Raw genomic sequence first — 57115 nt, 5'->3', positions numbered from 1 at the left:
TCCTTAAAGCTTCTTTAACGCGGATCCCGGGCCGTGCAGCCGCCAGCATCGTCGCGCCCACGTCCGCGCGGCCCAGCTACGCCGCAGCGCCGAACCCCTACGACAGGGCGGCGATCTGCACGACCCCTGGGACGGCCTGTTGATCACCACCAAGAACGGCCGGATTGGTAGTTGCCGTGCCAACGCTTCTTCTGCCGGCCCCTCTCAAGAGCCCACCACCAGCGGGGGTGAACCGGGGCCACCGTTCGTGCCATGACGGGTCGTGCAGGTCGGCGGCGTGGACCGGTTGGCGGGTGGTGGTGACGTCATGGCATGGGCCATCGTTCAGTTCTTGCTGCGCGGTTTCGAGGCGGGCGCTGGCCTGGTCGCTGCTGAACCGGATTTGCGCAGCCGTGGTGCCCTGCCGGGCGGGTGGCGGAGGGCCGGCGGACAGGCCGATCCCGGTGATGCCGGGTATCAACGCGGTGCCGGCCCGGCACAATGCGTCCAGGTCGGGGCCGTAGGCCCAAACCAGGTCCCACGATCGGGCGGGGTGTGCGTCATCGTACTCATTGCGGCCCTGCTGGGTCATCGGCTGTGCTCCCTGGACGGCACCACGAGGGTGGTGGACGCGCTACCAGGGGCTGGGGCAGCGGGTGAAGCAGTAATCGTAGGTCCCCCCATTCGAGGGCTGACGTCAGGTTTGCTGCATTCCAGGCCGTTTGCGCGTTCTACCCGGGTAGTGTGATAAGCAATCCGCCGGGAGGCGGAGGATTCCCTGTCTCGGTGGGATGCCGGCGTCTGTGCTGCCGGGTCTGAACTCGTCACGGCGGTGCCGAGGCGGACGCGAGGTCCCCAGCCATGACCGATGAACAACCGGTTGCCCGGACAACGGCGGTAGCCGGCACGGACCATCAGCGCGCTGATATGGATCGGGTGTGGGATCTGGTGCGCGCCTACGGCCCGGACGTCACCGACCTGTGCCGGGCAAGCGCGGCATTGATGTCGGGTGTCGCCGGTATGGGCCTGTCGGCCGGCCCGGCCGGAACGACTCCGGTGATCCGGTTCTTCAGCGACACGGCCAGCTCACAGTTGGAGTCCGCGCAGGAAACGCTGGACGAGGGCCCGTGTCGCGACGCCACCGCCGCCCGTCGTCCGGTTCACGCCGCCAATCTGGCGGCCGGGTCGTGGCGGCAGCGGTGGCCCCGGTTCACCCCGGCCGCGTTGGACGCCGGTGTGCGGGCGGTATTCGCGCTGCCGCTGCACGCCGGCGCGACACGCTACGACGGGGCCGTCGACCTGTACCGCCATACCCCCGGCCCGCTGAACAGCGCCGACCAACTGGCGGCCACGACGTTCACCGCCGCGGCCACGGAACTGCTCACCCTGGAACGCCACGGCCTGAACCTGACCGGCGTCTTCACCCACGGCTGGCGTACCAGCAGCGAGAACACAACCGACGCGGCCCGCCCCACCATGCCGCGGGACCCGGACCGCGTGCTGCTGGCCTGCTGGTTCGGTCCGCAGATGCTAGGCCCCGTCCATGAGCAGATCCGCGCCCTCGCCGGCCATGGGCTGCACCCGAACCACACCCACCGGTTCGTGTTGGCCGTGCACGAAGCCGTAGCCAACGCGGTACGCCACGGCGGCGGCCACGGCCAGCTCCTGCTGTGGCGCCGCGACGGACGCCTGTGGTGCGAGATCAGCGACCACGGCCCCGGCCTTCGCACCCCGGCCCCGCCCGGCGCCCACACCGCCGCCGACGCTGGGCATCCCAGCCGGTCCGGGCTGCAGATCATCCAGCAGGCCTGCACCAGCCTCGACATCACCACCGACTCCACCGGCACCCGTCTGCTCCTGAGCCACCGCCTCGACCTCGGGCGCTGCTGACAACCCGTGAGACACCGCAGAGGGATACCCCGAGGACACCGACCGGAGTAGAACCACGCCGGTGGTCTTCATGTCCGGCTACAGCAACGGGCTTCGAGGCACCGCCTACGCCCTAGACGACGGCATCACCTCGCTCATCATCGCCGCGTTGATCACGGCCTTCCCGTCGTTCGTCGTCCGGCTGCCGCCGATCGCCGGTCTGCTGTTCGCGGTCGCGGGTTGCGTCCTCGCTCAACGCCGTGACCCGGCCGTACCTCTGGTCGCGGTCGGATTGACGTCTCTGCTGCTGGTAGCCGTCCGGGTTATCACCGGCTATCTGCCGCATGTTCTACGACCCATGACCGTCGGCACCATCGCCACGATCAAGCAGCTCGAAGAGCACGACCTGAGCCTGCAGACCATCGCCGCCGCGTTCAACGGCGCCGGCGACACCGACCTGGCAGCCAGCGCCACGGGCGCCCTAGCGGCGCTGGCATCGCACAGGTCTCCGGCAACTTCCGTATCGCGCCAGCGAGGGAAGATACAAGGTGGTGCGGATCGCCCTACCTGCGCACTTCCGAGCCGGCGCACCAGAAGCTCCTCAGCTACCCGGCTGGCGGATTGCGGCGCCCGGATCGGTGCTCTGCTCAAGGGCCGTCCACCACTCCTCCAGCTCATCGACCCGGCTCTGGAGTGCGGCGTTCGCCGCCCGGGCCGTCGCCAGTTCCTCGGTGAGCGCACCGATCGGCCCGGAGGCGGTCAGGGCGTCGAGCCAGCCCGCGACCAGCCGATCCTCAGCGGCGACCCGGCGGAGCGCGGAGGCGACCACCTCGGGTGACAACTCAGCCACGAACTCTCTCGGGAGCGTGAGCAGGCGAGCGACCTCGCCGAGGCTCCGCGCGGCGCTCATCTGGCGCCGAAGGCGCTCGGCGGACGGCACCGCCGGTTCGGCCGGTGTCGCAGCCGCGATCGGCTTGGCGGGAGAAGGAGCGGGCTTCGACACAGGCGCGGGAGTCGGTGCCGGCTCCGGTTCAGGCTCGGCCTCTGACGGGAGTGCGGGAAGGTCGTCCCCCACCCAGGCGTAGGCCAGAGTGTCGCCCTTCTGCCGTCGGACGACATTTGGCCACTTGGGCAGAACCGCCAGCGCCCGGGGTCCGTGCCGGGCCCAGGTCTCGTTCCGGAGACCGAACTCGGCCAGACGCTCCCGGATCTCTCGCACCTTCAGCGGGACCGACGACTCGGCCAACAGGTGGAGAACCACCGCGAGGGGCTCTTGGGCGAAGACGGCGTGGAACAGCCGGGAGTCGGACAGAGCCAGGAAACGCAGCGAACCCCTCGTCGCGACGTGAACGCCGGCTCCCCGTGGGACAAGCTCCTCCTCATCGGTGTCATCCCACTTGACCTGATAGTTTGTCCCGTCATCCGCGAGGATCGATCCGGCTCGGGTGCGGCGTACGCCGAACGAATCGGACACCCGGACAAGACCCTGATCTGCGCTCACGACTGCGACTGTAATGGTTATCGTCGCGGCCGGGGCGCCGGCCGGAGCCAGCCCATCCTGGCCAGGCTCATCGGCCGTGTGCGCCCAGCGCCGGCTTGGCGGAACAACTCTGAGAGGAGATTGGCGCGCTTGCCGGCCGCCCGTACGGACAGATTGGTGAGCTTGTCACTCGGTTCGAGGTCGAGCGTGAACGTGTGCCCGTCCCGGGGCTTCATGGACGCGCTGCTGGCGCGGATGGGCATGGAGACCCGCCAGGCCGCCCCAGCATCGTCGAGAGGCAGTACGAAACGTTCAGCGCTGGCCGCGTAGGCTCAGCCGGCGGCCGGACCCGCTAGACGCGTTCGCCGATGCCGAGGCGCGCGTGGACTTGCTGGGCTCGTTCCGCGGCCGCGCTGGCACCATAACGGCGTGGCATCTCTTCCGAAGCCCACCCCATCAGCAGCACCAAGTCGCCGGTGTCGCCGCCGGCCAGCTTCCATTCATGGGCGAAGCTGTGCCGCCACCGCTGCGCATGGACATGCTCAACCCCAGCCCTGTCCCCCAGCTCCCGCAGCCGAATCTTGATGCCGTTCAGCTTCAACGGCCGGGCACCCTTCGCGGCGATCCACAACTGCTCGATTCCGGTCAAGCACGGGCGTCGGCTGCGGGCACACACATACCGGCGCAGAGCACCCGCAGTCTTGGCCCCGAACCGCACCCGGCGCTGCCACCCTTACCCGTCAGGACGACCGAGTCAGTGTCCAGATCGACGTCAGGCACCAGGAGATCGCCGATCTCAGCCAGACGGCCCTCGGTGTTGTAGAACATCCTGACCAGTGCCTGGTCGCGCAGGTGCACGAAGCCGCGCCCTCCACAGACCTCGAGAATGCGTCGCGTTTCCTCATCGCTGAGGACCTCAACAAGCTTCTGCAACGCTGTCGGCCGGGGCACCTCATCCACCCGCCGAGCGCTCCTCGATCACCGCCGCTTGAAACGCTGTCACCTGCCGGCTGTCCCCCAGGCTCGGATCGCAAGCGCCGCCTACCTCCGGCATCCGCTCGCCCAGATACTCGGCCAGCTGCGAAGCAGCGAGCACATAGTTGTACCGAGTGGTCTCCGGATGATTCCCGGCGCGCAACGACCGGTCCCAGTCTCTCAGCAACACCGCCCAGGCCTGACTCTGAACACCAGCCAGGAGATTATCGATTTTCAATGCCATCTCCCTGGTCAAGGAGTCGCTGCCCGGCACCGCATCCGCCCGAGTCAAGGGGTCGCGCAGCGGCGTGCTCACGTCCCGCAGCCAAAAAATCCGGGCCACGACCACGGCTCACGAGTAAAGGGTGGTGCCGCCGGGTCAACGGCCACAAGGGGCAACACCCGAACGGCCTACACGGCCCGCTGACCTGCAGCGATACACAGCGGAGCCTCGAAGACCCATTCGATCATTCACGGCGAAGGCAGCCAAGTAAAGGAGTCCGCGAAAACGACCTCTCGGCCCATAAGATCGGCCTTGAGCTGCGGAAACAGCTTCCGGAATGCACTTTGATCCACTCGCCCGGATGCCGAGTAAAGGGCTCCACGCACCCTTGGAATCAATCAGCGCAAATAAAAAGAACGCCTCCGCAGGATTCTGACCTGCGAAGACGTTCTAAAAAAGTCGGGCTGACAGGATTTGAACCTGCGACCCCTTGACCCCCAGCTATATAACGATTGTGTTAAGTAACATCAACTTGTGTCATTTCATACGCAGATCCGGACAGAACGACAGCACTATGCCGTCCAATTTCAACCAATCCCGGAGAAGTTGATCAACGCTGCGACCAGGCATGTGACCACGCACAGTCAAGTGCGGTGCCTGCCGTTCGGTCCAAGGAAGAATTCCGGAGAGACGAATCCGGTCGTGCGCGTCTTCTCCCAATTCCGGCACGTGATCGACGCGATCTCGGCAGCGCTCGCCGGTTCACCGCAGATTGTGCTGACCGGCGACGTTCCACCGGCCCGCCGGCACGCGGAGATCGAGCGGTTCACCGCTCATGACGGGCACCACGTGCTGATCGGGCAGATCGAGGCGATCGGCCAGGGCGTCAACATTCAGGCCGCCTCGGTGGTCGTGACCGCCGAGCCACAGCTCAAACCGTCGCCGAGGAGCAGGCGATCCGGCGGGCGTATCGGATGGGGCAGGCGCGGATAGTGCGGGTCCACCGGCTGCTGGCCAAGGACTCGGTCGACGAGCGGCTCGAAGAGCTGCTGCACGACAAACGCAAGCTGTTCCGGGCATACGCGCACGACAGCGACGCTAAACGAGCCTCCGGCGCCGCGACCGACCCGCGGCTGGTCGACTACCAGGTCGGCGCGCTCGACCAGGAACGCATCATCGACGCCGAGACCGACCGTCTGTACCTCTCGTGAACGGCGACTGCCGATCTGCCGATTCGGAGCCTGGCCGCGAGACCGGCAGGCCGGAAATGTGGCACACCGAGCACAGGGAGGAAGCAGAGCGTGGACGCTGATCTTGACCGTGAGCTGGGGCAGCTGTGCGAGCAGGCGACCACGCACGTCTCGCGGTGGTCCATGCGGACGCCGATCACGACGATGCTGTTTCACCTGACCCGGGGCCGTATCGACAAACGACCCCGGCCTCTTCTCCGGGATCTGCCCCGGCTGAACAGCCCGTGGCAGGACACGGACTCAGGCCGGTACTTCGGGTGGCGGTGCCGGCAGGCGAACCTTCGCGGTGACGAGGCGTTCGTCGTGGAGTACATCGTCTGCCCGCACTGCCGGATCGGTTGGGTCGACCGGCCCTACACCGATGAGCGATACCAGCGCCACGGACTTGCTGCCGCCGCATTTCGGGCTCTGCGCTCCGAGCATCCCCAGGTGACGGTGTGGTACGCCGCCAGCAGTCACATGCCGGACTCGAAAGCGTTCTGGACAGCGGTCGGCGACGGTGTTCCCGGCGGCTACAGCTCGCAAGAGCTGTGCGTGCACGTCGCCCACCAGGGCGGCTTGTTGCCGGGATGGCAAATCGAGCGGCGGGGCCGACATGAAGGAGACCCAACGGCGTGAACGTCGATCTTGAACGCGATCTTCGGCTACTGCGCGACCGAGCGGCGACTCATGTCGTTCGCTGGCCGAGCCGTGAACCGATCTGGACGGCGGTGTACAACCTTACTCGCGGGCGTATGGACAGACGGCCCCGATACACCACCGGGCAGCTGCCGACGTTGAACAGCCCATGGCAGGACACTGACTCCGGCCGGTACTTCGGCTGGCGGTGCCGGCGAGCCAACCTCAACGGTGGCCAGGCGTTCGTCGTGGAGTACGTGGTCTGCCCTCACTGCGGGATCGGCTGGGTCGACAAGCCCTACACGGTTGCGCGATATCAGCGAAGCGGACTTGCCGCGGCCGCTCTTCAAGCGCTGCGCGCCGAGCACCCCGCGGTGGTATGGCACACCGGCAGCGGCCACACAGGCGCATCGAAGGTGTTCTGGGCGAGGGTCGGCGCCAACGTGAGCGGTAACTATCTTCCGCGAAAGCTGTGCAGGCACGTCGCCCGGCATGGCGGGCTGCTACCGGATTGGCTGGCCCGGATTGGCTGGCAAATCGCCAGGGTGGTCTCTAGCCGAAACCAGATCGACCCTGCTGAAGAATTCCCCGTAGCGGTAGAGGGACGCGTGTCGCAGCATCGATGCATGCCTCTGGTTGCGCGGGGTTTGGGTGGGCTGGTCGATGCCACATTGCCTGATCTTGGTGTCGGTGCGTCGTGGCAGAGCATCCATCGGGTGCGGCCTCGGGTTCCGTTGGTCTGTGCTGCGTGCGGCGGGTCGATGCACGCGAAGGTGTCGCCGCGGCAGCTGCGGTTCTTCGCACACGATGCGGCTCGGGAGGAGTGTCCGCTCAACGGGGAGACGCCTGATCACCGGTTGTTGAAGTCGGCGATCGCAGCGGCGGTGCGGGCAGCCGGCTGGAACGCGGTGCTGGAGGCCGAAGGCCCGCAGCGGCGCTGGCGGGCCGACGTTCTGGCGACGTCCCCGGACGGCCGTCGGCGGGTGGCGTGGGAGGCGCAGTTGGCGCACCAGCACGACCACGACACCGTGGCGCGTACGACGCGGTACGCCGGCGACGGGGTGGAGGTGGTGTGGGTGTTCGACCGGCCGGTTCCCGGTGGTGTGTCGGCGGTACGGGTGCAGGTCGAGGAGACCAGCATCGTGGTGGCCGAACCGGTGGTGCGGCTGCTCGTGGGACCTTGCGAGTCCGACCGTTGTGTCCGGTACCGCGATCTGCCGGAGCCTCCGCCGTGTCCGGGCCATGGCCGGTGGGAGGCGACCACCCTGCCGCTGGAGTTGTTCGTCGGTCTTGTCTGCCGAGATGAGATCGTCTGGACTGATCTGGCTGCTGCCGACGATACCGACGACGGCAAACCCAAGAAGGCGGGGCCGCACCGCCGCGCGCTGAAGCGGTGGTGGACGAGCCCGGTGTACTTGGGGCGGGCAGCAGAGGTCGAAAGGGCGCAGCTCGACACGGATGCGGAGGTCGCGGGGGTTCGTGCCCGGGTGATGCACGAGCGCGAAGCCAAGGCCCGGCGGCGCCGCGCGCTGGTGGAGCAGCTCGAGCGGGACAAGCAGCGACATGCGGCCCATCGGGCGGCGCTACGGGAACGACAGCAGCGGCTCACGCCAGTGGTGGTGCGGCAGGTAACCGAACAGACCGGGACGCGGGTCTGGCCGTTGGACGGTGATCCGGACTATGCGATGGGCGTCTCCATCCTTGCCGACGGCCACATCGTGGCGGTGATCTGCCCGGTCGCGTCGCGCATTACCGAGGAGACAGCGGAGTGGCTGGGTGACGTCGTGGTTGTTGTGGCGTCTGAGCGTGAGCGGCGCGCTATTGCCAGCCGCTGCCGGGCAGACCAACGGATAGTTGTGGTCGCTGACCCACCACCCTGATCTGTCGAAGGAGCAGGCGCACTGCACCCCGGAAGGGAAACTCGATCCGGTGCCGGTGGTGTCGCCGGTTCGCGGGACGGTGGGCAGAACTCGGGCGCACGGTGGAGGGCGCGAATCGACTCGGCGTCATCGCTGCCGACGCCGGTGCAGTCGTGCGGCATGCGCATCGTGCTCAGACCGTTCCGGGAGACGTAGCTGCGCGAGCTTGACGGTACTGTTCCGGCTCGGTGTGCTGGTCTCGCCACTGCTGGTCGGTGCCGTCGCTGGCGGCACCGGTCTCATCGCCGCCCTCGGCGTCGGCGCCCTGGCCGGCGCGGCCCTCGCCCTCCTCGCCGCCCCTCTCACCCGAGACCACCCATGAGAATCCACTCACTGCAGGCGCTCACCGGCCGGGTCGAGTGGGCGTACCGGACGGCTGGGCCACGCCTTCCACGAGGCACTCGTCGGTCCACTGCGCCGACAGACTCAACGCGGCGAACCGTTCGAGCACGACCTGCTCGTTCAAGACAAGGTCGGACTCTTGGGCGACCGGGTGTCGGATCCCGCTGAAGCACCCCACGTCGAGGTTCGCGGCTCCCACTTGACGGCTCTTCCAGGTGTCGGACGTGCGATCGACAGCGAAACGCAACCGCGGGTCGCCCGGTTCGGATCGACGACACCACCACGTAAGGAGATCGCCGCGCAGCTGATGATCAGCCCGCGGACCGTGGAGGCGCACCTGCGGGGGTCTTCAACAAAGCTGGGCGTGCGCGCACGCCGGGAGCTGCGGCAAGTGCTGCGCCGGCTCGTCTGAGACGCCCGGGTCCCGGTCCGGCCGTCAGCCGGCGCCGGGCAGCACGGTGTGTAGCTGGCTGCGGCTGGTGACCCCCAGTTTGGGAAAGATGTTGTACAGGTGCGTGCCGACCGTCCGCGGCGACAGGAACAGCTGGTCGGCGATGTCCCGGTTTGACAGCCCGGTCGCGGCGAGCTGCGCGATCTGCATCTCCTGCGGAGTCAAGCGCGCGCCGCCGCCGGTCCGGCGCCGGGCTCCCGCCACGCCACGGGCCCGTTCCGCCCAGGCGGTCGCGCCGAGCCGTTCGAAGATCTCCGCGGCCATGCCGGCGTGCTCACGGGCGGCCACCGCGCGGTTGCGGCGGTGCAGCAGCTCGCCGTACAGCAGATGGGTCCTCGCCTGGTCCAGCGGCCACCCGGGCAGCGCTGGGTCGGCCAGCACCCGCTCGAAGGCGTCGACCGCCGCGTCACCGGCGGCGAGCAGCGCCTCGGCCCGGCCGAACACGACCCGTTGGTACGGCGAGTCGGCGACCCGGGTGTCCTCCATCGCGCCGATGATGGCGGCACGCACCCGCGGCAACGCGTCGCAACGCGACGCGGCCTCGGCCAGATCGGCGACACCCGAGCTCCGGGCGGGCGTGTAGTAGTTCTCCGATCCGGGGGTGACCGCTTCCAAAAGGGCGTCGACGGCTTCCCGGGCACGCCCGGCCAGCAGGGCCCCGGTGCCCCGGGCGCGGGGAATCTCCGCCCGCACGAGAGCGGGCGCCCGGTCACCGAGCTCCCGCTGGGCCTCGGCGATCAGGTGCTCGCACCGGTCCGACTCGCCCCACTGGGCGTGGAGCTGCGCCATCACGAGCTTCCCCATCGGAACGTGGAGAGGCTGGCCGACATCCTCGGCGAGACGCAGCGCCTCGCTGGCCGACTGCGCGGCCCGCGGGATCTCACCGGCACGCAGCTCATGGCGCGCCAGCAGGATCAGGCTCTCGGTGAGGTCACTGATCGCGCCCCGCTTGCGGAAGGCCCCGGCCGAACGGACTCGCGCAGCCCGGGCGAGTTCGTACTGCTGCAACGCCTCGGCGGCACTGCCCAGCCCTTTCAGCAGTGGCGGGATCTCCGGGCCGTGCTCGATCAGCGTCCGCACCACCGGAACCAGCTCGGGATGCTCGGCCGGCAGCAGCAGCGCGACGTTCACCACGTTCAACGGGTGGTCGGCGGGAAGGCCGAGCTCGAACAGTGCGGCGTGCACCTGGCGCCTGGCCTCGATCGTGCCGTCGAACAGCCAGATCGACCCGGCTGCGTTCCCGACCAGCCACGACGCGATGTCCGGATGCTCGGCAGCGATACTGCGGCCGAGGGCGGTCAGCTCCGGCAGGTCACCGGGCAGCCGGCCGCTGAGCATCCCCTCCAGCGTCTCGGTGCACAACAGCTGAGCGATCGTCGCCGGCTCCTCGGTCAGCCCCCTGGCCTCGGCGATCAGCCGGGGTAGGACGGTGGCCAGACCAGCCTGGCGGGCCGCCTCCGCGGCGACCGCCAGCCGCCGTGCGCGGACCGCCGGCTCAGGCGTGAGATCGGCCGACCGCTTGTACGTGTCCACCGCAGTGCTCGTGCCGCCCTGCATGACCGCGCGCTGAGCGGCGGCCTCGAGCTCGGCGGCGACGGCCTCGTCCCGCCCGGCCGTGGCGGCGGCCCGGTGTGCGACCGCCCGGTCGAGGTGCCCGACGGTCGCGGCGAGGGCCCGGTGGGCGGCGACCCGCTCGGCGAGCGACGCGCTCTCGTAGACGGCGGCCCGGGCCAGCGGGTGACGGAACTCGATCCGGTCATGTCTGCAGGCGACCACACCGTCACGTTCGGCGGGTGCCAGGTCGGCCACGTCGAGACCGGACCATGTGGCCGCCGCGGCCGTCTCGGTCAGCGAGGTGCTGTCGTTGGCCGCCGCGATCAGCAGCAGCCGGCGGGTGGCCTCGGAGAAGGCGGCCGCTCGGGAGGTGAAGACCTCCTGCAGGCGCCGGGTCACGGGCAGCACCGCGCCGTCGGACGGGTCGCTGTCAGCGGCCGCCTTGGACAGCTCGGCCAGGGCCAGCGGGTTGCCCTCGGCCTGGGCGAGGATCCGTTCGCGCAGGCCCGCGGTGAGGGCGGCCCCAGTCGTGTCGAGGAGTCGCTCGGCCTCGTCACGGTCGAAGGGGGGCAGGGAGATCCGCTCGAATCCGTACGCGGGCAGGGCGCCGGCCGCCGCGGTGCGCATCGCGATCAGCAGGACCACCGGCAGCCCGCCGAGCCGCCGGCCGGCGAACGTCAGGACCTCCACGGTCGAGCGGTCCAGCCAGTGCGCGTCTTCGGCGATCAGCAGCAGCGGCCCGTCCTGGGCCACCTCGTCGAGCAGGCTCAGCGCCGCGATCCGGATGAGGTAGCCGTTCGGTGGCTCGGCCTGCTCGCCTGCACCGAACGCGCCGCGCAGGGCGGCCGCCTGCCCGGCCGGCAATGCGTCCAGCCGGTCGAGGACCGGGTGCAGCAGCTCGTGTAGGCCCGCGAAGGGAAGCTCGGCGTCGCCCGGATCACCGGTGCAGCTCAGAACACGGAAGCCGGCGGCGGTCGCCGCGGCGGTAGCCGCTCGCAACAGGGTGGTCTTGCCGATGCCGGGATCACCGTCGATCACGAAGACCCGGCCGCCCGCCGTCACCCCACCGAGGGCGGTCCGCAGCTTCGTCAATTCCTCGTCCCGGCCGATCACCACGGAATTGTGATCGTGTCCCCAGGACAGGCGCAATATCGCCCCGCCGAGGTGAGAGGCCCGTCATAGGAGCACAACCCTCATGACGCTGTGCGAGTTTCGAATGTGAATGAGCGCGATTTCGCCGGAGTCGATATTCGATTCCGGAATATATTACGCAAATGCGCATCAAAGGCACGAGGTCTTAGGAAAGCAATTCTGCGGCCCAGCCGGTTCGGCGGCTCGGGCAATGAGCGGCCATCCGGTCGAACCGGGGACGGGCGAGGTCGCGGCAGCCGGCCCGACCGCGGCCTCTACGTATCCGGGGGCGGCGAGCAACTAGGCGCCCGGGCCGGTGTACCAGGCGGCGCTGGCGGCCGCGGCCGGCGCCGCCTCGAACCGGCCCTGACCGTTGCTGAGCACCGCGCGGGCGTGGTCGGTGAGGCAGGTCAGCCGACCCTCGTCACGGCTCGTCGCCGCGACCGCGGCGGGGACGCAGCAGCGGAGCGGTGAAGGAATCCATCCCGGCCAGCGTGGTGACGCAACGCCCCGGCTCCGGCGAGATCTCCGCATACAGGGCCACGATCGCCCGGAAGCTCATGCCGGAGGGCGCGAGCACGGCGGCGGCTCGCCCGGCCCAGGCGATCTGCCGGTCGGCGAGCCGCCGCAGCGACCGCAGTCCCACAGGTCGGCCGGGGAGCGGTCGTCGTCCGGCACGGCGCCGGCCCGGGCCCGCTAGGCCACCTCGCGCAGCACCGAATTGGAACCCGACCGCCCGGCCAGGACGGCGGCGCCGAACGCCTCCAGGGGGGCGTCCAGGCGTGCCTGCGCGGGCAGGTCCGGTGCGGCGCTCAGCAGCAACCGGGCGGCCTCGTCGCCCCGGTGGCGGTGCATCGCGATACGCGCGCGGGCCCAGCGGGCTTCCCCCACCAGCCGCGAGTCAGCAGGCGCGGCGTCGACCCAGGCGAGCAGACTGTCGATGCCGGGATGGCCTCCGGCCTGCTGCAGCGTCCGAGCCGCGGCCAGCGCGCGGCCGGCCCGCAGCCGCGGGTCGGGCGTCAGCGCCGCCGCGCGCCACAGGAACGCCCCGGCCGCCCACGGCCCGGCCCGCTCGCCGGCCCGGGGCGCCATAGCGATCAGCGTTCCGGCCACCTCCTCATCGGGACCGCGGACGGCGTGTGCCTGGTGCCAGGCACGGCCCTCCGGGAACTCCGTCACGTCGATTACCTCGGCGAGCACACCGTGCGCCATGGCTTGCTGCGCGTCACACGCCCGCCAGTAGGCCAGACAGCGCAGGAGGGGATGGGCGAACTCCACCCGTACACCGAGACGAAGCAGCCCGCTGTTCTCCAGCGCCGCCGGTACGTCCCGGCTCACCTCCAGCTTCTTCGCCGCCCGCCAGAACAACCGGGAGTCCCCGAGCGGTTCAGCGGCCGCGACGAGCAGCAACAGCCGCTGCTGCGGCGTCAGCGATGCGGTGCCGCGCTCGAACGACTCCACCAGCAGCGGCTCGGCGGGCGGCTCGGGCACGGCGAAGCCCCCGGCGACGAGCGCCGGTGTGCCGTGCCGCCCGGTCTGCACGAGCACGGCCGGATTGCCCCCGGCCTCAGCGAGCACACGATCGGCGACCCGGCTGTCCACCGGCGCGCACTGCGCCGCCGCCTGCAGCGCCCGCGCGGACTCGTAGGGCAGGCCGCCCAGGCCCAGTAGCGGCAGGCCCGCCAGCGAGGCGACTCCCGCCTCGCCGGGCCGTGGGTCGCGCACCAGGAAGAGCAGGAGCAGCGGCACAGCTGTGACCCGTCGGGCCACGAAGGCCAGGATGCCGATGGACTCCCGGTCCAGGCTCTGCACGTCGTCGACGACACACAGCACCGGATCACGGCGTGCCGCCTCGGTGAGCAGCCCCAGCAGGCCGAGCCCGGCGCGGAAGGCTCCGGCCGGGTCCGGCCGGAGCCAGCGGAAGATGTCGTCCAGCGCCACACGCTGTGGCTCAGGCAGGCGGGAGGCCGCCGCGGCCAGCGGCCGGTAGAGGTCGCGGACCGCCGCGAACGGCCGGGCGGGCGACCCGGCGCCGACCCACAGCACCCGCAGCCCGGGGCTCAGGCCGATGACATGGTCTACGAGCGCCGTCTTGCCGATGCCGGCCGCACCGTGCACCACCATCGCGCCACCGCGCCCGGCCGCCAGCACGGACCTCAGTGTCGCGATCTCGGTGTCCCGGCCAGTGAACGGCGGCTGCTCCTGTATACCCACGCTGACCAGCGTAGGAATCAGGCGGCTAGGTAACCTGAGTCGAAATACTGAGATCGGTGAGCCGACGGCGCCCCCGCGCCGAGGTCCAGCAGCGGGCCGACCCCGACAATGCCGAGGGTGTGCCGGACGAAACCGCGCGCGCCGGTGACGACGAGGTGCCCGCCGGCTTCGGACACCATCGCCCGGCACCGTAGCAGCGCCGCCCGATGCTGCGGCCCGCACGGTGCGCCGGTATCGGCAGATCTTGACTAATGCGGGTCGGTGGACGCTCGCGCCGGTGAGGCCGCGTGGGCCGCGACGACGAGGCAGCCGCGCTCGGTGTCCGGCAACCGGTCCAGCACCGCCCGGACCCGGTCGACGTCGGTTCAGCCCCGTGGGCGGATCCACAGCAGCCGGTCAGCTTCCCCGGACTGGCCCGCCGCACGCGGGGACGTGTTGGTGGAGGCCACGTAGACGCCGTCGCGGTAGGGCAGGACGGCGCGGGCGCGCTCGCCGGAGCTGAAGATGGATTCGAGCGTACGGGTGTCGCGGTTCATGGCGTAAAGGGTTTGATCGCCCAGGGCGGTGAGGAGCAGGTCGTCGCCGGCGAAGGCCATGCCCGACGGCGCCCAGGCGTTGCCCCCGGAGTGCAGGTAGGGCGCCTGCATGCTGTCGCGTCGCTGGTCCCCCTCGATCAGGGGCCATCCGTAGTTGCCACCGGCGATGATCCGGTTGATCTCATCGTTCCCGGATTGGCCGTGCTCGGCGGACCACAGCCGGCCGTCAGCATCCCAGGCGAGGCCCTGCGGGTTCCGGTGCCCGATCGAGTAGACGTACGAACCGGGGTGCGGGTTGTCGGGAGGAATGCTGCCGTCGGTCCGCAAGCGCAGGATTTTTCCGGCGAGGCTGTTCCGGTCCTGGGACACGGTGTCGTCCTCGATCCAGCCGGTGGTGGCGTAGAGGTGCCCGTCAGGGCCGATGGTGATGCGCCCGCCGTTGTAGAACTGGTGTCCCGGGATGCCGTCGAGCAGGATCCGCCGCTCGGCCCAGTCTTTGCCGTCGTAGCCCAGCTCGGCGATGCGGTTGGTGAGCCCGGAATCACTGGCGTAGGTGTAGTAGACGTAGGCGGTACCGCTGTCGGCGTAGTCACTTGCGAGGGCCAGGCCCATCAGTCCGCTGCCCCCGTCGCGTACGACCGGATCGGACGTCGCCACGCGGTGCCGGGTCAGCCCTCCCCCGGCGCCGATCATCGCTATCGTGCCGTCGACTTCGGTGATGACCAGGTTCTCGCCGGAGACTCTGACCTCCCACGGGTAGACCAGGTCGTCGCTGACGACGGTGACGTCCCAATCGCCGGTGGTGCGGCCGATCAAGGCTGGACCGGTGTAGGCGACCCCACCGGCGGGATCGGGCAGCGCGGATGTCAGGTCGCCGGATGCGGTGGTGGCGTCCTGTTGACGCATCGCACATCCGGCGAGCAGCAATGCGGCGAGGGCGAGCGTGGTGACTTTCCGTGGCATGCGTGATCTCCCGCGATGTGACGTACGGATGGTCAGCTCACCGAGGGGCGGTGCCCCGCAGTCGTTGTGGCCGGCACGAAGCAGGAACCGGCCGCTGCTCGTTCCGAATGCAATTCGTAGGCCCGTCGCAGCAGATCTGTCAGGTCCACGTCGGCGTGTATCCGGGCGCGATGCTTCTCCGGCAGCGCGTCAATGTGCGCTTCGTCCTCGAGCAGGCGGTGGTAGAGCTCGTCGCAGTAGGCCGGGTCGGTCTCGACGTCGAGGTACTCGTTGGCATGCCGTCGCGCCGCTCTCGCGTACGTTTGTGCCCGGCCTTTCGGGCTCAGCAGCGAGAACACCACCGTGACCAGCAGGATGCCGATGATCAGCGACAGCGACAGGCCGGTGGAGATCTCGGCGGCGTCGACGCGCTCACCGTTGTTGATGAACGGCACGTTGTTCTCGTGCAGGGCGTGCAGGATCAGCTTGACACCGATCAGCGCCAGGATCGCGGCGAGGCCGTAGGACAGGTAGACCAGGCGGTCGAGCAGGCCGTCGATCAGGAAGTACAACTGCCGGAGGCCGAGCAACGAGAACGCCGTCGCGGTGAACACCAGGTAGGTGTTCTGGGTGAGGCCGAAGATCGCCGGGATCGAGTCCAGGGCGAACAGGATGTCGGTCCCGCCGATCGCCACCATCACCAGCAGCATCGGGGTCAGCATCCGGCGCCCGTCCACGACGGTGACGAGCCTGTCGCCGTCATAGTTCTCGGAGGTACGCAGCACCCGCCGGGCCAGCCGGATGACGATGTTGTCCGGTGCACGGGCGTCATCGTGCTGCTCGCGGAGCAGATTGCCGGCGGTGATCAGCAGGATCAGGCCGAACAGGTAGAAGACCCAGGCGAACAAATTGATCAGCGCGGCGCCCAGGAAGATGAATCCGTTACGGACGATCAGCGAGAAGGTGATCCCGAACAGCAGCACCTTCTGCTGGTCGGCGCGGGGCACCCGGAAGCTGCCGAGCAGCAGAAGGAAGACGAACAGGTTGTCGACCGACAACGCCTTCTCGGTGACATAGCCCGCGAAGTACTCGGCGCCCGCGGTGCCACCACCGAGGACCAGCACACCGATACCGAACGCCACCGCGATGCCGATGTAGACCGCCGTCCATCGCGCGGCCTCGCCCAACGACGGTACGTGCGTGCGGCGTACGTGGAAGAAGTAGTCGAACAGCAGCAGACCGACGATGCCGGTCACCGTCAGCAGCCAGACGCCACCGGACACGCTCATGCGCAGATCCTCGAAAGCCAGGGTTTCAGACAGGGACAGGCCGACCTGCGGCGCGGCGCGAGATGCCGCCGCGCCACCACGTCACGTCAACGGATCACCGAGACGTTGTACTGCCCGGACGGGCTGACCGCACCGATCGCCAGCGAGAGGTACAGGTAGTGCTCGGTAGCGCGGGCGGTGGCGATGCCGCCGAGGTCGACCAAATCATCGTGCTGCCAGCCGAGGCCGGCGAGCAGCTGCCCGGTGACGTGTTTGGCGTCGCGGTCGTCGCCGGAGAGGAAGACGGAGCTGCGCTCGGGAAGCGCGCCCGGGTTGGTCATGATCGCCGCCGGGACGGTGTTGAGGGTCTTGACGACCTTGGCGTCGGGCAGCAACGCCTGGAGTTTGGCTCCCAGGCTGTCACCCGGGTAGAGCAGCTCGAAGGTGGGGGTGATGGCGTTGGCGACGTCGATCAGCACCTTGGTGCCGAACGGCCCGGAGCCGATCTGCCCGAGCACGTCGAGGGTGGCCGAGCCGGGCAGGGTGTTGACGACGACCTCGGCCGAGGTGATGGCGTCGGCGAGTTCGGCGACGGGAGCACTGAAGCCCTGCCGGCCCTGCGCGTCCCGGACGCCGAACACGACGCCGTGGCCGGCGTCGAGCAGGCCGTAGCCGAGCACCGTGCCGACGTTTCCGGCTCCTAGTACCGCGATCTTCATGGTGTTCCCCGTTCTGGGTGGGCGGCGTCCGCCGCGGGTGTGGAAAGGGTGGTGGCTGACTAGTTACGGCCGGATTCCTGCCGGCGCATCACGAACTCGGCGTGGAACAACTGGTCGCCGATGAACTCGCCGAAGGCGTAGAAGCCGGAGTCGTCCAGGTAGTCGATGCGGTCCCCGTCGAGCCAGTAGCGGCCGGTGTAGGCGTGCCGGCGCCCGCCGCGGGTCTCGTCGTAGCGTCCCTGTGGAAGCAGCTCTTGATGCAACCAGTCGTTCTGGTCCACCCAGACGCCGAGACGTTCGGCGTGCGGGTTCGCCGGCCGGTCGAGGGGATCCCCGTTCCAGACCACGAGATTCCCCTGGCTCAGCAGTGCACGCACGTCCCGGCGGCTCACCACGACCCGCCACCACGGGGTGCCCGGCCGCGGCATGACCGCGCGGGGCACAAGCAGCAGGTCGGCGGGGATGCCGGCCTCGACCCGGCCGACGACGTGTCCCCCACTGCCGCCGGGCGCCGGGACCACGGCGACCAGGCCCAGGCCTGCACCATCGATCACCCGGCCGTCCGGGCCGCTGTCGGTGACCTGACCGGCGTTCACCCGTACGTCGGTGACGAGGGTTCCGCCAGGTCCGTGGATCTGGACGTCGGTGAAGAGCACAGGATCTCCCGGTGGTGCTGGGGCGGATGAAGGCGACGGGACGGAAGCCGACGCCGGGACGGCCGGTGAGCCGGCGGAGCACGCGTACTGCGTCAGCATCGAGGCGGCCACCAGCGCTGTCGCAGCGATCGCACGAAGGTGTACGCGCAACGGTGTCCTCCTTCTACCGGCAGGCGCGGGCTGGTGACGTCTTCAGAATGGAAAAGCGGCGGGCCGGTTCGCCTCGGTGTTCTTCACCTGTCCAGATGCCGACCCGGTCGAGGACGCGATCGGGCGGGCAGCCGCCAGACCGATGCCGCCGGCCGCACCGGTCGGCACGACGGTCTTGCCGTCAAGTCTCATCGTTGGCACCCCCTTCCCTGTCGGGTGATCAAACTGTGGCAGGGGACGCGGGGTGCTGGTATCGGTGTCTGTCGCCTAATGACGGCGCCTGAATCAAGGTCGGCCGCGGGAAGCGCCCGTGGAGCTGCTCCTCGAATTCGGCTTCGGCCGGGCACGATTCCGGACGGGGCCGGGCCTGCGATGCCGGGGGGAGGCATCGCAGGCCCGGGGCTCGGTCAGGCCTCCGCGCGCAGGGCGGTGGCCGCGTCGACCCAGGTGGTGGGCTGGTCGACGTCGGCCAACTCGGCGCCCTCGATGATCTTGATCATCTCAGCGTCGGTGAGCCGGCCCTCGCTCGCGACCTGGACGACGACCTTGCCGTCCACCCGGTGGGTCGTGCAGAAGCCGCTCTTGCAGGTGATCGTCGCGTCGCCCGGGCCCTGGTTGGAGTTGGCGGTCCGGCCGACGACGACCAGGAAGCTGCCCAGGAGCTCCGCTTCGGAGACGCTGCCGAACGGCTCGGCCAGGCCGCTGGTGGCCGGTGCGGGGTTGGCGAACTTCGCGCCGCCGTACTCGCCGTCGCGGGCGGTGGCGATGCCCTCGAGACCGGGCAGAGCGCCCGATCCCAGTTCCACCGCCTGGTAGCCGGCTGGCACGTAGCCCATCCGGAACGGCAACGTGGCCGCGGTCGCCGTGCTCGGCCGGAGCCCGGTGACGACCTGCCGCAGGTCGGCGTCCGTCGGATCGGCGGCGCTGTTCGAGTGCGATTCCAGAACGGCCCATCCTCTCTCGGCGTACTCCCAGGCCAGCACGCGACGGGTGATGTCGTCGGTGCCGCCCTTGCCGGTGAACTGCCAGGCTCGATGCCCGTCCACTTCGAGCTGCTTCGCACCGCCGCCGAGCTTGGCCGGGTCGAAGGCGCCCGGACGGTACAGGGTCAGATGGGCGGCGATGGTCTCCTCGCGTTCGCGGGCGCCCGGCGTCGCGGGGTCCGGCAGGTCCTCCGCCGGCACGGCCTTGTCGTGGGTGATCCGTCCGTCCAGATAGACCGAGGCGATCTGGTACGCGGTAGAGGCGACGACCGGGTCCTGCACGTGCCAGCGACCGGCGTCGAATCCCTCGAACGTGAAACTGAAGGGATTGTCCGGACTTTCGAACGCCGATCCCGAAGCCGCCTGCTCGCTGCCGGACAGCATGGTGGGCATCGTCAACCCCATGGCGGCCACAGCCGCCACCACCGCGGCTCCCGCTCCGATCCACCCGGCCCGGCGGACGCGCTGCGCCCGCCGTCCCCGGCTGACGATGCTCTCCACCGTGCTGCCGTGCGGCGGTTCATCAGCCGCTGCCAGTTCGAGCACGTCATGCAACCGCATTCGCCAACTCCTCGTTATCGGTGATACCGGTGGCGTCGCGTGTGACCCGGTCAGGAAGCGCGTCGCCTGCTGAGCTCTCGCGCCGCCACGGCCCCAATGGGGCCGCGCCAAATTGGGGGAACTCGTCCTCGTCCTCCGCGTTCAAGATTCAGCTACCTCCTTAGGCGCGAGAAAAACGCCAGGTCGGTAGAGGAAGGTTGCAAACGCGCGAAGGTAACTTTCTGCAATGCGCCGAACACCGGGCTCGTGAGGGCCGGTGTTCGGCGAGATTTAGGCAACGGCCACCGATACGACCGGACCCGCCGCCGTCGATATTCGAGCCACCTTCGACCCGGTGGGGGAACTTCGATGCAGATGCAATTGCTGCTGGTCACGATCGTGTGCCTGATCGCCGTGTCGCCGGCGTTGGCGCGACTGGTCCGGCTACCCGCGCCCACCGTCCTGTTCCTCGCCGGGTGCCTGCTCTCGGCCGTCCCCGCTGCGGCCCACGTCGAACTGCCACCGGAATTCGTGCTGCTGGTCGTGCTGCCGGTGCTGCTGTTCTGGGAGGGCTATTCCACCTCGATCCATCATCTGCGCCGCTACTGGCGACCCGTTCTGCTGCTCGGCGTCCCGCTGGTGCTGCTCACCGCCGCGGCCGCCGCGGTAGTCGCCCACGCCGCCGGACTGCCGTGGATCGCGGCCTGGGCGCTCGGCGCCGCGGTGGCGCCGACCGACGCCAGCGCGGTCGCGGCGTATGCGCGGGCTCTGCCCGGGCGGTGGATGACGGTGTTGCGGGCCGAGAGCCTGATCAACGACGGCACGGCCCTGGTGGTGCTGGCCGCGGTCATCGCGGTGAGCCACGGCGAGAGCACCGACGGCTGGTCGTTCAGCGTGGACCTGCTGCGCTCGTACACCGTGGGGCTGGCCGCCGGCCTGCTCGCCGGGGTCCTCGGACTGCTGGTGCTGCGTCGCGTCGCCGACCCGATGGTCAACGGCGCCGTCGCGGTGGCGTTGCCGTTCGTGGCGGCGGTACCCGCAGAGGCCGTGCACGCCTCGGGTGTGGTGGCCGTGGTGACGTGCGCGCTGACGGTGAGCCGCCGTTCCCGGCGCATGACGGCGGGCCGCTCACGCCTACAGGCGTACGGATTCTGGGAGATCACCACATTCCTTCTCGGTGGTGCCCTGTTCGTTGTCAGTGGCCTGCAGGTGCGCAGCCTGTTCACGTCGGTGGACACGGCCGTCGCGCTGCGTCTCGTGGGGTGGGGCGTGGTGATCGCGGTGGTGGTCCTCGCCGTCCGGGTGGGCTGGCTGTTCGTCAGTGCGTGGGGCTTGCGGTTGGTGGACCGCCGGCCCGTCCAGCGCACACTGCGTGCCCCGGCACGAATTCGCATCGTGCTGGCGTGGGCCGGCATGCGTGGCGGTATCTCGATGGCGGTGGCCCTGACGGTGCCGGTGGCGGTGTCCGGCGCCGCCTTCCCCGGACGGCCGGAGGTCCTGATCCTGACGTTCATGGTGGTCGCGATGACCCTGCTGGTGCAGGGCGCGACGCTGCCGCTGGTCATCCGCTGGTCGCGGATCGCCGGCGAGGACGCCGATCCCAAGGACGCGCTGCGCCGGGTCAACCAGCGTCTGGCTGCTCACGCCGTCGCTGCCCTCGACCTACCGGCGGTACGCGGTGAGGCGTCGTCCGACGTCATCGAGCAGGTGCTCGCCGGGCTCGACGATGAACAGCGCCGCGGCGTGCAGCCCACGGAGCAGGACCGGCATGTCACCCGGATACGGCTGCGGCTGCTCGAGGAGATGCGCCGGGAACTGGTCACGATGGCCTCACGTGATGAGGTCGAGGACTCGCTGATGTGGCAGGTCCAGGAGCGTCTCGATCATGACGAGGCGCGGTGGGCGGTGCAGCTCGGCGACGCCGGCCACTCCGAGACGCGATCCCGCTGACCGGTTTCCCAGTTCTTGCCAGATAGGTGACCGCCACGGATACCAGGAATTCACCGCGCGGTGAGAGTGGTCCCGTACCGAACCAAGCCTTGCCGCACCGAAAGGGATGTCTTTTGTTTCGCAAACGCACCGGCGCAGTGATGGTCGCCGCCCTGCTGCTGACTCAGCAGGCCTGTTCCAGTACCACCCCGGACGCGGCTGCCCCAGCCTCGACCACCACGCAGGCACCGGCTCCGGACGAGACGCCGACTCGGCCCGCGGCCCCCGACGAGCCGGCCGAGCCGGACACCGAGGATTCGACCCCGAGCCCGCGCGCCTCGTCGACCACCGCGACCCGCCCGGCGACCGGCTCCTCCGGCGACGTCCTGAGCGGAACTCGGCAGGTCGTCATCCGGCCCCTGCCGAGTTCCGGGTCGGTCGTGGCGGTGGACAGCGCCGGCCGTCTGACCACCACGGACGGCGACGGCAGTGCGCTGTTCGTCCTCACGCCGACCGGCGGGCAGCACCTGATCAGGACGGCGACCGCAGGGGCCGGCGGTGAGGCGTCCTGCATGAAGCTCACCACCAACGGCAGCAACCCGCTGACGATCCGAGCGGTCGCCTGCGACGCCGGCGACTCCGGGCAACTCTTCAGCATCCGCAAGCAACGAGCCAAGGACGCGGCCGGGCGGTCGACCTACACGATCAGCAGCGGTGGGGCCTACCTACAGGTGTCCGCCAAGAACGGCCTCATCGCCGAGGAACTCGGCGATGACCCGGTGCGGACCACGTTCAGCTTCGTCGACAACGGCAAGGCCACTCTGCCGCAACTCGGGGACTGAGCACTGCCGGGCGGGCTCAGCCCGCCCGGCATCACCGCGGGTCCTCTGCGGTCTCCCGGTACATGTCGCGCAGTTCGCGGCGCGACTTCACCCCGAGCTTGGCGAAGATGCTGCGCAGGTGCGCGTCGACCGTACGCGGGCTGACGAACAGCTCTGCCGCCGCTTCCTTGCTGGTGGCGCCGCGGGCCACGAGCCGGGTGACCGCCTGTTCCGCGGCGGTCAGCGCGGCCTCTCCGGCGTTGGGGCGCCGGACTCCGGTGACGGCGCGCAACGCGCGACTCGCCCGGCCGGCGAAGTCCTGGGCACCCATCGCCAGGAACATCTCGTGCGCGGCTTCCAGCTGCTCGCGAGCCTCGCCCTTGCGCTCCTCGCCGGCCAGCCACTCGCCGTAGGAAAGGCGGGCCCGCGCCAGGTCGGGGCGGCGGGTGGTGCGGGCCAGCCGCGTGATGCCCTCCCGGTAGGAGGTGTCCGCCTGTTCGCCGGTACTGATCAGGGCCCGGACGTAGAGCGCGGTCCCGGTGCACCAATCGGTGTCCATCTCGGCAGCGACCCGTTCCAGGTGCTCGACCACCTCGAGCGCGTCCTGCGGCCGGCCGGAGCGGGCCGCGCCCTCGACGAACTCCGGTACCAGCCAGGGCGGGAAACCCGGCTCGCGCAGGTGCACGGCGGTGCGGCAGGCTTCAGCCGCGGCTGCGAACTCCCCCATGCCGTTGAGGGAGGTGGTGGTGGCGAGTTCCGCGGCGGTCAGCAACCGGCCCTCGCCGCGGGCGGTCGCGTCGGCCGTGGCCTGCTCGGTGAGCTCGCGCACCCGCTGCCGGTCGCCCTGATAGGCGGCGATCGACATGTCGACGAAGGGCATCGCCGGCGCTCCGATCTCGGCGGCGACGGCGTACGCCTCGTCGACGAGCCGCTGTGCCTCCGCGAAACGTCCCTCGTGGATGAAACTCATCGCCCGATAGGTCAGCGCGATCGGCATCCCGGCGAGAGCGCCGTTGTCGCGGGCATAGTCGAGTTGCTGGCGAGAGGACGCGATGAACTTCTGATCGTCCCAGATGTCCAAGGCAGCCTGGCAAGCCAGCCACAGCTCGCCAATGCCGAACCGCTCGACGCCCCGGGTCGCCTGACCGTCTTTGCTGCCGTACTCCAGGTAGAGGTCGAGAACCGGCCGGATCACGCCCGGGTCGACCTTTCCACCGCTGATGCAGGCGATCAAGGGTTCCAGCAACCGGTCCAGTGGGCGCATCCGCTCCTCGTCGACCGGCAGGTCCCGTACGGCCTCGGCGAGGTCGAGGGTGAGCGACCAGGTCGCGAACCGGCCCATGAGCGTCGCCGCGGCGAGAGCGTCGAACAGGACGTCCCGGCCGAGCAGCACGTCGAAGGGCCCGATCGCCCTGGCGGCCGCGATGAGCCCGCGCACGGCCGGCTCGTCGCGGCCGCGGTCGAAGGCGACCCGGGCGCGGACCACCTGTGCCTGGGCCAGCAGCATCGGGTCCTGCACCATGGCCTCGGCAGAGGCGACGAGTTGCAGAGCCCGGCCGAAGTCGCCGCATTCCTGTCGGGCGCGGGCGGCGGCGAGCAGGCGCCGGGCGTGGAGCCCGGTGTCCGGTGTCAGCGCCGCGGCATGTTCCAGGAACGCACCCGAGGCCGCCAGGCCGCCGCGGGAGCGGGCCCGGTTCGCCAGCCGTTCGAGTTCGTCCGCGAGCTGCTCGTCGGGTCCGGTCGCGGCCTGCGCCGCGTGCCAGGCCCGGCGTTCGGGGTCCACGACCGGGTCGGTCGCCAGGGCCAGTGCGTCGTGGACGGCCCGGCGGTCGTCGACCGTGGCGGACTCGTAGATCGCCGAGCGCACCAGCGGGTGCCGGAAGCGGATCCGGATGTCGGTCCGAATCAGTCCCGCGTCCACCCCGTGCGACGCCGCCACCGGGTCGAGCCCGAGATGACGCGCCGCGCGCCAGACGACCACCGGGTTGCCCGTCGGGTCGGCCGAGGCGACCAGCAGGAACCGGCGCGCCTCAGCCGGCAGTCGTTCCAGCCGTTCCTGGAAACCCGCCTCCAGGGTGCGGGGCAGCCGGGCGGCCGCGGGGACTCCGAAGCCGCCCGCCAGCGCTCCCAGGTCCGCGCTGCGCGGCAGTTCCAGCAGAGCGAGCGGATTGCCCTGTGCCTCGGCAAGGATGCGATCGCGTACGCGCGGGTCGAGTGGAGCGCGCAGGCCGGTCCGCAACAGAGCGCGGGCGTCGGTGTCCTCCAGGCCGCGCAACCGCAGCACGGTGACCCCGCTGAGCGTGTCGGAGGTCAGCGGCTCGCGGGCCATGAAGATCACCGACACCGCCACTCCGCTCAACCGGCGCACCACGAAGGCCAGCACCTGCGACGAGGCGTCGTCCAGCCAGTGCGTGTCGTCGACGACGCAGATCACCGGACGTTCCCGGGCGGCCCAGGTGAGCAGGTTCAGTGTGCCGAGGGCGACCAGCACGGACGCCGGCGCATGCGTCTCGCCCGTGCCCAGCGCGGAGGCGACCGCGCGGGCTTGTGGCTCCGGCAGGGACTCGATGCCGTCGACCAGCGGTTGCAGCAGCTGCTGCAGCGCCGCGAACGGCAACTCCATCTCGTACTGAGCGCCGGTGGTCTGCAGCACGCGGACGCCGGTCACCTCTTCGATGGTCTCGGCGACGAGCGCCGTCTTGCCGATACCCGCCGGGCCGGTGACCAGGATGGCGTCACCCGTCGCGCCACGGGCGCCCTCGACGAGTCGGCGCAGCACCGCGCGTTCGTGGTGTCGTCCGAGGAAGGTCATGCCGGCTCGGAAAGGCGGGTCAGCGCGCCGACGGTGGTGAACATTTGCCCGAGCCTACGAGTTGAAACGTCCGGAAATCTTGCCGGTGTGGGTCGAGAACGTCACATCCTGGCAACGCCACGTCCTTTTGCTCCCCCGAGAAGTATTTTCGGCCGGTCATGGTGTCCGATGTCACGGTCACCGGCCGCCCGGCGCATCGTACCTGGAGAAATACGGTCCGTAGCCGTTGTTCGCGATGGCCCGGACCAGCCGGAGATGCTGCTCCAGCAGGACGGCACGGTGGAGGTCTCCGACGAACACCGGGGCGAAGCCCACGTCGCGGATCAGCTGCTCCGCGATCGACCGGGCCGCCGCGTCGGCAGCGTACAGATGACTCGGGCGGATCATCTGGCGCTCGATCTGGTCGTACAGCGACGCGTAGTCGGTGTTGAACGCTTTCGCGACCGGGCCTCCGATCAGCGACTGCACCAGGTGCGCCAGGGACGGGTGCCCGGCCGGCGGCGGGCCCTGCAGGTTCGTCGCGTCGATGGTCACGCCCCCGCGGAAGCCGTGGACGCGGCTCAGGGCGCCGGTGATCGCGTCCGCCGGCACGGCGACGACCAGCACGTCGGTGCCGGACACGTTCCCGCCGGCACGGCCGAGCGTGGTGATCCGGTGGCCAGCCCGCGTCCAGAGCCGGGACAGGGTGTAACCGAGAGCTCCGCGGCCCACGACGGCGATGTCCACTCGTACCCCTCTGATTCTCTCGATGGTGGCGCGGCAGCCGCCCACTCTGTCCCACACCCCGCGCCCGCCGAATCGGTGAAGTCGCCTATCCGGGCCGGCAAGGCCCCGACCGCACCGCCCGATTCACGTCGTTCACCGGCGGCGGCCCGTCTAGGCGAAAACTGCCGATTCGAGCCGGCCTCCACGGCTGCGATCGTCGGATCAGCCGATGCCGGCCATCCGGGCCGGCCTTCGCTTTCCGCAGTGTCAGAACCTGGAGGAACGCACCATGACCGATAGCCTCGCCACCCTGGCCGACCTGCGCCGGCAGGCTGCTGACCCGCAGCGCAGGATCCTGTTCACCAACGCGACGATCATCTCGATGGACCCGCGGATCGGGATTCTGCACCGCGGCGACCTGCTGGTGGAGGGATCCCGGATCGCCGCGGTGGCGCCCGATCTGCGTTCGCAGGGCGCCGCCGACGGCGCCGTCGTGGTCGACGCGACCGGAGCGATCCTCTCCCCCGGCTTCGTCGACACGCACCGCCACTCATGGCAGGCGGCCCTGCGGCGGATCATGCCTGACGTCAACGACCTCGGTGAGTACGTCATGTCCACCCTCGCCCGGTACGCGCCGGTGTACCAGCCGCGGGACGTGTACCTCGGCACCCGGCTCGCCGCGCTGAGCGCCATCGACAGCGGCATCACCTGTCTGCTCGACTTCTCGCACAACGCCCGCACCGCCGCGCACTCGGACAGCGCCGTCCAGGCGCTGCTGGACACCGGCATCCGCGGTGTCCACGCCTCGATGCGCCCGCACTTCGGCGACTGGGACGGGCAGTGGCCGGCCGACCTGACCCGTCTGCAGCAGCAGTACTTCAGCTCGGCGGACCAGTTGCTGACGCTGCGCCTGGCGACCCTGGCCACCGACGAGATCGCCGGCCCGGACCTGGCCTACGGGCCGCGGCTGGCGCAGGTGGCCCGGGACCTCGGCATCGGCGTCAGCATCGACGCCGTCTTCGGCACCGCCTCCTCCACAGCGATCCTCGGCTGGGCTCGCGACGGTCTGCTCAACCCCGACGTCACCCTCATCCACTCGACCGGCCTCACCGGTGAGGCGTGGAAGGCGATCGGCGACACCGGCACCACCGTGTCGCTGGCCCCGGTCTCGGAGGCCCAGATCGGCCTGGAGACCGCAGTGCCCGCCGTCGACGAAGCACTCGCCGTCGGTATCCGGCCCGGCCTGAGCATCGACGTGGAGGTCGCCCTGCCGGGCGACATGTTCATCCAGATGCGCACCCTGCTGTCCATCCAGCGGATGCGAGCCGTGAACGCCGGCTACGGGACCGATCGGATCCCACCCCGGATCACCACCCACGACGTGCTCGACTTCGCCACCCTGCAGGGCGCCCGCACCAACGGGCTGGAAGCGGTGACCGGTTCGCTGACCCCCGGCAAGCAGGCGGACCTCCTGTTGATCCGCGCCGACGACCTCAACAACATGCCGCTCAACGACCCGATCGGCACGGTGGTGCTCGGCAGCGACGCCCGCAACATCGACGCCGTCCTCATCGCCGGTCAGGTCCGTAAGTGGGCCGGCACGGTCCTCGACGTCGACCTGCCGCAGCTCAGGAGCGCGGTCGAGGAGTCCCGCGACCGGCTGCTCGCCGCCGCCGCACAGTGAGGCATCGCAGTCCCCGGGTCCCGCGACCCGGGGACTGCGCCGTGCTCAGGCCGGGATCGCGGTGAGTGCCGGATCGGCCGTCGGCCCGGTGAGATCGCCGAGTTCGGCGATCTCCCGCCGAGACGTGACATCCAGCTTGGCGAAGACGTTGCGAAGGTGCGCCTCGACGGTCCGCGGGCTCAGGTACAACGTCTGCGCCACCTCCCGGTTGGTCGCGCCGCCGGCGACCAGCCGAGCCACCGCAAGCTCCTGGGCGGTGAGCTGGTGGGCGAGCTGCCCGCCGCCACGCTGCAGGCTGATTCCCGTCGCGGCCAGTTCCCGCGCGGCGCGTTCGGCGAAGGCGGACGCCCCCATCGCGGTCAGCTGACAATGCGCCAGACGCAGCTGGACGCGGGCCTCACGCTTACGCCTCTCCCGACGCAGCCATTCCCCGTAGAGCAGGTGCGCCCGCGCCAGCCGCGGCGCGGCATTGCTGTTCGTCAGCTCGTCGATCGCCTCCCGGTAATGGGCCTCCGCCTCGACACCGGTCGCCGACAGAGCCCGGCACAACGCGGCCACGCCACGGCTCCAGGCGGACGGGTGCAGCTGCGCCCGCTGCGACAGCCGACGGGTCAACGGCTCGGCCACCTCGGGACGCCCGGCCCGGACCGCGGCCTCGACCACCTCCACCGGCAGCCAGGCGTGGAAGCCGCCCTCGTCGAGCTCGGCCGCGAGCCGGCCCGCTTCCAGGGCGTCGGCGTACCGGCCATGCCCGTTGAAGAGCACCGTCCGGGCGTAGTCAAAACCGGTCAGGAACCAGCCCTCCTCCCGGGCGACCACGCCGGGCTCGCGTTCGGCGATCAGCTGTTCGACATGCCGTTGCCGGCCCTGCCACGCCGCGATGACCACACCGACGTGCGACAGCAGCGGCACCCCGATGACAGCGGCCGACGCGTCACTGTCGTCGGCAAGCTCCCGAGCCTGCTCGAACTCGCCGGCATGCAGATGCCAGAGGGCCTGGTAGGCGGCGACGACCGGAACCGACCCGAGAGCGCCGTCCTGCCGTGCCGACTTAAGCCGGTCAAGCGTGACGGCCCGGAACGCGTCCTCGTCCCACGTGTCGCCGGTCTGCCGGGAGAGGTGTTTCAGGGCGGCGAGGTCACTTCCGCTGGCCTCCTCCCATGCCGCGGCGAGGGTCGCCCTCAACTCCGTCACGATTCGCGGGTCGGCGAGACGTCCTTGCAGAACGGTGACCGCGTAGGCATCCAGCCGGATCCGGACGGCCTCGGCGGGATCGGTGGCCTCCACCTGCTCGGCGGCAGCCAGGAACATGTTCAGCGCTTTGCAATTGTGCCCCTTGGACAGGGCTATCCGTGCCTCCAGCACGTCGGCCGCGACAGGGTTGCCGGTGCCGCCGGTGTGCGTGCGCGCCGCAACGGTGAGCGCCGTCGCGGCCGCGAGGTTCCCGCTGAGCCGATGGGCGTCCGCCGCGGCCAGCAGGCGGCCGCGCCGCAGGTCCGGATCCGGGGTGTGGGCGGCCGCGAGTTCGAGCAGGACGGCCTCGGCCGGCAGCCCGCCACGCTGTCGCGCGTGCGGAGCCGCGTCGGTGAGCTCCCGGGCGACGTCTTCGTCCAGGCCAACGCCGGCGAAGGCCCGGTGCCACGCCCGCCGGTCCGGGTCGGTCCGTGGGTCGATGACCGCCGAGATCGCCCGGTGCACGGCCTGACGGTATTCCGGCGTGGCCGCGTGGTAGAGGTGGTGGCGCATGTGCGGGTTCGGGAACTTAACATGCGAGTCGACGGTCAGCAGTCCCGCCTCCTCCACCGCACGGAGCATGTCATCGGGCAGGCCGAGGTGCCGGGCCGCGGCGGCCAGGATCGCCGGGCTGCCCGTGGGGTCCGCAGCGGCCACGGTCAGCAGCCGCTGGGTCATGACCGGCAGTGTGTCCAGAACCGGAAACGCTTCGCCCGGTTCGTTGGTCCAGCTGGGTGGCGGGGGGCAGTCATAACCTCCGCCGAACGCCCACGGCGTCGTCGCGGTGAAATCGGTCAGCAGACCCGGATTGCCCCGAGCCTCGGCCACCAGGCGCTCCCTGACCCGGGGATCCATCGGAGCGAGCGCCCGAGTGATCAGGAAATCTCTTGCGGCGTCGTCGCTGAGCGCGGCCGGGACCACCGAGGGAAGGCCGTCGAACGACACGGCGGCGCCGCCGTCGCGGTGCACGAACAGCAGGAGCACCGGCTCGTCGGTCAGCCGGGAGGCGACGCTGCGCAGCACGGTCAGACTGGCGAGGTCGATCCACTGGGTGTTCTCGACCACGCACGCGACCGGACCGGACTGTGCGGCAGCGGCGAGCCAGCCCAGCAGTTCGTCGATCAGGGCTCGGGTCATCTCCAGCGGCAGATCGGCGGAGGTCAGTACCTGGTGCAGGATCGGGGCGGAGGAGGCGAGGTCGCTGCTCTGCGGACCGACTGCGCAGGACAGCAGGTGCAGCCCGGCGAACGGCACCGCACGCTCGTGGCGGCTGCCCACCACCTGCAAGATCTTGAAACCTTTTCCGTACGTTCCCAGCGCGTGCTCGACCAGCGTGGACTTGCCGATCCCCTCGACGCCCCGTACCACGACTGCGGCGCCCGTCCCGGCACGTACGGTGTCGAACAGCCGGCCGAGGCGGGCGAGGTCCTCGTCACGTTCGTACAGCGCGGTGCCGGTGCTCATCGGCCGACTTCCGCGTCAAATGGTGCGGCGATGGTGTGCATTGGCTTTCCCCCACGTGCAGCTGTCTCTTCTAGTTCAGTCATCGAAGCGGTTCCGTCGTCCGGAAACCAGGAAGAAGACACGAAGAGTTCGTCGCCGCAGGGCTCGGGTCGCGCACAGATGCCGGTGGAGGCCGCCCCCACGACCTCCACCGGCAGGCGGCAGCGCCGCGCGATGTACGACTCAGATGATCTGCTCGGTGGGCAGGATGGTGATCTCGGTGAGGTTCACGTGCTTGGGGACCGAAGCCACGAACGCCACGGTCTCGGCGACGTCGGCGGACTGCAGCACGTCGATCTGCTTGATCAGGTCCGCCATCAGCGCGGTGGCGTCCGGATCGGTGACGTGCAGCGGCAGCTCGGTGTTGACCATGCCGGGCTCGACGGCCGACACGCGCACCTTCTTGCGGCCGAGCTCGGTGCGCAGCACGCGGGCCAGGTGGCTGATGTAGGCCTTCGTGCCGGAGTAGACCTGGAACTTCTCCAGGATGCGGGTGGCGGCGATCGACGAGGTGAAGATCAGGTCAGCGGACTTGCCTGCGGCGGCCGCCGACTCGAGGTCGTGCACGAACGTCTGAACGGTGTTCATGACGCCCTTGATGTTGAGGTTGATCTGCTCGTCCCAGTCGTCGATCGTCAGGTCGTCGATCGGGGAGACGTGCTGAACGCCGGCGTTGGCGAAGACCAGGTCCACGGTGCCGAACTCGTCGTGCACGGCCTCGGCGGCGCGGACCATGGCGGCCCGGTCCGTGACGTCGGTCGGCACGGCCAGGGCGCGGCCACCGCGCTCGGTGATCCGGGCGACGGCCGCGTTCAGGCGGTCTTCACGGCGGGCCAGCAGCGCAACGTTGGCCCCGAGCGCGGCGAGCCGCTCGGCGGTCGCCTCACCGATTCCACTGGACGCGCCGGTCACCACGGCGATACGGCCGGCCAGCGGGCTTGCGGTCAGGACGGTGCTCATGTTCGTCGTTCCTCCCGTGAGGTGTACTGGATCAGTTGTGAACGGGCAGACCGGCGGACTCGCCGCCGTCGGCGATGAATTCGGCGCCGGTGCTGAAGGCGGAGTCGTCGCTGGCGAGGAAGAGCACCAGCGGGGTCAGCTCGGTGTCGGCAGCCGTGCGGTGCAGGGCCACGTTGGCGGTGTTGTCGCCGAGTTCCTCGGTCATCGGTGTGCGGACGAAGCCGGGGTGCACCGAGTTGACACGGATGCCGTACTGGCCGAGGTCGAGGGCGGAGGTCTTCGTGAGGCCGCGGATGCCCCACTTCGAGGTCGTGTACGCGGGCAGCCACGCGTACCCGGTCATCCCGGCCGTCGACGAGACGTTGATGATCGATCCACCGCCGGCCGCCTTCAGAGCCGGGATGACCGCCTTCGTGCCGTTCCAGATGCCGGTCAGGTTGACGCCGATGACCTCGTCCCAGAGTTCGTGCGAGTGAGTCTCGATGGACTCGCGGCGGAAGATGCCGGCGTTGTTCACCAGCACGTCGAGCCGGCCGAACCGGTCCACGGTCTGTGCGACGACGTCGGTCCACCGCTCGCGGTCCCGGACGTCGAGCTCCGCGAACATCGCTCGCTCGCCCAGGTCGCCGGCGAGCTTGGCGCCGAGGTCGGCGAGCACGTCGGCGATGACGACGCTCGCGCCCTCCTCGACGAATCGCCGGGCGTGCGCGGCACCCATGCCCCGGGCGCCGCCGGTGATGACGGCAACCTTTCCGTCGAGCTTGCCCATCTGTTTCCTCCTTTTCCGGTGGGGTTGAGAATCTGTTGGTCAGGACCGGATGAGTGATGCGGTGCGGGCCACCAGGGCAGCCGCGGCCGAGGGATCGCGCGCCTCGTCGCTCGGCGTGACGATCTCCCCGTCGTCGATGTAGGTGCCGGTGGGCACGTCGGCGGTGACGGCCTCGGCGATACGCCGCCCGCCGTGCTCCACCCGGGCTCCGCCGGCCCCGAACATCTCGTGCAGCAGGCTGGTGCTGATCACGCCGGGGCTGATCGCGACGACGCCGACGCCGCGGTTGGTCACCTGCTGCGCGAACCGCAGGGAATAGGTGAGGATCGCCAGCTTGGACTGGGCGTAGGCGCGCACGGGGTCGTACCCGTGCGCCAGATTGAGGTCGTCGAGCGCGAGGCTGACCATCCGGTGCGTGGTGGAGCTGACGTTCACGATCCGCCCGCCCGCCGGGATCGCCGGCAGCAGAGCCTCGCTCAGCAGGGTCAGTGCGAGGTAGTTGACCTGCAGTGTGCGTTCGTTGCCGTCAGCGGTGACCTGCCGGTGTGCGGTCCCGGGCACACCGGCGTTGTTGATCAGGACGTCGATCACCGGCGCTGTCGCACGGATCTCGTCGGCGGCCCGCCGCACCTGCTCGAACGACGTGAAGTCGGCCGCCACGTAGTGGACCTCGGTATGGGAACCGAGCTGCTTGATCAGACCGGCGACCTCGGAAGCCGGCTGCGGGCCCTGGATGACCAGCGTGCCGGCGTGCGGTGCCAGCAACCGGGCCGCGGCTTCCCCGATGCCGCTGGTGGCACCGGTCAGGACGACGGTTCTGCCGTTGAGGTTCATCTCGAGCCCCCTTCCGTGTGGACAAACCGAATGTCCCAGGGGGTGATGGCCGAACGTATCGGTGGTTCTCGCCTAAACGGTCAACGCAACGGTCGCGGCGTCGCCCGGGGCGGGAAACGCAGGCGGCAGGTAGTCGGGTCGTATCGCCATCGGCGACAAGCACCTATACCGAGGCGATCGCTTGCGACAGCCGCAGGACTCCCGTGGTGGCGTCCCGGTGGGAGAAACCGCAACGGCCGAGTAGAACTCGCTCAGCGGCGGCTCGCCGCCGGAATAGCACAACCCCGCTCGACGCGATCCGGGTGGGAGCGCTCCTCTCGCCCGCCACGTGGGAATACGGTGTAGCTCAGCGATCACCACAGGACGATCATGGCTTCGGTTCGTTACGGAGGTGGACGTGATGGAGCCCGAGGCGCTGGGGCCTTTGCTCCGCAGGCTCCGCCTGGCCGCGGACATGACCCTCGAGCAGCTGGCCACCGCGGCCGGCATCACCGACCGCGCGCTCAGCGATCTGGAGCGCGGAGCCAGCCGGGGACCGCGGGCCAGCACGATCGACGCGATCGCCGATGCGCTCGGTATCGCGGCCGCCGAGCGGTCGGCGCTGGCCGCGGCCGCCCGCGCCGGCCGCAAACGCGGTTCGGCGGCCGCCACGCAGGCGCTGCCGCTGCCTGCCCCGTTCGCCGATTTCACCGGCCGCGACGCCGAACTGGCACACATCCGGGCACGGATCGGCAGTGCGCCGGTCGACAGTCCGTGTCCGGCCGTGTTGATCAACGGTGAACCCGGCATCGGGAAGACCTCGCTGGCGGTGCAGGCCGCGACGCAGCTCGCGCCCCGTTTCCCGGACGGCCAGTTCTTCGTCGACCTGCATGGCCTCGCGGAGCATCCGTTGAGCCCGGAGGCGCTGCTCATGCAGCTGATCCAGGCCGTGGACCCGAGCACCGGCAGCTTCCCTCCCCGGCTGGCCGACGTCACTGCCGCCTGGCGCAGCGTCAGCAAGGACAAGCGGATCGTCATCGTGCTGGACAACGCGGCGAACGAGGCTCAGGTCCGTGCGGCGATGCCCGCGCACGGACCTGCGCTGGTCATCGTGACGAGCCGCCGGTTGCTCAGCGGACTGGAAAGCGTGGAACGCGTAGTACTCTCCCCGCTGCGGGAACAGGAGGCGGTCGCCCTGCTCGCGGAGATCACCGCTGACCGTCCGGCCGAGGAGGCCGAACTCCACGAGCTCGCGCGGCTCTGCGCCAACCTGCCGCTCGCAATCCGGGTCGCCGGCAACCGCCTGGCGAGCCGCCCGGACCGGACGGCGGGTGGCCTGCTGGCCCGCATGTCGGACGAGCAACATCGCCTGGCCGTCCTCTCCGCCGGCGAGTCCGGGGTCGGCGCCGCGTTCGCTTTGTCGTACGACCAGCTGTCCGACGACGGCAAGCGACTCTTCCGGCGACTGTCCTTGATGTACGGCTCGACCTGTGGGGCGACCACAGCCGCTGTCATCGAGCCGCAGTCGCTCGCGGAGGCGGAGGACGCTCTGGACGAGCTGATCGAGCTCGGCCTGCTGCAGGAGGCGGAGAACAACCGGGTGCAGTTGCACGACCTGCTCCGGCTCTACGCGGAACTCAAACTGCGCGAGGACGACGGCCCGGACGCCGTCTCGGCGGCCCGGGCACGGCTGCGTAACTGGCTGCTCGACACCGCCATCGTCGCGGGACAGTGGTACGAGCCCGACGCCGCGGCGGACCAGCCGGAGCTGCGACTGGCCGTCATCGACTCGTCGGCGTCCGCCAAGGCATGGCTGACGGTGGAGGCCGAGAACTGGTTCGGCGCTATGGCCGAGGCGGCGGAGCTCGGCGAGCACCAGCGGGTGGTCGACGTCGCCGAGTCGCTGCACTGGTTCTCCGATCATTGGCTGGACTGGGGTCGCTGGCACGAGGTCTTCGCGCTGTCGAGCGAGGCAGCCGGCCGCCTGTGCGACGACCGCCTGCAAGCCACCCACCTGGGCTATCTCTCCTGGGCACACAACTTCTGCCTGGCCGAGTACGACGTCGCCGCCCGGTTCGCGGAGCGCGCCTTCTTCTTCGCCCGGCGGGCCGGTGACCGGCAGCAGATGGCGTGGGCGCGCATGTACCAGGCATGGGCGCTGCTGACGCAGGACCATCACCGCGAGGCGCTGGCGCCGGCGCGGGAGTCGGTCGAGCACTTCGCCGCGGCCGGTGACCGTGCAGGGCTGCCGCAGGCCCTGATCGGCCTCGGCAACGTGCTGCGGTCGCTGGGCCGGTATCAGGAGGCCCTCGATGCCATCGAGCGCGCCCTTACCCTGGTGACGGACCCGAACACGGCGCCCCGGGCCAGTATCGCGTACTTCACGACGATCTCGGCACGGGCGCACGCCGCCCATGTGTATGTGCACGTGCAGCAGTGGGAGAAGGCCGTAGATGCGGTCACCACGGCCTTGCAGCCGCACGAGAAGCCGATCCCGTTCCAGCACCGGATCCGGCTGCTCGGGCGACGCGCCGAGGCCTACCAGCACCTCGGCGAGAACTCCGCTGCCCGGGACGACCTCGAAACGATCCTGCGGCTGCAGGAGGCCGCGGACGACGACGCCGGGGCCGAGCAGACCAGGACCAGGCTGCAGCAGCTGCGGCATAGTCGCCGTTGACCCCGGGCGTGGTCGCCGCTAATGCGGGGACACCAGGGACCGGATCGCCGATGCCGGCGGCCGCTGCACCATCGCGTCCGCATCGGGGAAGGGAACCGTCATCACCGTCCGGTCGACGCGGGGTCGCGTCACCGTCGGCTCCAGCAGCGGGAGGACTCCGGCGATGTCGAGGACCCGCCGGACGAAACCCGTCGCTCCGGTGATCTGCAGGTCGACGCCGGCGTTCGCGGCGGCGGCGCGGCACCGCAGCAGGGCGCCGGTGCCGGCCATGTCGAGAAAGGTCAGATGGTGCAGGTCGACGAGAAGGAAACGCTTGCCGCTGCCGGCGGCGATCTCGACCGCCTCCGTGACAGCGTCCACGCCGCTGATGTCGAACTCGCCGTGCAAGGTGATCACCGCAGCGCGGCGGTACCGGTCGTCGATGGTGATGAACACGGATGCAGTCATGGGCCCGGCCCCCTGTGAGCTGGCCCCGCCGGTCCGCCTGACGGATCGACGGGAACGTCCGGCACGGACACGTGCCGGAGGCGACGACCCGGACAGGTCGTCGGTCTGCACTCACCATGCCGTTCAGCCGGGCGGCGGCGAATCCGTGGCGATCGCCTATTTGCCGGAGAGCAACTAGCAGGAAGGCCCGACGGGAAACCGTCCCGCCGGGCCCACTGTCACTGTCGTGCGCCCAGCACGGCGACAGGGTGTTCGCGGGTGGCCGCCCGGGTGGCCACGGTGCTGGTCACCCCGGTGACCAGCACCGTGCCGGCCACGACGGCGCTCGCCAGCAGCCACGGTACGTCCACCGTGACCGCGCCCGTCACGGCGGCGGTCGTGGCCATCACCGCGATCAGAGTTCCGGCCGCCGCCAGCAGACCGAGAAGCAGCCCGGCCACGGCGACCGCGATCGATTCGAGGACCGCCGCGCGGACCACTTGCCCACGGGTGAATCCGGTGACGCGGACGGCGGCGAACTCGCGCGGCCTCGTCGCGCCCGCGACGACGACCGAGTTGATCACTCCGATCAGCGCGTACAACCCGCCCAGACCCATCACCATGATCAACACACCGGTGCTGGTGGCGGTACGGGCCACGCTGTCCCTCTCCAGCCAGGCGTTCAGGTCGGAGACCGTGCCGACGCCGGTGAGGGCGGCGGCCATCTGCTGCCGGGGCACCCCCGGCGCCAGTTGCACGAAGGTGTGCGACGGCACGCCGGCAAGCTGCTCCTCCGGCACCACCTCAGCCGGCAGCAGCACGGTCGCGCCGCCACCGATGGCTTGCGGTACCGCGGCGACGACCGGCAGCGGACCCAGATCGCGGTCGCCGACGCGTACGCCCACGGTGTCGCCCGGGGAGAACCCGTCGGCCCCGGGTCCGGCCGCCACCGCGCCTTGGCGCAACGCGGTCAGGTCGCCGGTGCCGGGGTGGGTCCGCACGTACGAGACGGGGTCGACGAGAAGCGCGGTGGCGGACCGGGTGTAGGCCAGGTCGCCACTCCCGGTGGTCAGCGCGATCGGCACCTCCACCTCGGTCGACGCGCCGGCGACACCGGGTGTGGCGGCGACCCGGTCGCCGGGCGGCTGCGGCGCGTCGATCACCAGGTCGGCGGAGATCCACCGCTGCTGCTCCTGCCGGCCTGCGGCGGTGAACGACGACGACGCGGCGGCCTGACCGAGCAGCAACCCGACCAGGACGATCACCGGTGCGGCGGTGGACGCGGTACGGCGGCGGTCGTCGCGCAGGTTCGCCGCCGCGAGCTCGCCGAGCACACCCGCCGCTCGGACCGGGATCAGCCGGGCCACCGCCGGCACCAGCGACGGCCCCAGCAGGGTCAGCCCGATCGCCGCGCAGACCGACACGTTCATCGCCATGGCCTGCCCACCGACGGCCCCGCCCACCGGCGACAGCCCGATCAGGGTGAGGGCACCCGCCAGGAACAGCAGCCCGGTCAGCCGCCGGGCGGTGGTCATCACCCGGGTCGCCTCCCCGGTCTCCCGCAGCGCGTCCAGCGGCCGCACCCGGGCGGCGCGGCGGGCGGCGAGGGACACCCCGGCCACGGCCAGAACCACGCCGGTGCCCACCGAGACGGCGACGATCCAGAGCTGCCATCGGCCGGAGAACCCGTCCGGCACGAAGCCCAGCCGGTGCAGCAACCAGGTCTGTACCGCCATGAGGCCGACACCGACCGGCACGCCCAGCGCCGAACCCACCAGGCCCAGCAGGGTCGCCTCGGCGAGCAGCAGCCGCCGGATCTGCCGCCGTGCTCCACCGACCAGCCGCAGCAGTGCCAGTTCCCGGCGTCGCTGCTCGACCGTGAACGCGAAGGTGGAGCTGATGATGAAGACCGCGAGCAGGGCCGCGAAGCCCAGTGTCACGCCCAGCAGCGCCACCGCCGCCTCGGTGCTCGCGTCGAACCGCATGCGGGCGAGCGCTGTCGCGCCGGCCGGAGCGCCGGTGCCGGCCGCCGAGATCAGGAGCAGCAGCGACGACTGCACAAGCGCCACGCCGAGGCACACCGTCAGCACCGCTCCGGCGAACAGCGTCCATCGTTCGCGGAAACCCGCCCAGCTCAGTCGGAGCATGTCACGCCTCCAGGGCGACGAGGCGGTCCGCGACGGCACGAACGTCGGCGCCGGCAAGACGGTCGACGATCCGGCCGTCGCGCAGGAACACGACGGCGTCGGCGCGGGCGGCGGCAGCGGGATCGTGCGTCACCATCACGATCGTCTGCCCGTTGTCGGCGGAGGTCCGCAGCAGTCGCAGCACGTCACGGGCAGCACTGGTGTCGAGCGCGCCGGTGGGCTCGTCAGCGAACAGCACTTCGGGGCGCGTCACCATGGCGCGGGCGATGGCCACCCGTTGCTGCTGGCCGCCGGACAATTCCCGGGGGCGGTGGCCGGCCCGCTCCCCCAGTCCGACGGCGGCCAGCGCGTTGCGTACCTCGTCGCGCGGTGGGCGGCGCCCGGCCAGCCGCAGCGGCAGCGCGACGTTCTGCTCGGCGGTGAGCGCGCCCACCAGGTTGAAGCTCTGGAAGACGAACCCGATGCGGGTACGCCGCAGCTCCGACAGCTCGTCGTCGTCGAGGGTGGTGATGTCGGTGTCGCCGAGCATCACCCGGCCGGCGTCGACGCGTTCCAGGCCGGCGGCGCAGTGCAGCAGGGTGGACTTGCCGGATCCGGACGGCCCCATCACCGCGGTCCAGCTGCCTCGGCGGAAGCTGATGTCGATGCCGTCGGCGGCGCGGACCGCGGTGGGCCCGGCGCCGTAGGTGCGGCTGACGCCCTCCAGGGCGATCACCGTTTCTGATTGCATGTTCGTCCTGTCGCGTGGGTCACGGGTGGCGGCTCCCGACCGGCTGTCCGGCAACCGGTCGGAGCCGCCCCGCCCGACACGGGCGGCAGTGTGACGATGCAGGACGAAGCCGACGAGCGAATCGGTGAAGATCGCCTAGTCCCGGGCCCGCGGCGCTCGGGGGAAGACGCCGCGGGCCCGGGCCGCGCCGTCAGAACTCGGCGCGCAAGGAGGTGGCCGCGTCGACCCAGGTGGTGGGCTTGTTGACGTCTGCCAGTTCGATACCCTCGATGATCTTGGTCATCTCGGCGTCGGTGAGACGGCCCTCGCTCGCCACCTGGACGACGACCTTGCCGTCCACCCGGTGGGTCGTGCAGAAGCCGCTCTTGCAGGTGATCGTCGCGTCGCCCGGGCCCTGGTTGGAGTTGGCGGTGCGGCCGACGTGGACCAGGAAGCTGCCCGGCAGTTCCGCTTCGGCGACGCTGCCGAACGGCTTGGTCAGGCCGGTCGTGGCCGGTGCCGGCTTGGCGAACTTCGCACCGCCGTACTCGCCGTCGCGGGCGGTGGCGATGCCGTTGAGGCCGGGCATGGCACGCGATCCCAGCTCGACGGCCTGGTATCCGGCCGGCACGTAAGTCATCCGGAACGGCAGGGTGGCCGCGGCAGCCTTGCTGGGCTTCAGCGCCGCGACGACCTCGTGCAGTTCGGCGTCGGACGGGTCGGCCGCGCTGTTGGAGTGCGACTCCAGCACGGCCCAGCCGTCAGTGGTGTATTCCCAGGCCAGCAGCCGGTGGGTGATGTCGTCGGTGCCGCCCTTGCCGGTGAGTTGCCAGGCGGGGCGACCGGCGACGGTGAGCTGCTTCGCGTCCTGCAGCTTCGCCGGGTCGAAGGCGCCCGGCCGGTACAGCACGAGGTAGGCGGCGATGGTCTCCTGGTGCTTCCGGGCTCCCGGCTTCGAGGAGTCCGGGAGCTCCGACGCTGGTACGGCCTTGTCGTTGGTGATCCGCCCGTCCAAGTAAACCGAGGCGATCTGGTAGGCGGTGGAGGCGACAACCGGATCCTGCACGTGCCAGCGGCCGGCGTCGAACGCGGCGAAGGTGAAGGTGAACGGGTTGTCCGGGATCTCGAACCGCGGGCCCGGGGCGGGAGCGGCCACCTGCTGCTCGACCGGCTGCCGGCCGCCCGGGAACAGGTTCGGCACCGTGATCCCGGCCGCCACGACAGCCACCGCGAGCGAGGCCGCGGCGCCAGTCCACGCGGCCCGGCGCGTGCGCTGCACCCGCCGTCCCCGGTTGACGATGTCCTCCACCGTGTTGCCGTGCGGCGGTTCGCCGGCCCGGGCCAGCTCGAGCACGTCATGCATCCGCATTCGCCAACTCCTCCATCTCGCCGACCGTTACTTCGATGTCCTCGGCAGCCAACAACTCACGTACCCGGGTCAGACCTCGGGAGGTATTGCTTTTCGCGGTGCCGACGCTGGTGCCAAGCACCTGCGCGGTCTCCTCCAGGTTCAACCCGAGGTAGAAGCGCATGACGAGGGCAGCACGCTGCTTGGGCGGCACCTGCTTGAGGGCGGCCTGCACCCGCAGTTGCTCATCGGTGAGGCCGATGGTGTCATGCGACTTGATGTCGGGGAGCGCGTCGCCGGCCGATCGTTCCCGTCGCCACGGGCGCCGGACCTCCGAGATCGCTGCGCGGTACACCATGGTCCTGGCGTACAAATCGGGTCGGTCCACCTTTCCCCAGCGGGGATACAGCTTGGCCAGGGCGTTGGACACAGCGTCCTCGGCCGTGTGCCAGTTGCCGCAGGTGAGATACGCCTGCGTCCGCAGCGGCCTCAGTTGGGCGGCGACGAACTGGCGGAACTCGTCCTCTTCCTCGGCGTTCAAATTCAGCTACCTCCTTCGGCGGGGAAAAGACGCCGGCGGCGATCGAGAAGGTTGCACGACAGAGGGGGAACTCTCGGGAGATCGGCGTCACCCGCTGTGAGCAGACCGACGGGCAAGCACGTGTTCCTCCGGAGCTAGTTAGGTGATCATTAATCGCGTGGAGAACCCCACCGCACCGCCCGCGCCTGCGGCCCCCACCTCACTCGGTCCGCTGCTGCGCCGGCTGCGCGTGGCCGCCGGGCTGACCCTCGAGCAGCTCTCCGAGGCATCCGGCGTCAGTGACCGGGCCATCGGTGACATGGAGCGCGGAGTCAGCAGAGGTCCCCGAGCCAGTACCGTCGTTGCCCTGTCCGACGCCCTGCGCCTGGCGACCGGCGACCGGCACGCGCTGGCCGCGGCCGCACGAGCGGGACGCACGAGTGGCCTACCGCAAGTCGACACGCACACCGACCTGCCGTTGCCACGGGCCGTGCCCGACTTCACCGGCCGAACTGCAGAGTTGCGAAGGATCCGGGACAGCCTCCGCGATGCCGGACGACGCCGCCGGTGTCTTCTGATCAGCGGACCGCCTGGAATCGGCAAGACCTCCCTGGCCGTCGAGGCGGCGAGGCAGCTGGCCGACGAGTTCCCCGACGGCCAGTACTTCGTCGACCTGCAAGGCTTCGCCCCGGACCCGCTGAGCCCGGTCGGCATCCTGGCACGGCTCATCCGGGCGGTCGATCCGCAGGCTTCGGCAGTGCCGCAACAGCTGTCCGAAGCCACGGACCTGTGGCGCCGCGTCAGCATCGGCAGACGCATCCTCGTGGTGCTGGACAACGCCGCCGACGAGGACCAGCTACGCGCGGCGATACCGGACGACGGCCCGGCGACGGTGCTTGTCACCAGCCGCCGGATGCTGCGCGGCCTGGACGGCGTCGACCGGGTGCCCGTGGCCCCGCTGAGCGGGCCGGACGCCGTCGCGCTGCTCGAACAGCTCACACCCGGCCGCCGAACAGCAGCAGCCGATCTGCGACAGCTCGCCGAACTCTGTGCGAACGTGCCGCTGGCGATACGAGTGGCCGGCAACCGTCTAGCCATCCGCAGCCGTTGGACCGCGCGCGATCTCATCACCCGGCTGTCCGCCGACGATCGCCGGCTCGACGCTCTTACCGCAGGCGACCTGCGGGTCGGCGCCGCCTTCGCGGTGTCGTACCAGCAGCTGTCCCCGGCGGCCCAGCGGCTCTTCCGCCGGTTGCCGATCGCAGCCGGCACCACGACGAGCACAGAGGCAGCCGCCGTGCTCATCGCGCAACCGGCCAACGACACCGAGGACCTGCTCGACGAACTGGTCGAGCTGAGCTTGCTGGACCAGACAACCGCGGGCAGATTCCGCTCCCATGATCTGCTGCGCTCGTACGGCGAGTCGCGCCTGCGCCAAGAGGAGCCGCCGGAGGAGATCCGCGCGGCTGAACAGCGATGGCGGCAGTGGCTGCTGACGGCCACCATCGGCGCCGGCCGGTGGTTCGAACCTCCAGCCCCCGGCAGTGGCGACCGACCGGGAACCGGCCCGGCACAGTCAGTGGACGAGGCGGAGTCCTGGCTGCAGGCCGAGGGCGACTCCTGGTTCGCCGCCCTGACCGCAGCCGCCCGAGCCGGCGAGCATCGGCTGGTGGTAGATGTCGCCGAGTCGCTGCACTGGTACTCCGACCGCTGGCCGCACTGGCACCGCTGGCACGACGTCTTCGCCCTCTCCGCCGAGGCCGCCCGGCTGCTGGACGACGACCGGCTCCAGGCCATCCACCTCGGGTATCTCGCCTGGACCGAACTCGTCTGCCTGATCGACCACGAGGCCGCCCTCCGCCATGCCGACGAGGCATTCCTCCTCGCCCGGAGGGCCGGCGACGCCGAACAGATGGGCTGGGCGCACATCTACCGTGCTTGGGCTATCGAAGAGTCGGATCGCCCTGCTGAGGAGCACCTGGCTGCCGCGCAGGAGGCAGTCGGCTACTTCTTCGGGGCTGACGACTGGATCGGCCGGGCACAGGCTCTGATCGGACAAGGCATCGCCCTGCAGCGTCTCGGTCGCCTCGACGAGGCGATCGAGGCCTTCGAGCAGGTGGTCGTCGTGGCGCAGGGTCCGGTCACCACCCCGGTCGAGTCGATCAAGGCCGTTACGACGGTAGGGGCGCTGTGCCGGATCGCGGAGATCCATCTTCGGTTGGACCGGTGGGCGACCGCGGTACAGGTCGCCACCGGCGCGCTGTCGAGCTCGGGGCTGGCGGAATCGGCGCCGCTGCGCGGCCGGACGCTCTGGGTTCGTGCTCAAGCCCACCAGCAGCTCGGCGACGTGGCGGCCGCGAGAGCAGACCTCGAGGCGGTCCGGGACATCCGAACGGCCAGCAAGGACGCCGCGGGGCTGCGTGAGGTGGAGGAGACGCTCCGCTCCCTGTCCGCTACCGGGCGATGAGCCCCCGGCCGGCGAGCAGTTCCGCGACACCGGGGCAGCTGCGCAGTGCACTCAGGGCGCGGGCCGTCTGACTTTTGACGTTGCCGGAGGAACAACCGAGGTACGCCGCAGTCTCCTCCACCGACAGGTCGTAGACGTAGCGCAGCACCAGGATCTGCCGGCGGCTCGGTGGCAACGCGGTGAGCAGCGACACCAGGGTCCGCCGATCGGTCACCGTATCGACCTCGATCGAGGCGCCGACATGCTCGGGGACCGTCTCCACCGGCAGCTCGGCCTGCCGTGTACGGCGCCGCTCGTCGAGCAGCGTGCGGACCAGGATGCGCCGCACGTAGGCGTCGGGATTGTCGGCCGCGGACACCCGAGCCCAGTGGCGCATGATCTTCAGCAACGCGGTGGAGACGAGGTCCTCGGCCGTGTGCCAGTTGCCGCACAGCTGGTACGCGGTGCGGCGCCATCCGTCGAGCCGGTCCGACACGTATTCGCGATACCCGTCCGCGTCGCGGGTCGACGGGCAAACGTCATGACTCATTCAAGCTCTCCAGTCGGCACGGTGGGCGCTCAGCGTGCGGCTCTGGAGGTCGATCGCGTATCGGTGGTCATCGCCTAAGTGCGTACGGGGCCGGGCGCCACCGCCCCGTCAGGCTGCTCGCGCGGCTCGCGACGTGGCGCGGTAACGGCCCGGAGGTTCGTTGCGGGCTCGGTGGAAAGCGCGGCTGAAGGCGTACACAGAGGTGTAGCCGACGGCGTGCGCGATGCTGTCCAGGGTGTCGTCGGTGTCGCGCAGCCGCCGCGCGGCCAGGTCCATCCGCCACCGGGTGAGGTAGGCGCCGGGCTGTTGGCCGATGACCGCCTGGAACCTGCGGGACAGCGTCGCCCGGGACACGGCGAGTTCGGCGGCCAGATCCTCCGTCGTCCAGGGGCGGGCCGGCTCCTGGTGCAGCTTGCTGAGTGCCTCGGTCATGACCGGATCGCCGAGCGCGGCGAGCCAGCAGCCCTGCGCTTCCGGTGGCCGGGTACCGAGCCAGACCCGCAGCAGTTGGACGAGCAGGATGTCCACCAGCCGGTCGAGGATGACGGCGGTGGCGAGCTGAGGGTGCGCGAGTTCGCGGGCCAGCAGCCGCACGGTGTCGTCGAGGCAGCTGCCGCCGTTGTCGGCGGCGATGTGCACCACGTCGGGCAACAGCAGGAAGACCTGCGTCGAGACGGTGCGGTCATATCGGTAGGTGGCCCCGAGAATCCTGGTCCGGACGTCGCCGGTGCCCAGCCGCAGCACGCCGCCCGCCTGCCGTGCGGTCTCGGCAGCGGCAAGGTCGCAGGCGTGCACGGGGGTGGTCGGATCGCTGGAGATCACGTGCGCCAGCCCACCCGGCAACAGCACCACGTCGCCGGGCAGCAACCGGCGCGGCTCCCGGCCGGGGACCCGAAGCCAGGGCGCGCCACTGGTCACGGCGTAGAAGACCGCGTCGGCGTTCTCGGCCCACTGCGCGCTCCACCCGTCACCTGCCTCGATGCGCGCCGCCGTGGCGCCGCGGATGCCGGAGATTGCGAGCACATCGGCCAGGACATCCATGCCCAGAACTGTAGCGCGTTCGCGGATATCCGCCTGCCTCTCCACCTCGCATCATTGAGACAGACGGATATCTTTTCGCCGTAAATAATCATCGGCGGTGGCATCACGGCTGCATAGTCTTCAGTCATCACCACAGAACACCTAGGAGAGATGATGACCACCGACACTGTTCCCGACCGCCTCATCCCCGCCGACATCCTGGCGGCGACCACGCCGGTGGCGGTCTACGGCCTGGCGCGCATCCGGCCCGGCGCCGAGCAGCGGTTCCTCGACCTCGTCACCTCGATCATCCCGCGGGTGCGGGCCGAGTCCGGGTATGAACAGTATGAGGTCCACGTCGCGAAGGACGAGGCCGGCGCTTTCGCCTTCTACGAACGGTGGGCCTCCGGAGCGGCGCTGCTGGCCCACGTCCAGCAGCCGTTCATGCAGGAGTACTTCGCCCAGCTGCCGGACCTCATCGAGACCGACCTGGAGGCGCACTGGCTGATCCCGGTCGCCGCCTGACCGCCCGCGACACCGTCTACGTCACAGCGAGATAGCCGATGACGGGCCGAGCCACCCTTGTGATCATGGACAGTGTGGGATTCCTCGAGGAAACACCGGCCACTGTTGAGCAAGCTGAGCTCGGCCCGCTGCTACGCGGACTCCGCCTGGCCGCAGGGTTGACGCTCGAGCAGTTGTCGCAGGCGTCCGGTCTGAGCGACCGCGCCATCGGTGACATGGAACGCGGCGTCAGCAAGGGCCCGCGGGCCAGCACCGTGACCGCGATCGCCGCGGCGCTGAAGCTAAGTGTCGACGACCAGCACGCGCTGGCCGCAGCGGCCCGGGCCGGTCGGCAACGCGACCTCCCGCCGGCCGGTGGGTTCGCCGGCTTGCCGCTGCCCCGGCCCGTACCCGACTTCACCGGTCGTGCCGACGAACTGAACACCATCCGCACCCGGGCCGCGGCAGGAGAGCCGGGCCGGGCGGTCCTACTCAGTGGGCCACCGGGAATCGGCAAGACGTCGCTGGCCCTGCACGCCGCCTTCGGGCTGGCCGCGGACTTCCCCGACGGCCAGTACTTCGTCGATCTGCAGGGCTTGAGTACGCAGCCGTTGAGCCCGCTCGACGTGCTGTCCCGGCTGATTCGCGCCGTCGACCCGAGGTCGCCGGCCATTCCGCCGGTCCTCGCCGAGGCCACCGCCATGTGGCAGCGGGTCAGCCGCGGCAGGCGCATCCTGCTCGTACTGGACAACGCCGCCGACGAAGCCCAGATCGGGGCCGTGGTCCCCGGCGACGGCACCGCCGTGGCGATCGTGACGAGCCGCCGGATGCTGAGCGGCCTCGACAGTGTCGACCGGCTGCCACTGGCATCGCTGACCGAGCAGGACTCGGTGTCGTTACTCGCCCGGCTGACCGCGGGACGCGCCGCAACCAGCGGCGAGTTGCAGCAGCTGGCCCAGCTGTGCGCGCACATCCCGCTGGCGATGCGGGTGGTCGGTAACCGCCTGTCCAGCCGCCGGTACTGGAGCGTCGCGGACGTGATCGCCCGGCTGTCCCCCGGCGAACGTCGCCTCGACGCCCTGACCGCCGGTGACCTGCAGGTCAACGCCGCGTTCGCGCTGTCGTACGACCAGCTGTCGCCAGACGCCCAGCGCCTGTTCCGCCGGCTGCCGCTGGCGGCCGGCGCCACGACCGGCGTCGAGACCGCCGCCGTGCTGCTGGATCGGCCGATCCACGAGACCGAGGACCTGCTCGACGAACTGACCGAGGTCAGCCTGCTCGATGAGGCATCACCCGGCCGGATCCGTTGCCACGATCTGCTGCGCGCCTACGGCGAACGCAAGCTGAGCGACGAAGAGCCACTCGAACAGATCGAGCAGGTACGGCAACGGCTACGCGAGTGGCTGCTGACCATGGCCATCACCGCCGGCCAGTGGTTCGAACCCGACCCGGCCGCGGGCCCACCCCCGGCCACGACGACGGGGCTCGTGGCTTCCGAACAAGCCGCCGAGGCCTGGTTGCAGGCCGAGGCCGACACGTGGTTCGCCGCCCTGCGACAAGCCTTCCAGGCCGGCGAGCATCAGCTGGTGGTCGATGTCGCCGAGTCCCTGCACTGGTATTCCGACCGGTGGCTGTACTGGAGGAGCTGGCACGACATCTTCAGTCTCTCCACCGAAGCCGCCCGCCTGCTAGGCGACGACCGGTTGCAAGCCACTCACCTGGGATACCTCGCCTGGACCAGGCTGGTCTGTCTGATCGACTACGACGAGGCACTCCAACACGCCGACCAGGCGTTTGAACTCGCCTCCCGCGCCGGCGACGTCAACCAGATGGGGTGGGCACGCACGTACCGCAGCCGGGCACTGGCGAGGCTCGGCGGGCGTGCGGAGGAGCAGCTGACGGCGGCGCGACAGGCCGCCGGCTACTTCACCGAAGCCGGCGACTGGATCGGGGTGTCCGCGGCTCTGATCCATCAGGGCGTCACACTGCACGGCGGGGGCCGCCATGAGGAGGCTCTCGCCGCCTTCGAGCGCGCCGTCGCGGTCGCAGAGGACCCTGCGACCGCGACGATCGAATCCATCGCCGGCGTGACCGTCGCAAACGCACTGCGCTATGCGGCTCTCGTTCACGTGGAGCTGCGGCAGTGGGAGACCGCCGTCCAGGTCACCACCAGAGCGCTGCAGGCGTCCGGCCTGTCGGTTGCGAACCCGGCCCGGACTTGGGCCCTGCAGACCAGGGCGCAGGCCTATCGGGAACTCGGCGATCTCGCGGCGGCCCGCGCCGACCTCGAAGCGGTACGGGAGATCAAAAAGGTCGACGGTGACGTATCGGGTCTGCGCGAGGTGGAGGATGAACTACGCGCCCTGAGCTGACAGCGCTCACCGGTGGCGTTCAGGCGGCACGGCGCCGCAGGACGTAGCCGGCGTGGTGCAGCACTCCGTCACGGATCTCGCCGTACGCCCAGAAGCCGAGGTCATCGAGGTAGTCCACCCGGTTGCCGTCGATCCAGTACCGGCCCTGGTAGGCGTGCGGGCGGCCACCCCGGGTCTCGTCGTACCGGCCGTCGGGCAGCAGCTCCTGGTGCAGGAAGCCGGTCTCGTCGATCCACATCCCGGCGTACGGGTGCCCTGGGCCGCCCGGACCCGCCGGGTTCGTCGCCTCTGCCGCCGGCGGAACCACCGGTCAGCCGCGCCAGACCCGGACCTGGCCGGCGAGCAACAACGTGTCCACCACGGCGTCCGAGGTCTCCAGGGAAAACGTTCCACCCGGCGATCGGAGGACGGCGATGTCCGCCTGCTTGCCCGGGGTGAGTGAGCCACCCGCGTTGTCGTACCGGTTGTCGCGGCTGCCGGCCCACGATCCCAGGTCGATCAGGGCAGGCAGCACGACGCTGCCCGTGCAGTCGACCACGATGGCGTTGTCGTCCCCGGCTGCCGTGATCAGACCCGGCCCGACCCCGACGATCTTGTCGCCGCCGAGGAGAACATCCGCCTGGGGCCAGTCGCCCAGCATGGCGTCCAGGGTGACGACCCGCCCGCCGGTGAGCAGGACCGGCCTGGTCGAGTTACTGAGCAGGGTTTCCACGTCGGGCATGTCGTGTCGCGTCGTTGCCTGAGTGCTCACCGTGATGTCCTTCCGTTGGCCCGGGCGTACCCGGTGATCGATGTGCCGGTCGCCGCAGGAACGGGGACCGGCTGCCATCGTCGGCCGCCGTCACGGGTGATCGCCTCGGTCGGAATCGCCTATTCACGTCCGCCGGCAGCGCTGCGGGAATCCGATCGGCCTGGCACCACCTTGCTCGCTCGCCGGCCCGCGGGCTGACCGCCGGCCGGATGACCACAGCTCAGCCGACCGGTACCCCGGCCAGGTCGTAGTCGTGCTGCACCGGTTCCTGTCGCCGGGTTCGGCGGAATCGGCCCGGCGACACACCGAACTCGCGCTTGAATGCGTTGGCGAAGGCGAACTCCGAGGCGTAACCCACGCGTCGGGCGACGGTTGCCAGCGCCGCGTCCTCGCGGATCAGCAGTTGGGCGGCACAGTGGAGCCGCCACCAGGTGAGGTAGCCCAGCGGCGGCAGGCCCATGGCGGCGGTGAAACGACGGGCGAATGTGGTACGAGACAAACCTGTCAGTGCTCCCAACTCCTGCACCGTCCATGGTCGCTGCGGTGCGGCGTGCATCTGCCGCAGGGCTGCCGCCACCGCGGGATCGTCGAGAGCGGCCTGCCAGCCCGCGCCGGGGCGCCGGGACGCCTCCTCCCGCAGCCAGGCGCGGAGCACGTAGACCAGCAGCAGGTCGAGCAACGCCGGCCGGGCGGCGTCGGCGCCCGGCTGAGGATCGGACAGGTCGGCGGCGAGTAGGTCGACGGCCGATCGCAGCGCCGGGTGGTGTCCCAGCTGTGCCGGCAGGTGGATGACCTCCGGCAGGGACCGCAGGAACGGGTGCGGCTGGGCGTGGTCGAGGCGGTAGGCGCCGCACAGCAGAGCGGCACACCCGGCGTCCTCGTCGCCGTCACCGCCGTCCGGTCCGTCGGAGTCCGGCGGCAGTGCGGCGAGACTGCGATCCGGACTACCCGCGAGACCGTGCACGGCCCCGCGCGGTAACAGCACGACATCACCGGCGGAAAGCCGCACCGGCGGATCCGACTCGGTGAGCAGCCAGCAACTGCCGGACAACACGACGTGAAAGCCCATCCCGGGCTCGGGGCCGAACCGGTTGCCCCACCGGCCCAGGTGACGGGTCCGGGCGAACTTCGCCCGCCCGGTCCGCAGGGAACCGATCACCTCACTGAAGACATCCACTCATCGATAGTACTGCGCCGTGGTACGACCACGTATTAAAGCGGCCGTTTAACGCATGGAAACGCCCACCATCGGTCCTTAACGTAGAGGCAGGTCGGTAACCACGCCGGCCCAGGAAGCAAGGAGACCGACCATGTCCGCCTTCGTTGTCATCGATCTCGACATCGCCGGCCCGGAGGGTTTCCGGCAGTACGTCGAGGGCGCCGGCCCGCTGATCGAGCGGTTCGGTGGCCGCAACATCATCACCGACGAGAACGCTCTGGTCCTGGAGGGCGACTGGAAGCCATCGACTCTGGTGATCCACGAGTTCCCGGACCGCGAGACCGTCCAGCGGTTCTGGGACTCGCCGGAGTACCAGCCCCTCAAGGACCTGCGCCGCAAGCACTCCACGGTGAAGGTCGTCGTCGGCGAGAACCCCTCCTGAGTACCCGTCCCGAACGCCCGACGGCTGTGGTGCTCCGGCGCTGGACATCTCCGCGCCGGAACACCACGCCGTCTCAGGCGGCGGGCAGACCCGCGCGCCGGACCGGCGCCATCACGTGCAGCACACGCTTGCCCCGGACGTGACGGGTGGCCAAATCCCGGTAGGCGTCCGCGACGCGGTCCATCGGGTAAGCCTGCGCGATCGGAACGACGATCCGGCCGGCCGCTACGAGCCGGGCGAGTTCGTCCCAGATCTGCGGACTGTCCGCCTGCTCCTGTGCGTCGGAGTGGACGCCGTACTTCCGGACACCGTTTCCGTCGGCGATCGTGTTGATCCGATACGGCGGCACGCCGAGCGCGATAGCGATGTCGACGTTGCCGGCGCCGAACGTGTCCAGGTAGGCGTCGACGCCGTCGGGGGCCGCTGCCCGAAGGCGTCCGAGCAGCCCCGGGCCGTAACGGACCGGGATCACGCCCAGTGAGGCCAGGTAGTCGAGGTTGCCCTCCCCCGCGGTGCCGATGACCCTGGCGCCGCGCAACGCCGCCAGCTGAGCGGTGATGACACCGACCCCGCCGGCGGCGGCGGACACCACCACGGTGTCGCCCTCCTGCGGGGCGACCGCTTTGACGCCGGCCCACGCGGTGGCGCCGACACCGGCGATGGTCGCCGCCTCGTCCCAGCCGAGGCCGGCGGGCATGGCCGCGAGCGCGGCGGGATCGGCAACGACGAACTCGGCCTGTGCCGCCCGCGGCGCGAAACCGAGCACCGGCTGACCGGCCTGGAACCCGGTGACGCCCTGCCCGACCTCGGCCACCACACCGGAGTAGTCGTTGCCCTGGCCCTCGGGGAAGGTCGCCGGCCAGATCGAAGCGAAGACACCCTCGCGGATACCGATCTCCCCCGGGTTCATGGCGGCCGTGACCACCTCGACCAGCACCCGGCCGGCCGGGACTGCCGGCCGTGGGACATCTACGACCTGCAGCACTTCAGGGCCGCCGTACTGCTCGAATCGCACTGCTCTGGGCACTGTTCTCCCTAACAAAGTCTGTCGGCGCTTCGATGACCGCGCAGTTCGAGTCTGCCGATGTCCCGGCGCCCTGATATCCGTATGACTCGCCTAATTCCCACCGTCCGGACCTGGCGGCCCTCCGTTGAAGGGCTGCGGGTTGCCGGCGCAGACGGCGCCGTCGACCGGCAGGGTCTTCTCGATCAGGTACGCGTCCACCGCGTCGCGGACACAGGGCGAGAAGCGGTATGCCGTATGTCCCCAGCTGTCACTGCTGAGCAGCCGGCTGTTCGGCAAGAGACCGGCGACCGCCTTGGCACCCGCATAGCTGGTGGCCGGGTCCCAGTGGTTGCCGACCAGCAGCACCGGCTCGGCGGTCCGCCGGTCGAACGGGCCCCGGTAGGCGTCCTCGTCCTGCACGGTCCAGGTGGCACTCGCGCAGACCGCGTAGTTCCACGTCCACAGCCTGCCGAAGTACGGCGCCCTCTGATCAGCCTGCGCAGCCAGGGCCGGGAACTCGGCGGCGTCACTGGGGCGCTGGTCCATGTCGGTACACGTCACGCCGTATCGTCCCTCGCCGGGGTAGTCGCCCGCCGGACCGGCTCCGGGACGGACCGGTGGCGTGCCGGCTCCGGCCGCGGTCGCGGAAGCTCTCGCCGCAGTGCCGTACCGCTGCACGGTCTTCACGATGTCATCGGCGCCGTCCGCCAGGTAGAGGCTGTTGAGGACACGGGAGATGAGATCGTCATAGCCGACGGTGATCCGGCCGTAGCCGGGTTCATCCACCGTCACCGGTTGGGTACGCAGCCGCTGGGCCAAGTCGTCGAATGTCTGCGCCGCGTTTCCGGCGATAGGGCAGGCAGCCCGGCCGGCTCGGTCGCATCGGGTGAAGATCTCAGTCAGTGCCCGGTAGGCACCCTCCGCCGCCCCTCCGGGGTCGAGGTCCGGAGTCGCCGCCGCGCTGCTCCATCGCCGAGGGTCGATCACGCCGTCGACGACGACGGACCGGATCCGGTCCGGGAACAGGTTCGCGTAGACCTGGCCGAGGTAACTGCCGTAACTCTTGCCGTAGAAGCTGAGCTTCTCGTCCCCGACGGCGCGGCGCAGCACGTCCATGTCCCGGGCTACTTCAGCGGTGGACATCGCCCCGGCAAGCTCTCGGCCGGTCGCCGAACAGGCCCGGCCGACTGCTTTCGCCGTCCGCACGGCCGCTTTCTCCTCCGCCGCGCTGTACGGAAACGTGCTGACCGACCCCTCCATCGCCTTGCGCAGTTTGTTCTCCGACGTGAAACACCGCAGAACGTTGCGACCGCCGACCCCGCGCGGCTCTATGCCGACGATGTCGTAGCGCGCCCGCACCTGCTCACTGAAGAAGTCGGATGCCTGCAATGCGAACCCGGTCGCGGACACGCCGGGGCCGCCCGGATTGACGAACAAGGTGCCGATTCGCTTCTTGCGATCCTTGGCTCGGACACGGGTGAGCGACAATTCGATCGTCGTGCCATCGGGTTCGTCGTAGTCGAGCGGGACCCGGACGCTGCCGCATTCGGCCGTGCCGCACTTCTCCCAGGACACCTTCGATCGGACCCGGTCCACGCGCCGGGCCTCGATCTCACTCGTGGTGGCCGTCGCCGCTGCGGTGGCCGGGGCGGATTCCACCCATGTGGGGACGCGGGGAGCCGACGGTGAGGTACAAGCAGTCACGCTCCACAGAGATGCAATAAGGAGTCCGGCCGCGAGGCGGTGGGTCGACCTGCGCGGGCGCACCGGGGTGGTCCTGCCATGTGCCATGGGGCAAAGACGCTCCGCCGAGGCCCCAGGGTTGCATCTGGCCGATCGTGGCAAGGCTCACAGGGCCGTTCCGAACCGGGTATGGCAGCAGATTCCCGCCGCACCGACCCGATTCCGCAGCTCAGCGCCCGCCTTGTCAGCGTTGCCGGACGGCCGGGGGCGCTTTTCTCACGGTGCAACCCCGTTACGCACGCGATCGTCATCGGGGCGGAGCCTTGCTCACCTTCGACAAACCGGCGGGGCTCCGCAGGCCGGCCGGCCCCTCCCAGAACCCTGCGATCACATGGACTGCTGCTCATCCTCGGCGTGGTGTCGCTGGTCGTCGGTGCGCTCGGAATCGCCAACGTCACCCTGGTCACGGTCATGGAACGTACCGCGGAGATCGGCCTGCGCCGTGCTCTGGGCGCCCCGGCATTACGCGCGGCACGCACGCAACCCGTCGACGCCTTGCGCGGTCCCGGCTGACGCCTCAGTCGCACGCCAGGGCCGGGAAAGCTACCGGCCCTGGCACAGGGCGACATCGACGAAGCGGACCACACTGTCGGCCGCATTCTGCGGGTCCGGTACCGCTGCGGGCAACGCGGTAACGGCAACCGATGCCGCTCGGCCGTCCTCGGTCACGCCGTCGCGCGTCTCGTATCCGTAGATGTCCCCGCCATGCCCCCACATCAGGCCGCCGCAGCTCAGTGGGGTGCTGATGATGCCGAGCCCGTACCGGGCTCCGGCCCACATCCCGGGCGCGGCCACTGTCGCCCGCATCTGGTCATGCTGAGCCGGTGCCAGCAGCCGACCCGCATGCAGGGCGGAATAGAACGTGTTGAGGTCCTCGGTGGTGCCGATCATGCCGCCCGCCGCCCAGGCCCAGGACGGGTCCAAGGTCGTGACATCCCGTAGTTTTCCGCCGGGTGTGGAGGGGTGGTAGCCGATCGGGTGCGGCTTGGAGATGCTCTCGTCGCCGATGCCCGGGAAGTAGGTGTGCCGCAGGCCCAAGGGCCGGATGATGCGCCGAGTGATCTCCTCGCCGACCGGACGGGCGGTGAGGCGTTCGATGAGCATTCCGGCGAGCAGGTAGTTGGTGTTGCTGTACTCCCAGCTCTGTCCCGGCGCGAAGTGGGCCTTCTCGGTGAGAGCCAGGTCGAGGAGGTCCCGCGGTGCGACATAGCGGTGCTGCACCGGGAAAATGTCGTCGTCCAGGTACTGGGCCGCATAGTCAGGCAGGCCACTGGTGTGCTGCAGCAGTTGCCGTACGGTGATCCGTCGCCCGTCGATGCCGTCGCCCCGGACCAGGCCCGGCAGATAGGTCTCCACCGGCTCGTCGAGCTCGACTCGGCCCTCGCCGACGAGTTGAAGCACGACGACGGCCGTGAACGTCTTGGTATTGCTGCCGATCCGGACCTGAGCGTTTCTCGGCATCGGCGTCCCGGTGCGCAGGTCGGCCACCCCCGCGGTGTAACGCCGGGTCTTTCCGTCACGGTCACGGACGGCCGCCACCGCGCCGGGGAACCGCGTCTCGCTGACAAGGGCGGCCAGGCTCGACCGGACAACGTCGTGGTCGTGAGCCACCGCTGGTGTGCCGGCCACGGCCACCGTACCGGCGACCAGCACCGCCGTGGCGGCCAGACCGAGACGGCGGAAAGAGTAGAGGTCAGACACAAGATCTCCTTCAGCTGGAAGTCCTCTCCAGCCTTCTGGAGATCGACTTCGCCGACCATGGAGGTACCTGGCAGATATGCGGTAGGGCTAACCCGACCCCGAGTCCGCGGAGCCCTGATCTGGAAACGGTTGTTCATCCGCACGACCATGCGCCGTCGCCCGAACCGCGTACGGTCGCGCGGTGACAACACCGCAGAAAGCACGATTGGCCGACGTGCATCGCCGGGTGGCCGCCACCGAACGCGCCGTCAGTAACCGGTATGCCGATCTCGCAGCGGCCGTTCGGGAATCGTTCGACCACCTGCGCCAGGGTCTGGAACTGGCGCATACCCGGTGCTCGACGGTCGAGGATGGGCGCTGGGCCGATTACGTCGCACAGCTGGACCGCGGGCTCGCCGAACTGGACATCGAGATCAACCGGGCTGCGAGCGGCGGCGCCGGTCCCAGCGCTCCAGACGTTCTGGTGATCCATACGACCGCTTTGGAGCTCGCCGGCTGGCGGCTCCGGATGAGCCTGCCCGACTCAGGGCTCGGCGAGCCGCCCGCCGTCCGGTCGCGGCTCGACGCCGCGGAAGCGGAACTGGAGCAGTTCCGGGCGGAGTGCGTCACCGGCCGGGCGTCAGCCACCGCCCTCGAGCACCACGTTGAGGAGTTGCGGGCCGAGGCCCACAGCTGAACGTCAGTCCCACAGATCGCCGGGGGCGCCGTACCAGGAGAAGTAAGGCCCGTAACCGTGCGCCGCGATGGCACGGACCAGGTTCAGATGCTGTTCCAGCAGTGGAGCGTGGCTGAGGTCGCCGACGAAGACCGGATTGAAACCGACGTCCTTGATGAGTCGCTCGGCGACGAGGCGTGCGGCGGCGTCCGCCGCATACAGGTGGCTCGGCCGGACCTGCTGACGGTCGATCTCGTCGTACAGCAGCGCGTAGTCGGTGTTGAAGGCTTTCGCGACAGGGCCGCCCACCAGCGACTGCACCAGGTGCGCCAAGGAGGGATAGCCGGCTGGGGCAGGGCCCTGCAGATTGGTCGCGTCGATCGTCACCGCGCCGCGGTAGCCGTCGACCACTTGCAGGGCGCGCGGGACGGCGGCCGCCGGTACCGCGAGGACGAGCACGTCGGCGCCGGCGGCGTCTCCGCCGTCCCGTCCCAGCGCGGTGACTCGGTGGCCTGCGCTCGACCAGAAGCGGGACAGGGTGGAGCCCAGGTGCCCTCTGCCCACAATGGTGATCTCCATTGACCTCCCGTCGACTGCTCCCGCTACCCGAGCGGAGTCGGTCCCGCGCTTTGAGCCGGTTTGGCTGCCGCTCCGCTGAGCACCAGACGCGCACCGCGCCACAGAAGGTTGCATAGAACGCGAACAGGATTCAATTTAGTGGCTCATCGCACATGGCGATGAAATCCACTACTGCCGGTCATGCCTCCGAGTTCGTCATGGCGTTCGAACTCCGCCGACCCGGCGCCACAGCGCCGGGCCGGTCGAGATCACGATCAGGCCGCCACGTCGCGGACCATGGGTGCAACCTTGATCCGAACACTCGACGGCGCGCATCCGGGCGCTCGCTGACTGGGCGCCGACGGCAAAGATCATGTCGAACCGGCCCATCCCTAGAGCCGGCCCGCTACGCCGTACGTCAGGGCAACGGCGCTTCGACGCCTGACAGTGCGAGCACCGGTGCCAGCAGCCGCTCGCCGTGGATGGCGATGGCGTTCAGCGCGGTGGTGAACCCGCCGAACTCCTCAGCGGTGAACGCGAACTCCTCGGTGCCGATGTTCTCCAGCAAGCGGGAGGTCCGGGTGGCGCTCGGGATCGGCACAATCCACGCCTTCTGCGCCAGCAGCCACGCCAGCGAGATCTGGCCCGGCGTGGCGCCCTTGCGGACCACCCACTCCCACAGCAGTGATCATGTCTGCGCGGCTGCTGACCGGTCCGTACAGGTTGCCGGGCATGATCTGGCAGCCGAGCGCCCGAGGCTGGAGACTTTGAGCTGGCCCAGCCGGCGACGGCTGGTCAGGGTGGTGGCCGAGGACGGCGGAGCACCATTGCCGGCGGGACGTCCGGACGCCCCTGTGGGCGCGGCGGGTCCCGCGAGACTCAGCACCGCGGGAGTTGCCGCGACGCTGGCCGCCCCCACCAGGAAGCGCTGTCGGCTGTTGTTGTCTGACATTGAGCACCTTCTCGTTTTCAGCGACACGGGCATGACTTCCACCCCATCGAACCTGTGATCGCGACCATCAGGGAGATGCTGCTGAAAGGGTAAAGACAGGGACCCCCACGACATCGTGGAACCCGAGCGCGACCGGCCCCAAGCCGGCAAGGGGACCGCGACCCACAGAACCTCTACGTTTTCCGCCTCGAGCTCGCCTTCGGGCAGACGGGCAGTGGTACGGATCCACGGCGTGCGCCTCCGCCAGATCAGAGACACGACGGCGCCGGTGCGGCGGCACCACGGCCACGGTTCGCCAGCGGCGCTGTCACGCGCATCGACCGGCGGGACTACCGCGGACAACCCGGGACAACCGCAGCCAACTTACGCGCTACCGCCATCAACCACGATCATGGAGTCAC

General features: G+C 70.1%; 54 protein-coding genes. 18 read left to right on the top strand and 36 right to left on the bottom strand.

All coding sequences use genetic code 11. From position 1 onward, the window contains the following. Positions 1 to 97: 97 nt before the first annotated feature. Positions 98 to 571, bottom strand: a complete 474-nt coding sequence (locus tag AC0NH5_RS24460) for a hypothetical protein (protein WP_474407863.1) — start codon at positions 569 to 571, stop codon at positions 98 to 100. 335 nt (positions 572 to 906) lie between these two features. Between AC0NH5_RS24460 and AC0NH5_RS24455 the strand changes: the two genes are divergently transcribed. Then, the gene (locus AC0NH5_RS24455) at positions 907 to 1869 is read left to right on the top strand and encodes an ATP-binding protein (RefSeq protein WP_474407861.1); all 963 of its coding nucleotides are present in this window, start codon (positions 907 to 909) and stop codon (positions 1867 to 1869) included. A gap of 112 nt (positions 1870 to 1981) precedes the next feature. Here the strand turns inward: AC0NH5_RS24455 and AC0NH5_RS24450 are convergent, their stop codons facing one another. The 5 genes from AC0NH5_RS24450 to AC0NH5_RS24430 form a co-directional block, all read right to left on the bottom strand. Further along, on the bottom strand, positions 1982 to 2194 hold the full coding sequence (locus AC0NH5_RS24450) for a hypothetical protein (protein ID WP_474407859.1): 213 nt from the start codon (positions 2192 to 2194) through the stop codon (positions 1982 to 1984). A 255-nt stretch (positions 2195 to 2449) separates the two neighbouring features. Next, positions 2450 to 3349, bottom strand: coding sequence for a hypothetical protein (locus AC0NH5_RS24445; protein WP_474407856.1), 900 nt, complete (start codon positions 3347 to 3349; stop codon positions 2450 to 2452). Between the two features lie 331 nt (positions 3350 to 3680). Next, entirely contained in the window at positions 3681 to 3977 is a 297-nt protein-coding gene (locus AC0NH5_RS24440) for a tyrosine-type recombinase/integrase (protein ID WP_474407854.1), read from the bottom strand. After that, positions 3974 to 4288 (bottom strand): hypothetical protein, encoded by a 315-nt coding sequence (locus AC0NH5_RS24435; protein WP_474407852.1) that lies wholly within the window; start codon positions 4286 to 4288, stop codon positions 3974 to 3976. The genes AC0NH5_RS24440 and AC0NH5_RS24435 overlap by 4 nt, the downstream gene beginning before the upstream one ends. Next, positions 4281 to 4619, bottom strand: coding sequence for a hypothetical protein (locus tag AC0NH5_RS24430; protein ID WP_474407849.1), 339 nt, complete (start codon positions 4617 to 4619; stop codon positions 4281 to 4283). The genes AC0NH5_RS24435 and AC0NH5_RS24430 overlap by 8 nt, the downstream gene beginning before the upstream one ends. Positions 4620 to 5060: 441 nt before the next feature. Here AC0NH5_RS24430 and AC0NH5_RS24425 point away from each other — a divergent pair, with 441 nt between their 5' ends. The 6 genes from AC0NH5_RS24425 to AC0NH5_RS24400 all read left to right on the top strand — a co-directional run bounded on the left by AC0NH5_RS24425 (position 5061) and on the right by AC0NH5_RS24400 (position 9067). Continuing rightward, the gene (locus AC0NH5_RS24425) at positions 5061 to 5519 is read left to right on the top strand and encodes a helicase-related protein (protein ID WP_474407846.1); all 459 of its coding nucleotides are present in this window, start codon (positions 5061 to 5063) and stop codon (positions 5517 to 5519) included. Next, a complete protein-coding gene (locus tag AC0NH5_RS24420; protein WP_474407844.1) occupies positions 5519 to 5737 on the top strand; it encodes a hypothetical protein in 219 nt (72 codons plus the stop codon). Before AC0NH5_RS24425 ends, AC0NH5_RS24420 begins: the two co-directional genes overlap by 1 nt. Positions 5738 to 5899: 162 nt before the next feature. Continuing rightward, positions 5900 to 6394 carry a hypothetical protein gene (locus AC0NH5_RS24415; RefSeq protein WP_474407842.1) on the top strand — a complete coding sequence of 165 codons (495 nt, stop codon included), beginning with the start codon at positions 5900 to 5902 and terminating at the stop codon, positions 6392 to 6394. Continuing rightward, positions 6391 to 8274 carry a competence protein CoiA family protein gene (locus AC0NH5_RS24410; RefSeq protein WP_474407840.1) on the top strand — a complete coding sequence of 628 codons (1884 nt, stop codon included), beginning with the start codon at positions 6391 to 6393 and terminating at the stop codon, positions 8272 to 8274. Before AC0NH5_RS24415 ends, AC0NH5_RS24410 begins: the two co-directional genes overlap by 4 nt. A gap of 205 nt (positions 8275 to 8479) precedes the next feature. Beyond that, positions 8480 to 8635: a hypothetical protein gene (locus tag AC0NH5_RS24405; RefSeq protein ID WP_474407838.1), complete on the top strand. Its 156-nt coding sequence runs from the start codon at positions 8480 to 8482 to the stop codon at positions 8633 to 8635. Positions 8636 to 8806: 171 nt separating this feature from the next. Continuing rightward, positions 8807 to 9067: a helix-turn-helix transcriptional regulator gene (locus AC0NH5_RS24400; RefSeq protein ID WP_474408066.1), complete on the top strand. Its 261-nt coding sequence runs from the start codon at positions 8807 to 8809 to the stop codon at positions 9065 to 9067. A 24-nt stretch (positions 9068 to 9091) separates the two neighbouring features. Here AC0NH5_RS24400 and AC0NH5_RS24395 read toward each other — a convergent pair whose 3' ends face one another. The 3 genes from AC0NH5_RS24395 to AC0NH5_RS24385 all read right to left on the bottom strand — a co-directional run bounded on the left by AC0NH5_RS24395 (position 9092) and on the right by AC0NH5_RS24385 (position 14005). After that, on the bottom strand, positions 9092 to 11773 hold the full coding sequence (locus AC0NH5_RS24395) for a helix-turn-helix transcriptional regulator (RefSeq protein WP_474407836.1): 2682 nt from the start codon (positions 11771 to 11773) through the stop codon (positions 9092 to 9094). Between the two features lie 442 nt (positions 11774 to 12215). Further along, the gene (locus tag AC0NH5_RS24390; protein WP_474407833.1) at positions 12216 to 12437 is read right to left on the bottom strand and encodes a hypothetical protein; all 222 of its coding nucleotides are present in this window, start codon (positions 12435 to 12437) and stop codon (positions 12216 to 12218) included. A 50-nt stretch (positions 12438 to 12487) separates the two neighbouring features. After that, positions 12488 to 14005: an ATP-binding protein gene (locus AC0NH5_RS24385; RefSeq protein WP_474407831.1), complete on the bottom strand. Its 1518-nt coding sequence runs from the start codon at positions 14003 to 14005 to the stop codon at positions 12488 to 12490. A 56-nt stretch (positions 14006 to 14061) separates the two neighbouring features. On the opposite strand from AC0NH5_RS24385, the gene AC0NH5_RS24380 reads away from it, so the two are divergent. Then, complete coding sequence (locus AC0NH5_RS24380; RefSeq protein ID WP_474407828.1) at positions 14062 to 14199, top strand: hypothetical protein; 138 nt, start codon at positions 14062 to 14064, stop codon at positions 14197 to 14199. Positions 14200 to 14370: 171 nt separating this feature from the next. On the opposite strand, the gene AC0NH5_RS24375 is transcribed toward AC0NH5_RS24380, so the two are convergent. The 6 genes from AC0NH5_RS24375 to AC0NH5_RS24350 form a co-directional block, all read right to left on the bottom strand. Next, the gene (locus AC0NH5_RS24375; protein ID WP_474407826.1) at positions 14371 to 15504 is read right to left on the bottom strand and encodes a PQQ-dependent sugar dehydrogenase; all 1134 of its coding nucleotides are present in this window, start codon (positions 15502 to 15504) and stop codon (positions 14371 to 14373) included. Between the two features lie 32 nt (positions 15505 to 15536). After that, positions 15537 to 16772 carry a TerC family protein gene (locus AC0NH5_RS24370; RefSeq protein ID WP_474407824.1) on the bottom strand — a complete coding sequence of 412 codons (1236 nt, stop codon included), beginning with the start codon at positions 16770 to 16772 and terminating at the stop codon, positions 15537 to 15539. An 86-nt stretch (positions 16773 to 16858) separates the two neighbouring features. Beyond that, positions 16859 to 17470 carry an NADPH-dependent F420 reductase gene (locus AC0NH5_RS24365; RefSeq protein ID WP_474407822.1) on the bottom strand — a complete coding sequence of 204 codons (612 nt, stop codon included), beginning with the start codon at positions 17468 to 17470 and terminating at the stop codon, positions 16859 to 16861. 59 nt (positions 17471 to 17529) lie between these two features. Then, positions 17530 to 18126 carry an Atu4866 domain-containing protein gene (locus tag AC0NH5_RS24360; RefSeq protein ID WP_474407820.1) on the bottom strand — a complete coding sequence of 199 codons (597 nt, stop codon included), beginning with the start codon at positions 18124 to 18126 and terminating at the stop codon, positions 17530 to 17532. Between the two features lie 192 nt (positions 18127 to 18318). Then, a complete protein-coding gene (locus tag AC0NH5_RS24355; protein ID WP_474407817.1) occupies positions 18319 to 18468 on the bottom strand; it encodes a hypothetical protein in 150 nt (49 codons plus the stop codon). 215 nt (positions 18469 to 18683) lie between these two features. Then, positions 18684 to 19820, bottom strand: a complete 1137-nt coding sequence (locus AC0NH5_RS24350; protein ID WP_474407815.1) for a hypothetical protein — start codon at positions 19818 to 19820, stop codon at positions 18684 to 18686. A gap of 348 nt (positions 19821 to 20168) precedes the next feature. Here AC0NH5_RS24350 and AC0NH5_RS24345 point away from each other — a divergent pair, with 348 nt between their 5' ends. After that, positions 20169 to 21749 (top strand): Na+/H+ antiporter, encoded by a 1581-nt coding sequence (locus tag AC0NH5_RS24345; RefSeq protein ID WP_474407813.1) that lies wholly within the window; start codon positions 20169 to 20171, stop codon positions 21747 to 21749. Positions 21750 to 21862: 113 nt separating this feature from the next. After that, complete coding sequence (locus AC0NH5_RS24340) at positions 21863 to 22570, top strand: hypothetical protein (RefSeq protein WP_474407812.1); 708 nt, start codon at positions 21863 to 21865, stop codon at positions 22568 to 22570. Positions 22571 to 22601: 31 nt separating this feature from the next. Here AC0NH5_RS24340 and AC0NH5_RS24335 read toward each other — a convergent pair whose 3' ends face one another. Both AC0NH5_RS24335 and AC0NH5_RS24330 read right to left on the bottom strand, forming a co-directional pair. Further along, positions 22602 to 25361 (bottom strand): ATP-binding protein, encoded by a 2760-nt coding sequence (locus tag AC0NH5_RS24335; protein WP_474407810.1) that lies wholly within the window; start codon positions 25359 to 25361, stop codon positions 22602 to 22604. A gap of 177 nt (positions 25362 to 25538) precedes the next feature. Next, a complete protein-coding gene (locus AC0NH5_RS24330; RefSeq protein ID WP_474407808.1) occupies positions 25539 to 26087 on the bottom strand; it encodes an NAD(P)-binding domain-containing protein in 549 nt (182 codons plus the stop codon). Between the two features lie 268 nt (positions 26088 to 26355). Between AC0NH5_RS24330 and AC0NH5_RS24325 the strand changes: the two genes are divergently transcribed. Then, positions 26356 to 27750 (top strand): amidohydrolase family protein, encoded by a 1395-nt coding sequence (locus tag AC0NH5_RS24325; protein ID WP_474407806.1) that lies wholly within the window; start codon positions 26356 to 26358, stop codon positions 27748 to 27750. A 45-nt stretch (positions 27751 to 27795) separates the two neighbouring features. Here AC0NH5_RS24325 and AC0NH5_RS24320 read toward each other — a convergent pair whose 3' ends face one another. The 4 genes from AC0NH5_RS24320 to AC0NH5_RS24305 all read right to left on the bottom strand — a co-directional run bounded on the left by AC0NH5_RS24320 (position 27796) and on the right by AC0NH5_RS24305 (position 33049). Continuing rightward, on the bottom strand, positions 27796 to 30447 hold the full coding sequence (locus tag AC0NH5_RS24320; protein ID WP_474407804.1) for an AAA family ATPase: 2652 nt from the start codon (positions 30445 to 30447) through the stop codon (positions 27796 to 27798). Positions 30448 to 30669: 222 nt separating this feature from the next. Continuing rightward, positions 30670 to 31446 (bottom strand): SDR family oxidoreductase, encoded by a 777-nt coding sequence (locus tag AC0NH5_RS24315; protein ID WP_474407801.1) that lies wholly within the window; start codon positions 31444 to 31446, stop codon positions 30670 to 30672. Positions 31447 to 31477: 31 nt separating this feature from the next. Beyond that, positions 31478 to 32215, bottom strand: coding sequence for an SDR family NAD(P)-dependent oxidoreductase (locus AC0NH5_RS24310; protein ID WP_474407799.1), 738 nt, complete (start codon positions 32213 to 32215; stop codon positions 31478 to 31480). Positions 32216 to 32254: 39 nt separating this feature from the next. Continuing rightward, entirely contained in the window at positions 32255 to 33049 is a 795-nt protein-coding gene (locus tag AC0NH5_RS24305; RefSeq protein WP_474407797.1) for an SDR family NAD(P)-dependent oxidoreductase, read from the bottom strand. Positions 33050 to 33449: 400 nt separating this feature from the next. On the opposite strand from AC0NH5_RS24305, the gene AC0NH5_RS24300 reads away from it, so the two are divergent. After that, positions 33450 to 35705, top strand: coding sequence for a helix-turn-helix domain-containing protein (locus tag AC0NH5_RS24300; RefSeq protein WP_474408063.1), 2256 nt, complete (start codon positions 33450 to 33452; stop codon positions 35703 to 35705). Between the two features lie 18 nt (positions 35706 to 35723). Here the strand turns inward: AC0NH5_RS24300 and AC0NH5_RS24295 are convergent, their stop codons facing one another. From AC0NH5_RS24295 to AC0NH5_RS24275, 5 genes are all read right to left on the bottom strand, one after another. Then, positions 35724 to 36152: an STAS domain-containing protein gene (locus AC0NH5_RS24295; protein ID WP_474407796.1), complete on the bottom strand. Its 429-nt coding sequence runs from the start codon at positions 36150 to 36152 to the stop codon at positions 35724 to 35726. Positions 36153 to 36370: 218 nt separating this feature from the next. Beyond that, positions 36371 to 38278, bottom strand: a complete 1908-nt coding sequence (locus AC0NH5_RS24290) for an FtsX-like permease family protein (RefSeq protein ID WP_474407794.1) — start codon at positions 38276 to 38278, stop codon at positions 36371 to 36373. A 1-nt stretch (position 38279) separates the two neighbouring features. After that, positions 38280 to 39008: an ABC transporter ATP-binding protein gene (locus AC0NH5_RS24285; RefSeq protein ID WP_474407791.1), complete on the bottom strand. Its 729-nt coding sequence runs from the start codon at positions 39006 to 39008 to the stop codon at positions 38280 to 38282. A 190-nt stretch (positions 39009 to 39198) separates the two neighbouring features. Further along, the gene (locus tag AC0NH5_RS24280) at positions 39199 to 40356 is read right to left on the bottom strand and encodes a hypothetical protein (protein WP_474407789.1); all 1158 of its coding nucleotides are present in this window, start codon (positions 40354 to 40356) and stop codon (positions 39199 to 39201) included. Next, positions 40343 to 40876, bottom strand: coding sequence for a SigE family RNA polymerase sigma factor (locus AC0NH5_RS24275; protein WP_474407786.1), 534 nt, complete (start codon positions 40874 to 40876; stop codon positions 40343 to 40345). The genes AC0NH5_RS24280 and AC0NH5_RS24275 overlap by 14 nt, the downstream gene beginning before the upstream one ends. A gap of 157 nt (positions 40877 to 41033) precedes the next feature. Between AC0NH5_RS24275 and AC0NH5_RS24270 the strand changes: the two genes are divergently transcribed. Further along, positions 41034 to 43322, top strand: a complete 2289-nt coding sequence (locus AC0NH5_RS24270) for an ATP-binding protein (RefSeq protein ID WP_474407784.1) — start codon at positions 41034 to 41036, stop codon at positions 43320 to 43322. Here the strand turns inward: AC0NH5_RS24270 and AC0NH5_RS24265 are convergent. After that, entirely contained in the window at positions 43309 to 43851 is a 543-nt protein-coding gene (locus AC0NH5_RS24265) for a SigE family RNA polymerase sigma factor (protein ID WP_474407781.1), read from the bottom strand. The two genes, AC0NH5_RS24270 and AC0NH5_RS24265, sit on opposite strands and share 14 nt — an antisense overlap. A 108-nt stretch (positions 43852 to 43959) precedes the next feature. After that, on the bottom strand, positions 43960 to 44892 hold the full coding sequence (locus tag AC0NH5_RS24260) for an AraC family transcriptional regulator (RefSeq protein WP_474407778.1): 933 nt from the start codon (positions 44890 to 44892) through the stop codon (positions 43960 to 43962). Between the two features lie 153 nt (positions 44893 to 45045). Between AC0NH5_RS24260 and AC0NH5_RS24255 the strand changes: the two genes are divergently transcribed. Continuing rightward, positions 45046 to 45396, top strand: coding sequence for a putative quinol monooxygenase (locus tag AC0NH5_RS24255; protein ID WP_474407775.1), 351 nt, complete (start codon positions 45046 to 45048; stop codon positions 45394 to 45396). A gap of 65 nt (positions 45397 to 45461) precedes the next feature. Continuing rightward, on the top strand, positions 45462 to 47747 hold the full coding sequence (locus AC0NH5_RS24250; RefSeq protein ID WP_474407773.1) for a helix-turn-helix domain-containing protein: 2286 nt from the start codon (positions 45462 to 45464) through the stop codon (positions 47745 to 47747). 19 nt (positions 47748 to 47766) lie between these two features. On the opposite strand, the gene AC0NH5_RS24245 is transcribed toward AC0NH5_RS24250, so the two are convergent. The 3 genes from AC0NH5_RS24245 to AC0NH5_RS24235 form a co-directional block, all read right to left on the bottom strand. Next, positions 47767 to 48054 (bottom strand): Atu4866 domain-containing protein, encoded by a 288-nt coding sequence (locus AC0NH5_RS24245; protein ID WP_474407771.1) that lies wholly within the window; start codon positions 48052 to 48054, stop codon positions 47767 to 47769. Between the two features lie 3 nt (positions 48055 to 48057). Then, positions 48058 to 48498 carry a hypothetical protein gene (locus AC0NH5_RS24240; protein ID WP_474407768.1) on the bottom strand — a complete coding sequence of 147 codons (441 nt, stop codon included), beginning with the start codon at positions 48496 to 48498 and terminating at the stop codon, positions 48058 to 48060. A gap of 220 nt (positions 48499 to 48718) precedes the next feature. Next, entirely contained in the window at positions 48719 to 49675 is a 957-nt protein-coding gene (locus AC0NH5_RS24235; protein ID WP_474407766.1) for an AraC family transcriptional regulator, read from the bottom strand. A gap of 133 nt (positions 49676 to 49808) precedes the next feature. Here AC0NH5_RS24235 and AC0NH5_RS24230 point away from each other — a divergent pair, with 133 nt between their 5' ends. Next, positions 49809 to 50099 (top strand): DUF1330 domain-containing protein, encoded by a 291-nt coding sequence (locus AC0NH5_RS24230; protein WP_229068599.1) that lies wholly within the window; start codon positions 49809 to 49811, stop codon positions 50097 to 50099. Between the two features lie 73 nt (positions 50100 to 50172). Here the strand turns inward: AC0NH5_RS24230 and AC0NH5_RS24225 are convergent, their stop codons facing one another. Together AC0NH5_RS24225 and AC0NH5_RS24220 are read right to left on the bottom strand one after the other, a co-directional pair. Continuing rightward, positions 50173 to 51126: an NADP-dependent oxidoreductase gene (locus AC0NH5_RS24225; protein WP_474407764.1), complete on the bottom strand. Its 954-nt coding sequence runs from the start codon at positions 51124 to 51126 to the stop codon at positions 50173 to 50175. A gap of 90 nt (positions 51127 to 51216) precedes the next feature. Then, positions 51217 to 52764 carry an alpha/beta hydrolase gene (locus AC0NH5_RS24220; RefSeq protein ID WP_474407761.1) on the bottom strand — a complete coding sequence of 516 codons (1548 nt, stop codon included), beginning with the start codon at positions 52762 to 52764 and terminating at the stop codon, positions 51217 to 51219. Between the two features lie 441 nt (positions 52765 to 53205). Between AC0NH5_RS24220 and AC0NH5_RS24215 the strand changes: the two genes are divergently transcribed. Further along, the gene (locus AC0NH5_RS24215; RefSeq protein WP_474407758.1) at positions 53206 to 53361 is read left to right on the top strand and encodes an ABC transporter permease; all 156 of its coding nucleotides are present in this window, start codon (positions 53206 to 53208) and stop codon (positions 53359 to 53361) included. 30 nt (positions 53362 to 53391) lie between these two features. Here AC0NH5_RS24215 and AC0NH5_RS24210 read toward each other — a convergent pair whose 3' ends face one another. Further along, positions 53392 to 54549, bottom strand: coding sequence for a serine hydrolase domain-containing protein (locus AC0NH5_RS24210; protein ID WP_474407756.1), 1158 nt, complete (start codon positions 54547 to 54549; stop codon positions 53392 to 53394). Positions 54550 to 54730: 181 nt separating this feature from the next. Between AC0NH5_RS24210 and AC0NH5_RS24205 the strand changes: the two genes are divergently transcribed. Continuing rightward, entirely contained in the window at positions 54731 to 55225 is a 495-nt protein-coding gene (locus AC0NH5_RS24205) for a hypothetical protein (RefSeq protein WP_474407754.1), read from the top strand. 3 nt (positions 55226 to 55228) lie between these two features. On the opposite strand, the gene AC0NH5_RS24200 is transcribed toward AC0NH5_RS24205, so the two are convergent. Continuing rightward, positions 55229 to 55783, bottom strand: coding sequence for an NAD(P)-binding domain-containing protein (locus tag AC0NH5_RS24200; protein ID WP_474407752.1), 555 nt, complete (start codon positions 55781 to 55783; stop codon positions 55229 to 55231). A gap of 397 nt (positions 55784 to 56180) precedes the next feature. Then, positions 56181 to 56432, bottom strand: coding sequence for an aldo/keto reductase (locus AC0NH5_RS24195; protein ID WP_474407750.1), 252 nt, complete (start codon positions 56430 to 56432; stop codon positions 56181 to 56183). Between the last annotated feature and the right edge of the window lie 683 nt (positions 56433 to 57115).

Source organism: Actinoplanes sp. 13, from assembly GCF_056134165.1.
This window is presented reverse-complemented; position numbering and strand designations above follow the sequence as displayed.

Coding starts and splice junctions, on each gene's coding strand:
- AC0NH5_RS24320 (WP_474407804.1), bottom strand. CDS start 30,447: ATGAGCACCGGCACCGCGCTGTACGAACGTGACGAGGACCTCGCCCGC.
- AC0NH5_RS24200 (WP_474407752.1), bottom strand. CDS start 55,783: ATGGAGATCACCATTGTGGGCAGAGGGCACCTGGGCTCCACCCTGTCC.
- AC0NH5_RS24460 (WP_474407863.1), bottom strand. CDS start 571: ATGACCCAGCAGGGCCGCAATGAGTACGATGACGCACACCCCGCCCGA.
- AC0NH5_RS24315 (WP_474407801.1), bottom strand. CDS start 31,446: ATGAGCACCGTCCTGACCGCAAGCCCGCTGGCCGGCCGTATCGCCGTG.
- AC0NH5_RS24230 (WP_229068599.1), top strand. CDS start 49,809: ATGTCCGCCTTCGTTGTCATCGATCTCGACATCGCCGGCCCGGAGGGT.
- AC0NH5_RS24305 (WP_474407797.1), bottom strand. CDS start 33,049: ATGAACCTCAACGGCAGAACCGTCGTCCTGACCGGTGCCACCAGCGGC.
- AC0NH5_RS24255 (WP_474407775.1), top strand. CDS start 45,046: ATGACCACCGACACTGTTCCCGACCGCCTCATCCCCGCCGACATCCTG.
- AC0NH5_RS24290 (WP_474407794.1), bottom strand. CDS start 38,278: ATGCTCCGACTGAGCTGGGCGGGTTTCCGCGAACGATGGACGCTGTTC.
- AC0NH5_RS24415 (WP_474407842.1), top strand. CDS start 5,900: ATGCGGACGCCGATCACGACGATGCTGTTTCACCTGACCCGGGGCCGT.
- AC0NH5_RS24260 (WP_474407778.1), bottom strand. CDS start 44,892: ATGGATGTCCTGGCCGATGTGCTCGCAATCTCCGGCATCCGCGGCGCC.
- AC0NH5_RS24345 (WP_474407813.1), top strand. CDS start 20,169: ATGCAGATGCAATTGCTGCTGGTCACGATCGTGTGCCTGATCGCCGTG.
- AC0NH5_RS24335 (WP_474407810.1), bottom strand. CDS start 25,361: ATGACCTTCCTCGGACGACACCACGAACGCGCGGTGCTGCGCCGACTC.
- AC0NH5_RS24325 (WP_474407806.1), top strand. CDS start 26,356: ATGACCGATAGCCTCGCCACCCTGGCCGACCTGCGCCGGCAGGCTGCT.
- AC0NH5_RS24450 (WP_474407859.1), bottom strand. CDS start 2,194: ATGCGGCAGATAGCCGGTGATAACCCGGACGGCTACCAGCAGCAGAGA.
- AC0NH5_RS24300 (WP_474408063.1), top strand. CDS start 33,450: ATGGAGCCCGAGGCGCTGGGGCCTTTGCTCCGCAGGCTCCGCCTGGCC.
- AC0NH5_RS24295 (WP_474407796.1), bottom strand. CDS start 36,152: ATGACTGCATCCGTGTTCATCACCATCGACGACCGGTACCGCCGCGCT.
- AC0NH5_RS24250 (WP_474407773.1), top strand. CDS start 45,462: ATGGACAGTGTGGGATTCCTCGAGGAAACACCGGCCACTGTTGAGCAA.
- AC0NH5_RS24280 (WP_474407789.1), bottom strand. CDS start 40,356: ATGCGGATGCATGACGTGCTCGAGCTGGCCCGGGCCGGCGAACCGCCG.
- AC0NH5_RS24455 (WP_474407861.1), top strand. CDS start 907: ATGGATCGGGTGTGGGATCTGGTGCGCGCCTACGGCCCGGACGTCACC.
- AC0NH5_RS24285 (WP_474407791.1), bottom strand. CDS start 39,008: ATGCAATCAGAAACGGTGATCGCCCTGGAGGGCGTCAGCCGCACCTAC.
- AC0NH5_RS24265 (WP_474407781.1), bottom strand. CDS start 43,851: ATGAGTCATGACGTTTGCCCGTCGACCCGCGACGCGGACGGGTATCGC.
- AC0NH5_RS24350 (WP_474407815.1), bottom strand. CDS start 19,820: ATGCGGTTGCATGACGTGCTCGAACTGGCAGCGGCTGATGAACCGCCG.
- AC0NH5_RS24370 (WP_474407824.1), bottom strand. CDS start 16,772: ATGAGCGTGTCCGGTGGCGTCTGGCTGCTGACGGTGACCGGCATCGTC.
- AC0NH5_RS24355 (WP_474407817.1), bottom strand. CDS start 18,468: ATGAGACTTGACGGCAAGACCGTCGTGCCGACCGGTGCGGCCGGCGGC.
- AC0NH5_RS24310 (WP_474407799.1), bottom strand. CDS start 32,215: ATGGGCAAGCTCGACGGAAAGGTTGCCGTCATCACCGGCGGCGCCCGG.
- AC0NH5_RS24375 (WP_474407826.1), bottom strand. CDS start 15,504: ATGCCACGGAAAGTCACCACGCTCGCCCTCGCCGCATTGCTGCTCGCC.
- AC0NH5_RS24365 (WP_474407822.1), bottom strand. CDS start 17,470: ATGAAGATCGCGGTACTAGGAGCCGGAAACGTCGGCACGGTGCTCGGC.